The sequence below is a fragment of the Halorubrum pallidum genome, assembly GCF_055380345.1.
In genome coordinates this window covers 945,645-999,742 of sequence record NZ_AP043945.1, presented here as the reverse complement: position 1 = coordinate 999,742, position 54,098 = coordinate 945,645, and the positions used below count along the sequence as shown (strand labels likewise).

General features: G+C 68.8%; 55 protein-coding genes and 2 pseudogenes (2 of these 57 cut by a window edge). 32 read left to right on the top strand and 25 right to left on the bottom strand.

Annotation, left to right across the window (positions count from 1 at the left end):
* The 3 genes in view from ACZ45C_RS06745 to ACZ45C_RS06735 are tightly spaced (at most 11 nt apart) and all read left to right on the top strand, a layout consistent with a single transcriptional unit that may run on beyond the window.
* On the top strand, positions 1-794 hold the 3' portion of the coding sequence (locus tag ACZ45C_RS06745) for an ABC transporter substrate-binding protein (RefSeq protein WP_460559930.1). Its footprint begins 235 nt before the window's first position; only the last 794 of its 1,029 coding nucleotides appear in the window; its start codon lies beyond the left edge, outside the window; the stop codon is at positions 792-794.
* Complete coding sequence (locus ACZ45C_RS06740; protein ID WP_460559932.1) at positions 794-1,597, top strand: ABC transporter permease; 804 nt, start codon at positions 794-796, stop codon at positions 1,595-1,597. Before ACZ45C_RS06745 ends, ACZ45C_RS06740 begins: the two co-directional genes overlap by 1 nt.
* Positions 1,598-1,608: 11 nt before the next feature.
* Positions 1,609-2,460 carry an ABC transporter ATP-binding protein gene (locus ACZ45C_RS06735; RefSeq protein WP_460559934.1) on the top strand — a complete coding sequence of 284 codons (852 nt, stop codon included), beginning with the start codon at positions 1,609-1,611 and terminating at the stop codon, positions 2,458-2,460.
* Positions 2,461-2,508: 48 nt separating this feature from the next.
* Here ACZ45C_RS06735 and ACZ45C_RS06730 read toward each other — a convergent pair whose 3' ends face one another.
* Positions 2,509-4,035, bottom strand: a complete 1,527-nt coding sequence (locus ACZ45C_RS06730) for a carboxypeptidase M32 (protein WP_460559936.1) — start codon at positions 4,033-4,035, stop codon at positions 2,509-2,511.
* Between the two features lie 145 nt (positions 4,036-4,180).
* On the opposite strand from ACZ45C_RS06730, the gene ACZ45C_RS06725 reads away from it, so the two are divergent.
* Together ACZ45C_RS06725 and ACZ45C_RS06720 are read left to right on the top strand one after the other, a co-directional pair.
* Positions 4,181-5,293, top strand: a complete 1,113-nt coding sequence (locus ACZ45C_RS06725) for an acyltransferase (RefSeq protein WP_460559938.1) — start codon at positions 4,181-4,183, stop codon at positions 5,291-5,293.
* A 103-nt stretch (positions 5,294-5,396) separates the two neighbouring features.
* Positions 5,397-6,443, top strand: a complete 1,047-nt coding sequence (locus ACZ45C_RS06720; RefSeq protein WP_460559940.1) for a threonine aldolase family protein — start codon at positions 5,397-5,399, stop codon at positions 6,441-6,443.
* Between the two features lie 15 nt (positions 6,444-6,458).
* Here ACZ45C_RS06720 and ACZ45C_RS06715 read toward each other — a convergent pair whose 3' ends face one another.
* The 4 genes from ACZ45C_RS06715 to purN all read right to left on the bottom strand — a co-directional run bounded on the left by ACZ45C_RS06715 (position 6,459) and on the right by purN (position 12,448).
* Entirely contained in the window at positions 6,459-7,523 is a 1,065-nt protein-coding gene (locus ACZ45C_RS06715; protein ID WP_460559942.1) for an ABC transporter permease, read from the bottom strand.
* Positions 7,516-9,666: an ABC transporter permease family protein gene (locus tag ACZ45C_RS06710; RefSeq protein WP_460559944.1), complete on the bottom strand. Its 2,151-nt coding sequence runs from the start codon at positions 9,664-9,666 to the stop codon at positions 7,516-7,518. The genes ACZ45C_RS06715 and ACZ45C_RS06710 overlap by 8 nt, the downstream gene beginning before the upstream one ends.
* Positions 9,663-10,730, bottom strand: coding sequence for an ABC transporter ATP-binding protein (locus ACZ45C_RS06705; protein ID WP_460559946.1), 1,068 nt, complete (start codon positions 10,728-10,730; stop codon positions 9,663-9,665). The genes ACZ45C_RS06710 and ACZ45C_RS06705 overlap by 4 nt, the downstream gene beginning before the upstream one ends.
* Before the next feature lie 116 nt (positions 10,731-10,846).
* Positions 10,847-12,448 (bottom strand): phosphoribosylglycinamide formyltransferase, encoded by a 1,602-nt coding sequence (purN, locus tag ACZ45C_RS06700; RefSeq protein WP_460559948.1) that lies wholly within the window; start codon positions 12,446-12,448, stop codon positions 10,847-10,849.
* Positions 12,449-12,636: 188 nt separating this feature from the next.
* On the opposite strand from purN, the gene purB reads away from it, so the two are divergent.
* The 4 genes from purB to ACZ45C_RS06680 all read left to right on the top strand — a co-directional run bounded on the left by purB (position 12,637) and on the right by ACZ45C_RS06680 (position 16,858).
* On the top strand, positions 12,637-14,133 hold the full coding sequence (gene purB, locus ACZ45C_RS06695; protein ID WP_460559950.1) for an adenylosuccinate lyase: 1,497 nt from the start codon (positions 12,637-12,639) through the stop codon (positions 14,131-14,133).
* 100 nt (positions 14,134-14,233) lie between these two features.
* Positions 14,234-14,545, top strand: a complete 312-nt coding sequence (locus tag ACZ45C_RS06690) for a zinc ribbon domain-containing protein (protein ID WP_460559960.1) — start codon at positions 14,234-14,236, stop codon at positions 14,543-14,545.
* 169 nt (positions 14,546-14,714) lie between these two features.
* The gene (locus ACZ45C_RS06685) at positions 14,715-16,406 is read left to right on the top strand and encodes a YcaO-like family protein (RefSeq protein WP_460559967.1); all 1,692 of its coding nucleotides are present in this window, start codon (positions 14,715-14,717) and stop codon (positions 16,404-16,406) included.
* A 113-nt stretch (positions 16,407-16,519) separates the two neighbouring features.
* Positions 16,520-16,858 carry a cupin domain-containing protein gene (locus ACZ45C_RS06680; RefSeq protein ID WP_460559969.1) on the top strand — a complete coding sequence of 113 codons (339 nt, stop codon included), beginning with the start codon at positions 16,520-16,522 and terminating at the stop codon, positions 16,856-16,858.
* A gap of 82 nt (positions 16,859-16,940) precedes the next feature.
* On the opposite strand, the gene ACZ45C_RS06675 is transcribed toward ACZ45C_RS06680, so the two are convergent.
* Entirely contained in the window at positions 16,941-18,149 is a 1,209-nt protein-coding gene (locus tag ACZ45C_RS06675) for a YeeE/YedE family protein (protein ID WP_460559971.1), read from the bottom strand.
* Between the two features lie 156 nt (positions 18,150-18,305).
* Between ACZ45C_RS06675 and ACZ45C_RS06670 the strand changes: the two genes are divergently transcribed.
* From ACZ45C_RS06670 to ACZ45C_RS06655, 4 genes are all read left to right on the top strand, one after another.
* On the top strand, positions 18,306-19,712 hold the full coding sequence (locus ACZ45C_RS06670) for a beta-propeller fold lactonase family protein (RefSeq protein ID WP_460559973.1): 1,407 nt from the start codon (positions 18,306-18,308) through the stop codon (positions 19,710-19,712).
* Positions 19,709-20,791, top strand: coding sequence for a sulfurtransferase (locus tag ACZ45C_RS06665; RefSeq protein ID WP_460559975.1), 1,083 nt, complete (start codon positions 19,709-19,711; stop codon positions 20,789-20,791). Before ACZ45C_RS06670 ends, ACZ45C_RS06665 begins: the two co-directional genes overlap by 4 nt.
* Positions 20,788-21,849 (top strand): YncE family protein, encoded by a 1,062-nt coding sequence (locus ACZ45C_RS06660; RefSeq protein WP_460559977.1) that lies wholly within the window; start codon positions 20,788-20,790, stop codon positions 21,847-21,849. The genes ACZ45C_RS06665 and ACZ45C_RS06660 overlap by 4 nt, the downstream gene beginning before the upstream one ends.
* Before the next feature lie 95 nt (positions 21,850-21,944).
* Positions 21,945-22,328, top strand: a complete 384-nt coding sequence (locus ACZ45C_RS06655) for a SaoD/DsrE family protein (RefSeq protein ID WP_460559979.1) — start codon at positions 21,945-21,947, stop codon at positions 22,326-22,328.
* 36 nt (positions 22,329-22,364) lie between these two features.
* Here ACZ45C_RS06655 and cmk read toward each other — a convergent pair whose 3' ends face one another.
* Both cmk and ACZ45C_RS06645 read right to left on the bottom strand, forming a co-directional pair.
* Entirely contained in the window at positions 22,365-22,976 is a 612-nt protein-coding gene (cmk, locus tag ACZ45C_RS06650; protein WP_460559981.1) for a (d)CMP kinase, read from the bottom strand.
* Between the two features lie 99 nt (positions 22,977-23,075).
* The gene (locus ACZ45C_RS06645; RefSeq protein ID WP_460559983.1) at positions 23,076-24,056 is read right to left on the bottom strand and encodes a formyltetrahydrofolate deformylase; all 981 of its coding nucleotides are present in this window, start codon (positions 24,054-24,056) and stop codon (positions 23,076-23,078) included.
* Positions 24,057-24,235: 179 nt separating this feature from the next.
* Here ACZ45C_RS06645 and purS point away from each other — a divergent pair, with 179 nt between their 5' ends.
* Positions 24,236-24,487 carry a phosphoribosylformylglycinamidine synthase subunit PurS gene (purS, locus tag ACZ45C_RS06640; protein WP_460559985.1) on the top strand — a complete coding sequence of 84 codons (252 nt, stop codon included), beginning with the start codon at positions 24,236-24,238 and terminating at the stop codon, positions 24,485-24,487.
* Complete coding sequence (gene purQ / locus ACZ45C_RS06635; RefSeq protein ID WP_460559987.1) at positions 24,484-25,161, top strand: phosphoribosylformylglycinamidine synthase I; 678 nt, start codon at positions 24,484-24,486, stop codon at positions 25,159-25,161. Before purS ends, purQ begins: the two co-directional genes overlap by 4 nt.
* Before the next feature lie 43 nt (positions 25,162-25,204).
* Here purQ and ACZ45C_RS06630 read toward each other — a convergent pair whose 3' ends face one another.
* Positions 25,205-25,660, bottom strand: a complete 456-nt coding sequence (locus tag ACZ45C_RS06630) for an SHOCT domain-containing protein (RefSeq protein ID WP_460559989.1) — start codon at positions 25,658-25,660, stop codon at positions 25,205-25,207.
* Between the two features lie 263 nt (positions 25,661-25,923).
* On the opposite strand from ACZ45C_RS06630, the gene ACZ45C_RS06625 reads away from it, so the two are divergent.
* The 3 genes from ACZ45C_RS06625 to ilvD all read left to right on the top strand — a co-directional run bounded on the left by ACZ45C_RS06625 (position 25,924) and on the right by ilvD (position 28,541).
* The gene (locus ACZ45C_RS06625) at positions 25,924-26,283 is read left to right on the top strand and encodes a MarR family transcriptional regulator (protein WP_460559991.1); all 360 of its coding nucleotides are present in this window, start codon (positions 25,924-25,926) and stop codon (positions 26,281-26,283) included.
* Entirely contained in the window at positions 26,280-26,621 is a 342-nt protein-coding gene (locus tag ACZ45C_RS06620) for a PemK-like protein (protein ID WP_460559993.1), read from the top strand. Before ACZ45C_RS06625 ends, ACZ45C_RS06620 begins: the two co-directional genes overlap by 4 nt.
* Positions 26,622-26,750: 129 nt before the next feature.
* Positions 26,751-28,541, top strand: a complete 1,791-nt coding sequence (gene ilvD / locus ACZ45C_RS06615; protein WP_460559995.1) for a dihydroxy-acid dehydratase — start codon at positions 26,751-26,753, stop codon at positions 28,539-28,541.
* A gap of 62 nt (positions 28,542-28,603) precedes the next feature.
* Here ilvD and ACZ45C_RS06610 read toward each other — a convergent pair whose 3' ends face one another.
* Positions 28,604-28,855 carry a hypothetical protein gene (locus tag ACZ45C_RS06610; protein WP_460560667.1) on the bottom strand — a complete coding sequence of 84 codons (252 nt, stop codon included), beginning with the start codon at positions 28,853-28,855 and terminating at the stop codon, positions 28,604-28,606.
* Between the two features lie 179 nt (positions 28,856-29,034).
* Here ACZ45C_RS06610 and ACZ45C_RS06605 point away from each other — a divergent pair.
* Positions 29,035-29,544 (top strand): annotated as a pseudogene (locus ACZ45C_RS06605) (NYN domain-containing protein); the annotation flags it as partial.
* Positions 29,545-29,651: 107 nt separating this feature from the next.
* On the opposite strand, the gene ACZ45C_RS06600 reads toward ACZ45C_RS06605, so the two are convergent.
* Positions 29,652-30,305 (bottom strand): S26 family signal peptidase, encoded by a 654-nt coding sequence (locus ACZ45C_RS06600; protein ID WP_460559997.1) that lies wholly within the window; start codon positions 30,303-30,305, stop codon positions 29,652-29,654.
* A 135-nt stretch (positions 30,306-30,440) separates the two neighbouring features.
* On the opposite strand from ACZ45C_RS06600, the gene ACZ45C_RS06595 reads away from it, so the two are divergent.
* The 3 genes from ACZ45C_RS06595 to ACZ45C_RS06585 all read left to right on the top strand — a co-directional run bounded on the left by ACZ45C_RS06595 (position 30,441) and on the right by ACZ45C_RS06585 (position 33,558).
* On the top strand, positions 30,441-31,634 hold the full coding sequence (locus ACZ45C_RS06595; RefSeq protein WP_460559999.1) for a glycine cleavage system aminomethyltransferase GcvT: 1,194 nt from the start codon (positions 30,441-30,443) through the stop codon (positions 31,632-31,634).
* 108 nt (positions 31,635-31,742) lie between these two features.
* On the top strand, positions 31,743-32,612 hold the full coding sequence (locus ACZ45C_RS06590; RefSeq protein WP_460560001.1) for a CheF family chemotaxis protein: 870 nt from the start codon (positions 31,743-31,745) through the stop codon (positions 32,610-32,612).
* A gap of 58 nt (positions 32,613-32,670) precedes the next feature.
* Positions 32,671-33,558 (top strand): hypothetical protein, encoded by an 888-nt coding sequence (locus ACZ45C_RS06585; protein WP_460560003.1) that lies wholly within the window; start codon positions 32,671-32,673, stop codon positions 33,556-33,558.
* A 7-nt stretch (positions 33,559-33,565) separates the two neighbouring features.
* On the opposite strand, the gene ACZ45C_RS06580 is transcribed toward ACZ45C_RS06585, so the two are convergent.
* The 4 genes from ACZ45C_RS06580 to thyA all read right to left on the bottom strand — a co-directional run bounded on the left by ACZ45C_RS06580 (position 33,566) and on the right by thyA (position 37,235).
* The gene (locus ACZ45C_RS06580; RefSeq protein ID WP_460560005.1) at positions 33,566-34,441 is read right to left on the bottom strand and encodes an MOSC domain-containing protein; all 876 of its coding nucleotides are present in this window, start codon (positions 34,439-34,441) and stop codon (positions 33,566-33,568) included.
* Between the two features lie 58 nt (positions 34,442-34,499).
* A complete protein-coding gene (psmA, locus tag ACZ45C_RS06575) occupies positions 34,500-35,300 on the bottom strand; it encodes an archaeal proteasome endopeptidase complex subunit alpha (protein ID WP_464374334.1) in 801 nt (266 codons plus the stop codon).
* Between the two features lie 316 nt (positions 35,301-35,616).
* Entirely contained in the window at positions 35,617-36,207 is a 591-nt protein-coding gene (locus tag ACZ45C_RS06570) for a dihydrofolate reductase (protein WP_460560009.1), read from the bottom strand.
* Positions 36,207-37,235, bottom strand: coding sequence for a thymidylate synthase (gene thyA / locus ACZ45C_RS06565; protein WP_460560669.1), 1,029 nt, complete (start codon positions 37,233-37,235; stop codon positions 36,207-36,209). The genes ACZ45C_RS06570 and thyA overlap by 1 nt, the downstream gene beginning before the upstream one ends.
* A gap of 735 nt (positions 37,236-37,970) precedes the next feature.
* On the opposite strand from thyA, the gene ACZ45C_RS06560 reads away from it, so the two are divergent.
* A complete protein-coding gene (locus tag ACZ45C_RS06560; protein ID WP_460560011.1) occupies positions 37,971-38,093 on the top strand; it encodes a hypothetical protein in 123 nt (40 codons plus the stop codon).
* Positions 38,094-38,172: 79 nt separating this feature from the next.
* On the opposite strand, the gene ACZ45C_RS06555 is transcribed toward ACZ45C_RS06560, so the two are convergent.
* The gene (locus ACZ45C_RS06555; protein ID WP_460560013.1) at positions 38,173-38,457 is read right to left on the bottom strand and encodes a translation initiation factor eIF-1A; all 285 of its coding nucleotides are present in this window, start codon (positions 38,455-38,457) and stop codon (positions 38,173-38,175) included.
* Between the two features lie 187 nt (positions 38,458-38,644).
* Between ACZ45C_RS06555 and ACZ45C_RS06550 the strand changes: the two genes are divergently transcribed.
* From ACZ45C_RS06550 to ACZ45C_RS06530, 5 genes are all read left to right on the top strand, one after another.
* A complete protein-coding gene (locus ACZ45C_RS06550) occupies positions 38,645-38,779 on the top strand; it encodes a hypothetical protein (protein ID WP_460560015.1) in 135 nt (44 codons plus the stop codon).
* Positions 38,780-38,948: 169 nt separating this feature from the next.
* Positions 38,949-39,434, top strand: coding sequence for an Lrp/AsnC family transcriptional regulator (locus ACZ45C_RS06545; RefSeq protein WP_460560017.1), 486 nt, complete (start codon positions 38,949-38,951; stop codon positions 39,432-39,434).
* A 351-nt stretch (positions 39,435-39,785) separates the two neighbouring features.
* Positions 39,786-41,273: a proton-conducting transporter transmembrane domain-containing protein gene (locus ACZ45C_RS06540; RefSeq protein WP_460560019.1), complete on the top strand. Its 1,488-nt coding sequence runs from the start codon at positions 39,786-39,788 to the stop codon at positions 41,271-41,273.
* Positions 41,263-43,692 carry a DUF2309 domain-containing protein gene (locus ACZ45C_RS06535; protein ID WP_460560021.1) on the top strand — a complete coding sequence of 810 codons (2,430 nt, stop codon included), beginning with the start codon at positions 41,263-41,265 and terminating at the stop codon, positions 43,690-43,692. The genes ACZ45C_RS06540 and ACZ45C_RS06535 overlap by 11 nt, the downstream gene beginning before the upstream one ends.
* 95 nt (positions 43,693-43,787) lie before the next feature.
* Positions 43,788-45,050: a PQQ-binding-like beta-propeller repeat protein gene (locus tag ACZ45C_RS06530; protein WP_460560023.1), complete on the top strand. Its 1,263-nt coding sequence runs from the start codon at positions 43,788-43,790 to the stop codon at positions 45,048-45,050.
* A gap of 213 nt (positions 45,051-45,263) precedes the next feature.
* Here ACZ45C_RS06530 and ndk read toward each other — a convergent pair whose 3' ends face one another.
* The 4 genes from ndk to rpl7ae are packed head-to-tail and all read right to left on the bottom strand — an operon-like array spanning position 45,264 to position 46,523.
* Positions 45,264-45,737 (bottom strand): nucleoside-diphosphate kinase, encoded by a 474-nt coding sequence (gene ndk, locus ACZ45C_RS06525; protein WP_460560025.1) that lies wholly within the window; start codon positions 45,735-45,737, stop codon positions 45,264-45,266.
* Complete coding sequence (locus tag ACZ45C_RS06520; RefSeq protein ID WP_049983024.1) at positions 45,738-45,926, bottom strand: 50S ribosomal protein L24e; 189 nt, start codon at positions 45,924-45,926, stop codon at positions 45,738-45,740.
* A 3-nt stretch (positions 45,927-45,929) separates the two neighbouring features.
* Entirely contained in the window at positions 45,930-46,154 is a 225-nt protein-coding gene (locus ACZ45C_RS06515) for a 30S ribosomal protein S28e (RefSeq protein ID WP_004046478.1), read from the bottom strand.
* Positions 46,155-46,160: 6 nt separating this feature from the next.
* Positions 46,161-46,523 (bottom strand): 50S ribosomal protein L7Ae, encoded by a 363-nt coding sequence (gene rpl7ae, locus ACZ45C_RS06510; protein WP_049983023.1) that lies wholly within the window; start codon positions 46,521-46,523, stop codon positions 46,161-46,163.
* Between the two features lie 218 nt (positions 46,524-46,741).
* Between rpl7ae and ACZ45C_RS06505 the strand changes: the two genes are divergently transcribed.
* The gene (locus tag ACZ45C_RS06505) at positions 46,742-48,187 is read left to right on the top strand and encodes a bifunctional metallophosphatase/5'-nucleotidase (protein ID WP_460560028.1); all 1,446 of its coding nucleotides are present in this window, start codon (positions 46,742-46,744) and stop codon (positions 48,185-48,187) included.
* A 36-nt stretch (positions 48,188-48,223) separates the two neighbouring features.
* On the opposite strand, the gene ACZ45C_RS06500 is transcribed toward ACZ45C_RS06505, so the two are convergent.
* The 4 genes from ACZ45C_RS06500 to ACZ45C_RS06485 form a co-directional block, all read right to left on the bottom strand.
* Positions 48,224-48,568 (bottom strand): DUF5802 family protein, encoded by a 345-nt coding sequence (locus ACZ45C_RS06500; protein WP_460560671.1) that lies wholly within the window; start codon positions 48,566-48,568, stop codon positions 48,224-48,226.
* 129 nt (positions 48,569-48,697) lie between these two features.
* Positions 48,698-49,732, bottom strand: coding sequence for an LLM class flavin-dependent oxidoreductase (locus ACZ45C_RS06495; RefSeq protein WP_460560030.1), 1,035 nt, complete (start codon positions 49,730-49,732; stop codon positions 48,698-48,700).
* Between the two features lie 143 nt (positions 49,733-49,875).
* On the bottom strand, positions 49,876-50,052 hold the full coding sequence (locus ACZ45C_RS06490; RefSeq protein ID WP_049983101.1) for a 50S ribosomal protein L37e: 177 nt from the start codon (positions 50,050-50,052) through the stop codon (positions 49,876-49,878).
* Positions 50,049-50,291 (bottom strand): LSM domain-containing protein, encoded by a 243-nt coding sequence (locus tag ACZ45C_RS06485; RefSeq protein WP_049983102.1) that lies wholly within the window; start codon positions 50,289-50,291, stop codon positions 50,049-50,051. The genes ACZ45C_RS06490 and ACZ45C_RS06485 overlap by 4 nt, the downstream gene beginning before the upstream one ends.
* Positions 50,292-50,565: 274 nt before the next feature.
* Between ACZ45C_RS06485 and ACZ45C_RS06480 the strand changes: the two genes are divergently transcribed.
* The 3 genes and pseudogenes from ACZ45C_RS06480 (at position 50,566) to ACZ45C_RS06470 (ending at position 53,983) form a co-directional block, all read left to right on the top strand.
* Positions 50,566-51,918, top strand: a complete 1,353-nt coding sequence (locus ACZ45C_RS06480) for an RNase J family beta-CASP ribonuclease (RefSeq protein ID WP_460560033.1) — start codon at positions 50,566-50,568, stop codon at positions 51,916-51,918.
* On the top strand, positions 51,915-52,961 hold the full coding sequence (gene idsA3 / locus ACZ45C_RS06475) for a geranylfarnesyl diphosphate synthase (protein WP_460560035.1): 1,047 nt from the start codon (positions 51,915-51,917) through the stop codon (positions 52,959-52,961). Before ACZ45C_RS06480 ends, idsA3 begins: the two co-directional genes overlap by 4 nt.
* Before the next feature lie 93 nt (positions 52,962-53,054).
* A pseudogene (locus tag ACZ45C_RS06470) lies at positions 53,055-53,983 on the top strand (DMT family transporter).
* Here the strand turns inward: ACZ45C_RS06470 and ACZ45C_RS06465 are convergent.
* A protein-coding gene (locus ACZ45C_RS06465; RefSeq protein ID WP_460560037.1) for a peroxiredoxin crosses the window boundary here: on the bottom strand, positions 53,980-54,098 show its end. Its footprint extends 349 nt past the window's final position; 119 of the gene's 468 nt are visible here — the last part of the coding sequence; the start codon falls outside the window, past its right edge — the gene reads right to left on this strand; it ends in the stop codon at positions 53,980-53,982. The pseudogene ACZ45C_RS06470 and the gene ACZ45C_RS06465 overlap by 4 nt on opposite strands.

Here is a 54,098-nt window from a genome sequence, read left to right as displayed (position 1 = left end):
CGATAGTGCAGGCGTTCGGTGGCGGCGAAATCGACATCGCGATGTTCGGGATCGTGCCGGCGATGATCGTCATCGACCGCGGGATTCCGGCGCAGGTGACCGCGGCGAACATCCGTGAACCGATGGGGATCATGGCCGAGTCCTCGTTCCACGAGACGTTCGAGTCGGAGGGCGCGGACGCCTTCGCGACGTGGCGGGAGGAACAGGGCCGCCCGTTCCGGTTCGGCACGTTCCCGCAGGGGAGCGTCCCCGACGTGTTGCTCCGATACTGGCTCCAAGAGGTCGGCGTCGATCCCGAAGCGAGCGACGCCGTCGAGGTCATCGAAATCAACGGGGCGAGCGCGGTCTGGCAGGCGATCGCCAACGACGAGATCGACGGCACCTCGATAATGGAGCCCGTGCCGACGATCGCGGAGGCGGAGGGCTCGTCCGTCACGATGCTCCGGACCGCGGCGGAGATCCTGCCCGGTCAGCCCGCGGCGGTGACCCTGATGAGCGACGAGGTCCGCGAGTCGCCGATCGCCGCGCAGTTCCTCGAACAGCACTTGCGCGCGACGGAGTTCATCGGCGAGAGCCCCGATGCGACCGCCCAGCACGTCGAGGAGGGGATCGGCATGCCCGCGGACCGGGCTCGGCGCGCGCTCGACTCGCCGCTGTCGAACTTCATCACCGACCCCACCGAGATCGCCGACGCGACGCAGGTGTTCTCGGAGTTCGCGGCCGCCAACGGACAGATAGACGAACAGCTCTCGACCGAGGAGATATTCGACCTCGAGGTCTACGACTCGCTCTGATGGCGACCGACACCGGCGGGCGGTTCGACGGGAGCGATCTCAGCGCAGGCCTCGGCCTCGACGATCCGACCCGACTGCTCCGGGGTGCCGTCGGCGTCGTCGGCTTCGTGACCATCTGGTATCTCGCGTCGCTCACACAGCCCGCGTACGTGCTTCCCTCACCCGTGGCGGTCGCGGACGCGTTCAGATCGGAACTCGCGTCGGGGACGATGACCACGGCTCTCGTCGCGAGCGTCCGCCACTGGATACCGGGGACGATCGTCGGAACGGGGCTCGGCGTCGGTGTCGGCGTCGCATTCGCGTGGAGCGGCCCCCTCGACGACGTGACCGCTCCGCTCGTCAGAACGCTGCGTCCGGTGCCGCCGCTCGCGCTCATCGGGTTCGCGATCGCGTGGTTCGGGATCAACGACGCCGGCGCGGCGTTCATCATCGCGGTCGGCGCGTTCTGGATCAACTTCTACGCCGCGTACGGTGCCGTCGAGGACGTCTCCGCGGACCTCCTCGATGTCGGGCGGACGCTCGGCGTTCGCGGCGACCTCGACACGGTCCGGTCGATCGTCCTCCCGGCGTCGCTTCCGGGCATCCTGACCGGGGTCCGTACCGGGCTCGGACGGTGCTGGATGCTCGTCGTCGCCTCTGAGATCTTCGGCGTCCCGGGGATCGGTCGCGAGATCATCCGCGCGAGCAACAACCTGCTAGTCGATCAGGCGATCGCGTACATCCTCGTGTTGAGCCTGATGTACCTCCTCGTCGACGTGGCGTTCCGGGCGGTCCAACGGAGGGTGTTAGTGTGGCGAGCGTGAAGGACGGTCCGATGCCCGACTCGGCTTCAGACGGCACCGAGCCAGTGACTGACGGCACCGATCCGGTGACCGACGACCTTGACCCGGCGACCGACGGCGCCCCGGACCGAAGAGACGACGGCGTCGTCGTCGACCGCGTCGGCAAGACGTACGACGGCAGCGGTAGCCCGGTCCGCGCGCTCGACGAGGTCTCCTTCGCCGTCGATCGCGGGGAGTTCGTCTGTCTCGTGGGGCCATCGGGATGTGGCAAGACGACGCTGTTCCGGATCATCGCCGGGCTCGCGGACGCGACCGACGGCGAGGTTCGACTCGGCGGTGCGCCCGTCACGGGACCGACGACCGACATGGGCGTGGTCTTCCAAGAGTACCACCTGTTCCCGTGGCTCACGGTCGAGGAAAACGTCGGGTTCGGTCTGGATCGCGTCGACCTCCCCGAGACCGACAGAAACGCTCGAGTGGCCGAGATGCTCGAACTCGTCGGGCTCAGCGAGTTCCGCGACACCTATCCGAAATCGCTCTCCGGCGGCATGAAACAGCGCGTCGCCATCGCGCGGGCGCTCGCAGTCGACCCCGCTCTCCTGTTGATGGACGAGCCGTTCGGTGCGGTCGACGCCCAGACGCGGGAGATGCTCCAGCGCGAACTCCTCGACGTGTGGCAGTCGACCGGAAAGACCGTGCTGTTCGTCACCCACGACGTGGCCGAGGCGGTGACGCTCGCCGACCGGATCGTGGTGATGGCGGCCGAACCGGGTCGCGTCCGCGAGGTCATCGACGTCGACATCGACCGCCCCCGCGAACGCGGCGATCCGGCCTTCGGTGAGCACGTCGCTCGCGTCAGAGATCTGATCGGTGCCGGCCGGTGACCGCCGTCTCTCGCCGCGCCGACGAATCCGTGAGCACGCCCGTGTCGATCAGATACCGTACAGATCTCCGTATTTTTCCTCGACGTAATCGGTGAACGCGTCCGCGGAGAACTCCTCGCCGGTCGCTCGTTTCACCAGTTCGTTCGTCTCGTAGCGAGAGCCGTGGCGATGGACGTTCTCTGCGAGCCAGCTCTGGAGGTCACCGAACTCGCCCTCGGCGATCATCGCGTCGAGGTCGTCGATCTCGTCTTCGGCGGCCGCGTACAACTGGGCGGCCATCACGGAGCCGAGCGAGTAGGTCGGGAAGTACCCGAAGTTCCCGTGGCTCCAGTGGATGTCCTGCAGACAGCCCTCGCTGTCGGTGCCGGGGCGGATACCGAGGTATTCCTCGTACTTGTCGTTCCACGCCTCGGGAACGTCCTCGACCGCGAGGTCGCCGCGGACCAGGTCGCGTTCGATCTCGAAGCGGACGACGATGTGGAGGTGATAGGTCAGCTCGTCGGCCTCGACGCGGATCAGGTTGTCCTCGTACACCTGATTTACGGCCTCGTAGGCGTCCTCGACGGTCGCGTCGGCGGTTCCGGGGAACCGCTCTTGGAACGTCGGGAGGAACCGCTCCCAGAACGCGCGGCTTCGTCCGACGTGGTTCTCCCAGAGCCGCGACTGCGACTCGTGGACGGAGAGGTCTCGGTCGTCGCCGAGCGGCGTCCCGAAGCGTTCCTGCGGGAGTCCGAGAGCGTACTGTGCGTGTCCGTACTCGTGGATCGTCGACCCCACCGCGGCGAGCGGGTCCGACTCGTCGAACCGCGTCGTGATCCGGCAGTCGAACTGGTTGCCCGACGTGAACGGGTGCGAAGAGACGTCGAGCCGCCCCCGGTCGAAGTCGTAGCCGACCAGATCGAGCGCGTCCCGAGCGAGCGCCTCCTGCTCGTCTTCGGGGAATTGGCCCTCGAAGGTGTCGACGGCGAGTTCGGCGTCGGACGCGCGGATTGAGTCGATGAGCGGTACGAGCGTCTCTCGGAGTTCGTCCAAGATCGCTTCCGTGCGCTGCATCGAGAGACAGGGCTCGTACTCCTCGAACAGCACCGCGTAGGGGTCCCTGTCGGGGTCGACGTGCTCGGCGTACTCCCGCTTCAGCTCCACGTGCTTTTCGAGGTACGGGGCGAATGTCTCGAAGTCGTCTTCGGCTTTCGCCGCCTCCCACGCCTGCAACGCCTCGGAGCTCGTCTCCGATATCTCCTCAATCAGATCGCGAGGCACGGCGTCGGCGCGCTCGTACTCGCGGGAAACCTCGCGAACGACGGCTGCCCGCTCGTCGGAGAGGTCGACGTCGGCGAGCCGGGCGAGCAGCTCGCCGGTCTCCGCGTCCGTGATCATCTCGTGCCGGATCGACGAGAGCGTCGATAGCTGTCGCGACCGGGCGGGCGTACCGCCCTCCGGCATCATCACCTGCTGGTCCCAGCCGAGCACGCCGGCCGCGCTCCCGACCGTGTTCCAGCGTCGAACGCGGTCCAAGAGGGCGTCGTACGCGTCGGGGGCGTCGGTCGCGTCGTCGGCCGCGGCTTCCGTTCCCATACGACGGGGATCGGCCGCACGGGTTAAGAAGTGTCCGAACGCCGTGGGCGGCGGGGCGGGTGAGGCTCCGCGAGCGGCGGTCCCGATCGCCGCGGACCTCGAAGAGGTGAAACGCTCATGCTCGTCGACCACGGAGGGGCGACCGATGAGCAACCGCATCCACAGCGTCGACGCGATGCGGATCGTCGCAGTGGTGTTCGTCGTGATGATCCACACGGACCCGTTCCAGGGACTCGGGACCGTCGGCAACGCGGTCAACTTCGGGATCAAGTCGATCTCGCGGTTCGCGGTGCCGTTCTTCTTCCTCACGTCCGGGTACTTCTTTGCGAAACAGACCGCCGAACGCGACGTGCGGGAGTGCGTCCTCCGGCGCGCCGGCACGCTCGGGTCGCTGTACGTCTTCGGTCTCGCGCTCGCCGCGCCGACGTTCCTCGTCGGCCGAAGTGCCGTGGCCGCGGCCGGCGGGGAATCGGTCGGGCCCACCGTCGGGAGCGCGCTCAGGGAGTTCGGGGACCCGGTCGAGCTGCTCTACTACGGCACGTCGGTCTCCGAGGTGCTCTGGTTCATCCCCGCGCTGTTCGTCTCGCTGTTCCTCGTCGCGGCGTTCGCGTCGGCCGGTCTGAAGCGGTATGCGCCGCCGGTCGCGCTCGCGTTTCACGTCGTCGGGATATTGGGTACCAGCTACGGCGCGTACGTCCACGTCCCGTTCGAGGTCCGCGACGCGCTCTTCTTCGGCTTCTTCTACGCGAGCCTGGGGTACGCGGTCGCCGAGCGGGGTCTGGAGCCGTCGCGTGAGCGAAGCCGGCCGCTCCTCGTGTTGACCTGCGTCTTCGCCGCCCTCCACCTGCTCGAGTTCGCGCTCCTCGGCTACCCGCTACGCGGCGAGCCGTTCGGGTCGTACGTGTTCCCGCCGAGCTACGGATTCGCGACGGTTCCCTGGACGCTCGCGCTGTTCTTATTCCTGCTCTCCCGACCGTCGCTCGGCGCGAACACACCGCTTCCCTCGTGGGGAACGTACGCGGTCGGCGTCTACGTCGTCCACCCGGCCGTGCTGGCCGCCGTCAACGCGATCGCCGACGGACTGGGGTCTGCCGGCTACGCGATCGACGCGACGGTCGGCTGGCACCTCCTGACCACGCCGGCGACGGTCCTCGGCGCGCTGGCGTGTTACCTCCTCGCAGACCGTCTTGGAATCGTCGTGATCGGCGGAGATCATCTCCCCGGACGACCGCTGATCCGTCGGATCGGCAGAGAGTAGCTCGGGACACCCGCCGGTCGGCCTCGGTGGTTCGGAGCCGGCCGTCGCTCGACGCCTCCGAGCGCGACCTATTTCTCTCCAGCCCCCGAACCGACGCCAACGAATGACCGACGACGACTTCATTGACCTCCGATCCGACACCGTTACGCGCCCCTCAGACGCGATGCGCGATGCGGCCGCGACCGCCGAGGTCGGCGACGACGTGTACCGCGACGACCCCACGGTCAACGAGTTGGAGCGACGCGCCGCCGAGGCGGTCGGCACCGAGGCGGCGCTGTACGTCCCCTCGGGGACGATGGCGAACCAGATCGCCGTCCGCGTCCACACCGAGCCCGGTCAGGAGCTTCTGCTCGACCGGGAGTCACACGTCTACCGATGGGAGCTCGCGGGCGCGGCGACGCTCTCTGGCGTCCAGACCCGGCCGGTCGACGCCGGCGCGCGCTGCGTTCCGTCCCCGGAGCGGGTGCGCTCCGAGGTCGTGACCGAGGACCTCCACCGCCCCGGAACCGGCCTGCTAGCGCTGGAGAACACGCACAACTACCGCGGCGGGACGGCGGTCCCCACAGACCGGATCGCCGCGGCGGCCGAGGCGGCCCACGACGCCGACGTGCCCGTCCATCTCGACGGTGCGCGCGTGTTCAACGCCGCCGTCGCGCTCGGCGTCGACGCCGACGAGATCGTCGCTCCCGTCGACAGCGTCTCCTTTTGTCTCTCGAAGGGCCTCGGCGCCCCCGTCGGCTCGATACTCGCCGGCGAGGCGGGGTTCATCGAGGAGGCCCGCCGGGTCCGGAAGCTATTCGGCGGCGGGATGCGACAGGCGGGGATGATCGCCGCGCCGGGGCTGCTCGCGCTGGAGAACGTCGACCGACTCGCCGACGACCACGCCAACGCCGAGCGGCTGGCCGCGGGACTGGACGCGGTCGACGGCGTCGCGGCCCCCGAGCCGGACACCAACATCGTCGTCGTCGACACCGAACGGGCCGGGATCACGGCGAGCGACCTCGTCGCGGCCTGCGACGACGCCGGTGTCGGATGCGTCGAGTTCGACACGCACACCACGCGGTTCACGACGCACCTCGACGTCGACGCGGACGACGTTGGCGACGCCGTCGACCGCGTCGTCGACGCGATCGCGGACCGCACCGCGTAGTCGCCCCGCCGCGGTTCACCGGTCGAATCCGTTCGCGGCGACGATCCGCCTGACGCCGGCGTACGCGACCGTCGCGATACCCGCGTACGCGACGACGAGCGCCGTGGTGGTCGCATCCGCGCTGTCGATCGCGAGCCGCGCGACCGCGTTGGCCGGGCCGCCGACCATGGCCGTCGCGCCGCCGAAGAGCGCGAGGACGCCGATCGAGTAGAGGAACTGCGCGGCCCGGCGGTCGGGCGCGAGCGCCGAGATGGCGACCGCCAGCGCGACGACGAGCGCCGTGAGCGCGGTCATCAGCGTGAGGATCGCGGGGACGTTGGCGACGGGCGTTCCGTTCGCACGAAGCAACAGCAGCCACAACAGCGCCTGTGCGGGCGCGATGGCGACCGCCGCGAGCGCCTTCCCGTCGACGATTTCCCCCAGCGTCACTGGTGCGACGCGGAGGAGTTCGAGCGTCCCCTCGTCGATCTCTTCGGTGATCGAGTCGACGACGAGGGATCCGGAGACGAACACCGGCAGGAACACCAACACCGGGATCAACACCGTGTACGTGAACGTGAAGTACGGGCTGGAGCCGGTCCGGTCCGGTAGCGGGAGCGGCGATTCAGTGAGGTAGGCGGCCCGGTCCCGGCGTTCGTCCAGTTCGTAGGCGCGTAACGCCTCCCGCAGCTGAACGACGATGACGGTTGTCTCGACCGTGGCGTCCGGCGCGGTGACCCGCACCGCGATCCGATCGCCGCCTCCGTCGCCGCCGGCGTCGACCCGGTCCGCGACCACCACCGCGTCGGCGGCGTTGCGGTCGAACGCTCGCCTCGCGGCGCCCGCGTCCGCGTACGTCGTGACTCCGACGCGTTCGACCTCGGCGGCGGCCCGTTCGAGCCCGTCGACCGCGTCGCCGCTCGCGGCCACCTCTATCTCCGCGGCGTCGATCGCGCCGGGATCGTACATGGAGACCAGTCCGACGACGAGGAACGACGAGAACGCCGCGATGAACAGCTGGATGCCGATCGCGAGCAGGATCGTCTTCTCCGCGCGTAGCCCCGCCAGCTCGCGGCCGGCTATCGTCAGGCGGCTACCCATGGACGCTCACCACCGCGACGTTGTACGCCGCGTGAAGCAGCGTCGCCAGCGCGAGCGTCAGGACGTACCACGTTCGGTCTCTGCTCGCACCGACCGCGGCCACCGTCGTCGTGACGCCGTGGAGCGCCAGCGGCGCGAAAAGCAGCGCCAAGAGCGCCGGCGCGGACAGTCCCTCCAGTCCGGCGACGCTCCCGAAGGCGGCGCGGCCGACGTACAGCTCCGTGAGTCCGACGACCTGCACGACCGCGGTGGCCTTCTCCGCGAGGAAAAATCCCGTACCGGAGGCCACGCCGACCGCGACGGCGACCCGGTCGGTTCGGTCGAAGACGCCGCGCTCGAACCCGGCGTACAGGTGGACGCTCTTGGCGAACTCCTCGACGAAGGCGATCGCGACGAGCAACACGGGGATCGAGACGGTGATCGGCAGCGCGAAGAGGAGTGCGACGGCCATGAGTTCCGCGACGAACACGAAGGGGATCGTGCAGGCGGTGAGAAGCGCTACGGGAGCGAGCGCGCGAAAGCGACCCCGCGCTCCCGTCCAGAGCCCTCGGTGAGATCCGCCGCCGACCGGAGCGAGCCGCACCGCGAGGGCGTCGAGGAACTTCCGGCCGACCGGCTTCTGCGCGAACATGTCCTCCTCGCGGTAGACGCCGAGCCCGAGCGCGAACAGGAGCCCGGCCCCGAGCGACATCGGGGTCGTCGAAAAGAGCACGTCGCCGGCGGAGACGGCCTCGCCCTGGAGGTCGAAGACGACGAGCGTGAGCGGCGACACGAGCGCGACCGGCGTGACGTTGGTGAATATCGCGGGGACGAACGCGTAGGTCGTGAGCAGGACGCTCACGCCGACCGTGACGAACGTGAGTTCCTTGAACGACCGCGCGAACATCGCACCCACGAACGTCGCCCCGAGGAAGGCCAACGCGACCGGGAACACGGCGATCACCGAGAGCGGACCGCCGCCGACCGCGACGGCGATCAGCGTCGTGACCGCCGCCGCGATCGCGACGTACGGGAGCGTCTTGCCGGCGACGATCTCGGCCGGCGACAGCGGAGTGACGAGGAGCGGTTCTCCCCGCCGATTCGTCCGCTCGTCGAGGATGGAGGAGCCGTACGCCTGAATGAGGAAGTTCATCGGCACGAGGAAGACGAAGGCCAAGAGCAGCGAGACGAACGGGAACGGCGGCGAGATCGATCCCGGCGAGCCGACCGTGTCCGCCCCGAACGTCCCGCCGCCGACGGAGGGAACCGCGAGGCCGCCGCCGTTCGTCGAACCGCCGGTGGCGAACGCTCCGCCGCCGTCGGCGTCTCCGGATCCCCCGCCAGCGGCGGCTCCGTCCTCAATGTCGCCGTCGCCTCCGCCGGTGCCCGCACTCGTATCGTCTCCGGATGACGTGTCGTCTCCGGATGACGTGTCGTCCCCGGATGTCGCGCTGCCGTCCGCCGTCGAATCGCCGTCGTCGCCTTCGGAGGCGGTCTCGTCCGTCGGGCTATCGCCGGCGGTCGCGTCATCTCCCGTGGCAGTCGCGTCGGCGTCGTCTCCGCTCGCGCCAGTGTCGTCGGCTTCCGACGCGCTCGCGGAGTCGGACTCACCGAGGGTCGCGCCGCCGTCGACCCCGCTCGTTCGGCTCACGTATCGGAGGGTGACCGCGATCGGGAACGCCGCCGTCTCGTTCTCCTCGGCAGCCATCAGCCGCTCGTTGTGCGCCTCGACGGCCTCTCGAAACTCGGCGGCCGCGGCCGCGCCCTTCCGCGTGTCGTCGGCGCTGACCACGACCCCGATGACGGCCGATTCGCCACCGGCCGTCCCCCCGCTCGTCGCGTCGTCCCCCGAAACGCCGCGGACGTCGCGAACGATCAGGTCGGCCGAGGATCCCAGCGACGCTCCGTCGACCGGCACCGCGGTGAGCGCGGGTGCGGTCTCGACGGCGTCCGCGTACGGCGAGTCGTCGTCGACCGCCACCCGGTACACGTCGCGGTCGACGTCGAGACCGACGACGCCGGCCGCGAGCCCGCCGCCGATTACGCCCCCCGCGACGAGGAGGAGCGCGAGCGCCGCGAGCAGGGTTCGGCGATCGACGCCGCCGCCCGCGCGGGCGACCTCCCACCGGGCGACCCGGAGCACCCTCCGGAACCGGTCGATCACTCGTCTCCACCCGATCGGCTCGGCGTTCGTCCCTCGTCGGTCCGGTCGCCGGACGGGTCGGTGCTGGCCGTCTCGCCACCCGCGGCCTCGCCACTCGCAGCCTCGCCGGCCGCGGATTCGTCGTCTGTGCCGGCGGTGTATCGTCCCGGCATCGGGCGACCGACGATGTCGAGGAAGACGTCTTCGAGGCTCGGCTCGCGCGTGCGGATGTCGACGACCTCGCCGCCCGCGGCCGTCACCGCCTCGCGGACCGCCTCGACCGCCGCCATCGTCGGTACCGCGGTCCGAAACCGATCGCCGACCTCCTCGGTGAGCGGCTCGGGACCGTCGGCGTCTGCGAGGTCGGCCAGCGCGTCGGTTCGCGCCGGAGAGATATCGGAGAACACGTGGTAGGTCGTCTCGCCGTGTCGCTCGCGGATCCCGTCGACGCTCCCGCGGGCGACGATCCGCCCCTCGTTCATCACGACGACGCGGTCACAGACCGACTCGACGTGATAGAGGTTATGCGCCGAGAACACGACGGTCTTGCCCGCCTCGCGCAGTTCGCGGGTGAACCGCAGCACGGAGTCGGTCGTCACCGGGTCGAGCCCGGATGCCGGCTCGTCGTACACGAGCACGTCCGGGTCGTTGACGAGCGAGCGCGCGATGGCGACTTTTCGTTTCATCCCCTTCGACATGTCGCCGAGCCGGCGCTCGCGGTGGTCGAGCTGGAGCCGGTCGAGCGCGGCTTCGATCCGCTCGTCTGCGACGCCGTCCGGCACGTCGTAGAGGTCGGCGAAAAACCGGAGGTACGACCGCGGCGTCATCTCTTCGTACAGGGGCGACTCCTCGGGGAGAAACCCGAGCCGCCGGCGCATCTCGGGGTCGCCGGAGTCGAACCCGGCGACCGTCACCGCTCCGTCGGTCGGTTCGACGAGCCCGGAGAGAACCTTGAGCGTCGTGGTCTTCCCCGCACCGTTCGGGCCGACGATACCGAACACCTCGCCCTCTCCGACGGAGAACGTGCTGTCGACGACGGCGGCGAAGTCTCCGTACGTCTTCCGCAGGCCCGCCACCTCGATCATGGTTCGCGGTCGACTCCCCGCCGAGTTAAACCCACCTCCGCGGTTATCGCCGACGAGAATTCTCGCCGGTACGCGTACCGGACCGCTCGGCGACCGCGACGGCGACGAACGGGCCGTCAGTCGTGCCGGAAACAGCGCGATCCCGTAAAGGCCATCGCCATGTCGTGTTCGTCGGCGGCGGCGATCACGTCCTCGTCGTTGACTGAGCCGCCCGGCTGGATCACGGCCTCGATCCCGGCGTCGGCCGCCTCCTCGATCGCGTCCGGGAACGGGAAGAACGCGTCTGAGGCCATCACCGCACCCTCGGCCGACTTGCCCTCCGCGTCCTTCTCGGCTTTCATCGCCGCGAGCGTGACCGCGTCGACGCGCGACACCTGACCCATGCCGACGCCGACCGTCTCGGTGCCGGTCGCGAACAGGATGCCGTTCGATTTCACGTGCTTGAGCGTCTTCCACGCGAACAGCATCGTCTCCAGCTGCGCGTCGGTCGGCTCGCGCTCGGTGACGACCTCCAGATCGTCGGCCGCCGGCGACTGCCGGTCGCGCTCCTGCACGAGCCGCCCGCCCACGATCGGCTTCTCGGTGAACCGCTCGGTGAAGCGGTCGTCGCCCTCGCCGAGCGGACCGACGTCGAGCACCCGGAGGTTCTTCTTGTCGGTGAGCACGTCGAGGGCGCTCTCGGTGTAGCCGGGCGCGACGACGACCTCCTTGAACGAGTCCGCGACGGCGGTGGCGGTGTCCGCGTCGCACTCGCGGTTCAGCGCGACGATGCCGCCGAAGGCGGATTTGGCGTCGGTCCGGAGCGCGCGGTCGTACGCGTCCGCGAGCGTGTCGCTCGTCGCGCAGCCGGCGGGGTTCGTGTGTTTGATCACGGCCGCGGCGGGCGCGTCGAACTCCTTGACCAGATCGAGGGCGGCGTCGGCGTCGTTGTAGTTGTTGTACCCCATGCCCTTCGCGCCGGGATTCAGCTGCGGTGCCCCGACGACGCTCGCCTCTTCGCAGCCGTCGTCGGCGTACAGCGCGGCGTCTTGATGCGGGTTCTCTCCGTAGCGGAGTTCGGCCGAGCGCTCCTCGGAGACGAACCGTCGCTCGGGGAAGTCGCCGCCCATGTCGCCGTCGACGGCAACGTCGACGGGCTCGCCGTCCGCGCGCTCGACGTCGACCCGATCCTGTGCGAACCAGCGGACCGCCCGCGGGTACGCGGTGAACTCCGCGTCGCGGAGCACGCGGTCTTTCAGCGAGTCGGCGTCGTCGTCCGCGTAGACGGGAACCGGCTCTTGGGTCACGATCGGGCCGGCGTCGACGGCCTCGGTGACGACGTGGACCGTGCAGCCGGTTGTTCGGACGCCGGCGTCGAGGACCTGCTCGTGGGCGTCGGTGCCGGGGAACGAGGGGAGCAGCGAGGGGTGGACGTTCAGCGCCGTCGGGACCGCATCGAGGAACTCGTCGGTCAGGACGCGCATGTACCCGTCCAGGCAGACGAGGTCGATATCATACCCCGAGAGCCGGTCGACGATCCGGCGTTCGTGGGACTCGCGGGACTCTCCGTCCTCTCGCTCGACGACCTCGGTGGGGATGCGGCGCTCCGTCGCGGCCTCCACCACGGGCGCGTTCTCGCGGTTCGTCAGGACGACCGACAGCTCCGCGCCCCCCGGCGCGACGTCGGCGATGTGTCTGAGGTTCCGTCCCCGGTTGCTCGCGAGTCCGGCGATCTTCATACACGAGAGCACCGACCGATCGGGTATATCGATTGCGGTCCGTCGCAGCTGTGGATCCACGTTTACGGATACAATCCGGGAGCCGGTCCGATATTCGCGCCGAACCTATCCACATCTGTGCGATTCGCTCCGTCTCCGGGTGGTTCGTCATCGACACGCTTTTGCTGGCTCCGGGGGCACTCGCGGACATGACCGACGACTCCGAACCGACGGACGACGACACCATCTCCGGGCTGTCTCGGTCCGATCCCCTCGCGGCCGTCTCGCCGCTCGACGGCCGGTACGCCTCCCGCACCGCGCCGCTGTCGCCGTACGCGAGCGAGGCCGCGCTCATGCGCGCCCGAACCCGCGTCGAGGTCGAGTACCTGATCGCGTTGGCCGACCTCGACGCGACGCCGATCGCGCTCGCGGAGGCCACACGCGAGGCGCTCCGCGAGCTGTACGAGGCGTTCTCGGCGGAGGACGCGCGGCTGATCAAAGCGCTCGAAGTCGAGGGCGCGGCGGGGTACGCCGCGACCAACCACGACGTGAAGGCGGTCGAGTACTTCCTGCGGGTTCGGATCGACGGGCTGGCGGAGTCGGAGTCGGGAGCCGGTGACGCGGCCGCGAGATCCGACCCACCGATCGACGACGCCGAGTCGCTGTACCCGTGGATACACTTCGGCCTCACGAGCGAGGACGTGAACAACCTCGCGCACCGGCTGCTCCTCAAGCCGGCCGTGAGCGAGGTGATCGTCCCCGCGATCCGCGAGGTGCGCGACGCGCTCGCCGACCTCGCGCGGGAGCACCGCGACACGCCGATGCTCGCGCGCACCCACGGACAGCCCGCCACGCCGACCACCTTCGGCAAGGAGATGGCGGTGTACGCCGCGCGGCTCGGGCGCGCGCTCGGCCGGGTCGTGGTCGCCGCCGGCGATCTCTCCGGCAAGCTCGCCGGGGCCTCCGGCACCTACGCCGCCCACGAGGCCGCGTACCCCGACGTCGACTGGCAGGCGTTCGCCGAGTCGTTCGTCCGCGGCCTCGACCTGGAACACACCCCGCTCGCGACGCAGGTGAACCCCTGCGACGACCTGGCGGCGCTGTTCGACGCGCTCCGAGGGGTCAACAACGTCCTCCTCGACCTCGACGTCGACGCGTGGCTGTACGTCTCGGACCGCTACCTCGGGCAGCGGACGGTCGAGGGGGAGACGGGCTCGTCGACGATGCCGCACAAGGTGAATCCGATCGACTTCGAGAACAGCGAGGGCAACCTCTCGAAGGCGAATGCCGACCTCTCCTTCCTCGCCGATTACGTCACCGCCTCGCGGCTCCAGCGCGACCTGTCGGACTCCACGGTCAAACGCAACGTCGGTGCGGCGCTCGCGAACTGCCTCATCGGCTACTCGAAGGCGGGCGACGGACTCGCGAAGGTCGTTCCGAACGAGGCGGTGATGCGCGAGGAACTCGACGGGACGCCCGAGGTGATCGGCGAGGCGGTCCAGACGATCCTCCGGCGCGAGGGCGACACCGAGGCCTACGAGCGCGTGAAGGAACTCACCCGCGGCCGGTCCGTGACGCTCGACGACTTCCGCGAGCTGTTCGACGACCTCGCGGTCGACGAGGAGGTCCGCGCGGAGTTGAAGGCGCTGACGCCCGCCGGCTACACCGGCGTCGCCGACGACCTCGTCGACGAGATCGACGAGTAGGTCCGGTCGGAGATCGCGGGACCGGTCACGCGGCCGCGTGCGGACACCAGCGGCCGAAAGAGGCAGAAGAGGTTTACGGCTCCCCGGAGATCACCCGACGATGCCCTCCCAAGACGACGACGAGACGGAGTACTCCGTCTTCGGCAACGACGCGGAGAACGCGCTCGACGGGTCCGACGACGACCGCGCCGATCCGGGGGCCGCGGGGCTCGGCGGCGAGGCCAGCGGCTGTCCGAAGTGCGGCGGCACGGAGACCGAGGTCGACGAGATCGCGACGAGCGGCACCGGCCTCACCAAGATGTTCGACGTGCAGAACCGCCAGTTCCAGGTCGTCTCGTGTGCGAACTGCGGCTACTCGGAGCTGTACAAGGGACAGTCGACGGGGAACGCGATCGACTTCTTCATCGGCTGACTCCGGCTCCCCCCGTCGCCGCCGAACAGATCGGACATGGGCGGCGACGACGCCCCGCTCGGTCCCGAACCGCCCGTCACGGCTCGATCGACCCCGAACCGTCGGCCTCGACTCGATCGGCGCCGAAACCACCCGCGGCTTTTTTTCTCCCTGTCGCGTCGGGAGAGACATGGATATCGGACTGGTCGGCGAGGGGCCGGCGGCCGACGCGGTCGCGGCCGCGCTCGGCGACATCGACGTGAACGTGATGCCCGTCGAGGCGGGCCTGCTCGACGGGTTCGACCTCGCGGTGGTCGTCGACACCGCGGGGTCGGAGACGTTCGCCGCGGCGAACGACCGCCTCGACCGGTGGGTCGCGGTGGAGGTCGGCGGCCTCGGCGGCGTCCCGCTCGACGCGGTCGACGCCGCGGTGACCGTCTTCGAGGCGACGTGCTACGACTGCCTCCGGGCGCGCGTCGCGAGCGGCGACGCGGAGCCCGCGACCGAGACGCGAGGGACGCGGTCGGCCGTCCGGTACGCGGGGGCGCTTGCGGGCCGCCGCGTCGTCCAGCTGCTCTCCGGCGACCCGGTCGCGGACACGGTCGTCGAGGTGCCGGGCGGCGAGCGGACGCTCCTACCGGTGCCGGGGTGCGGCTGCGGCGACGATCCGGGCGACGCGCTCCCGCGGGACGGCGAGGGGCGGTCGCTCTCGGCCGCGCTCGACGCCGCCGAGCGCGCGGTCGACTCCCGAGTCGGGCCGCTCGCGGACGTGGGCGAACAGGCGTCGTTCCCGGTGCCGTACTACGTCGCGCGCGTCGCCGACACGACCGCGTTCTCCGACGGGCGGGCGGCCGAGTTCGGCGGCGGCGTCGCCGCCGGCTGGGACGCCGCGTTCATGAAGGCGCTCGGCGAGGGGCTGGAGCGCTACGCCGCGGGCGTCTACCGCGAGCGGTCGTTCACGCGCGCTCCCGCCGCGACCGTTCCGAACCCCGTTCCGCCCGACGCGTTCGTCCGTCCCGAGAGCGCGGCCGCGTACGACCGCGACGACTCGCTCTCGTGGGTGACCGGCGAGCACCTCGCGACGGGCGACGTCGCGAGCCTCCCCGCGGAGTTCGTTCACTTCCCGCCGCCGGAGACCCGGTACCGTCCGGCGATCACGACCGGACTGGGGCTCGGAAACTCCGGTTCCGAGGCGGCGCTGTCGGGGCTGTACGAGGTGATCGAGCGTGACGCGACGATGACGAGCTGGTACTCGACGGCCGACCCGCTCGGGGTCGAGGTCGACGACGAGGCGTTCGCGGAGTTGAAGAAGCGCGCACGCGCCGAGTCGCTCTCCGTGACGCCGCTCCTCGTGACCGCCGACGTCGACGTGCCCGTCGTCGCGGTCGGCGTCCACCGGGAGGGCGACTGGCCGCGGTTCGCCGCCGGGTCCGGGGCCGACCTCGATCCGGCCGCCGCGGCGCGGAGCGCGCTCGCGGAGGCGCTCCAGAACTGGACTGAACTCCGGTCGATGGGCGAGGGCGCCGCCGACGAGCAGGGGGCCGCGATCGGTCGACACGCCGATTTCCCGGCCGAGACGCGGGCGTTCTTCGATCCGGAGACGACCGTCCCGGCCGTGTCGCTCGGGGAGGAGACGGACTCGAGCGTCGCGGAGCTGTCGGCCGTCGTCGAGCGCGTCGGGGCGGTCGGCCTCGACTCGTACGTCGCGCGGGTCACCACGCGAGACCTGGCCGCGCTCGGTTTCGAGGCGGTCCGCGTGCTCGTCCCCGGCGCGCAGCCGCTTTTCACCGGCGATCCGTTCTTCGGGAACCGCGCGAGCGACGTGCCGCGGTCGATGGGATTCGAGCCGGCACTCGACAGGGAGTACCACCCGTTCCCCTGACGGCGGCTGAGCCGGCGTCTGTGACCTCCCGTCCTCGCTCCGACGCCACGGCCCCGCACCCCACGCCTTGCCCCATCCCCCCGGTTTAAGCCGCTCGCGGTCGCTCGGCCACCATGGACGTCATTCCAGACGCGGACGTCGAGGCGACGGAGGCCGTGGAGGGTGTCTTCCTCACGCAGGGGGCCGTCGGCGAGGAGACGAGCATCCAGCGGTTCGTGATCGAACCGGGCGAGAAGGTGCCCGAGCACGACCACCACCACGAGCAGATCGGCGTGGTCACCGAGGGGACGGCCACGTTCGTCGTCGACGGCGAGGACCTCGTCGTCGAGCCGGGCGACACGTACGTCATTCCGGGCGGCGAGCCCCACGCCGCGCTCAACCGCGGCGACGAGACGGTCGTCGGCTACGACATCTTCGCGCCGCCGCGAGCGAACCCCGACTGGCAGGACTGACCGGACTATACGCTTCCACCGGCGCGGTGGCGTCGCCGGCGACGGAACTGCCGGAGCGACCGACCCCGCGAGAGCGGGCGACTCAGAGCGCGCAGCCGACCTCGCGGTACATGTAGTGGGTCATCACGTAGACGCCGAGGATGATCCCCGCACCGGCCACAAAGGAGTGGACCGACAGCAGCGCGACGCCCGAAAAGAGGTTCGCGATGTTGCAGCCGGCCGCGAGTCGCGAGCCGACGCCCATCAGGAGCCCGCCGACGGCGTAGTTGGGAACGCGGTTCAGCTTCGGCTTCCGGATCCGGAAGTCTCCGGAGGCGTACGCGGCGACGAAGGAGCCGACGATGAGGGAGGCGATCATCACCATGTCGATGGTCAGCGAGATGTTGCCGTCGCGGAACAGCACGGATCCCCAGTAGTCGACGCTCGCGACGTCGTAGCCAACGGCCGACAGGAGGTACCCCGCCCAGCGCGCTTCGCTTCCGGTGATCGCCCAGTGGCCGTGAACGAAGAACCAGAGGCTCGCGACGAGCGCCATCGCCACGCCGGCCGTCCGGGCGTCCCACGAGTCGCGCAGGCGGTCGGCGAGCGGTCGGTCGTCCTCGCGGAGCCCGCGAGCGTACGCGACCATGCCGTCGGCGATCCCGCGCAGACCGAGCGCGACCGCCGAGACGCCCCGGGATCCGCCGAGCGCCGCCTGCGCTCGCGCGTCGGACGCGACCCCGGTCCCGCCCGATGGGTCGTCCGGGAGCTGACTGTGGCCCTTCACGAACGCGTACGCCAGCGTGCCCACTGCGACGGCGAGCGCGCCGGTGACGGCCGGCGGGAGCGGTGACGAGAGGTACAGCGTCCGTCCCTGAAACGGGTTCAGCGTCTGGAAGTAGTACGTCTCGGCGACGGGGAACGCGAACGCGAAGAGGACGTAGCCGACGAACATGAACAGGAGGACGAGCCAGAACTGGAGGTACCCCTGCCCCGCGCGGTACAGCGTGCCGGACGCGCAGCCGCCGGCGAGGGTCATCCCGAGCCCGAAGACGAACCCGCCGAACAGCGATCCGAGCCCCCACGCCGGCGTCCAGAAGCCGCGGAAGTAGCCGAACGTGGCCTGCAGGCTCCAGAACACGGTCATCACCGCGATCCCGACGAGGAGCCCCTTCAGCACCCGAGTGTCCTTGAACGCGACGAAGTCGCGAAAGGCGCTGACGAAACAGAACCGCGCCTTCTGCAACAGGACGCCGAACGAGAGCCCAACCGCGACCGAGACGGCGACGTAAGCGACGGGCGAGAGCAGCATTACCCGAGCACACCGGTCCCGCACGTAAAGCGACGCTGGACACGGTGAATCCCCCCTCGAATCGGAGGTAGCGGTAACTGTTTCCGATTTTCCTCACACGGGGCAACGAAGGGGGCGTTCGGGGGTGCTTTACGCCTCTGCTGCGTGAGGAACGGTATGAGCGACGACTGCGGATGCGGGACCACCGACGCGGCCGCGCGTTCGTCGGCGGGCGCGGGGGCGACCGGCGGGGAGTCGACGGACGCGAGTTCGGCCGACGTACGCCCGGAGTCGGACCCCCGCCCCTCGAAGGGGAGCCACCTGGCAAACGACGACCGGAAAAATCCGTTCGCGGACGGGGTGGACCGCCGCCGCCTGCTCCAGACGACCGGCACGGTCGGCGCGGCGACGGCCCTCGCCGGCTGTTCCGGCGAGGGCGGGGGCGGCGACGAGCCGGCCCCGACGATGTTCGTGTTCAACAACGGCGACCGGACGCTGAGCGTCGTCGACACGGAGACGGACGAGCTGATCACCACCACGTTCCTCGGAACGACCGCCTCCTTCCCGGCCAACCAGTACTCCACGGGTGTCGACGACGAACACGACGTGCTCTGGCTGAACGTCTCGGGCGGCGTCCGCGCGTTCGACCAGCGCACGCTCGAGGAACTCGCGTTCGTCGAGACGGGATACGGCCCGAACTACCCGAACGTGACGCCGGACGGCGACCACCTGCTGATCGCCTCCGGCGGCACGACGGGAATGGACCCGGAGGGCGACGCGAAACACGCGATATTCCGCGTCGACGCCGACCGCGACAGCGACACCTTCGGCGAGGTGACCGCCGAGATCGAGACCGGCTACGTCGGCCCCTGCGACATGACGCTCGGCCCGGACGGCGACTACGCGTTCGTCGTCGACGTCGCCGACGAGGCGATCCGCGTGGTGCGCGTCGACCCCTTCGAGACGGTGACGCGCGTCGACGCGGGCGAGCCGGTCACCGAGGGGAACGTCCTCCCGTTCATGTGCACCGCCTCCTTCGACGGGGATCTCCTCCTCGTCGAGAACGGCGAGGGGACGCTCGGCGGCGAGCCCGAGGTCCCCCGCGAGGGCTCCGAGAGCGTCTGGGACGTTTCCAATCCCGAGAATCCCGAGGAGATCGCCAAGATCACCCGCGACGACGGGCTGCCCGGCGCGCCGATCACGAGCGAGGTCGCCCCCGACAACACGGCGGCGTACCTGTTCATCCCCGGCGAGGGCGTCGGCGTGATAGACCTAGAGGCGAACGAGTACGAGACGACCATCGACGTCGGCGGGAGCAGTATCGCCGGGGCGTGGGGAGCGAACCCCGAGAAGCTGTACGTTCCCGTCCAAGATGCCAACCAGGTGGCGGTGATCGATCACGAGAGCCGCGAGGTCGTCGCGACCGTCGAGACCGGACAAGCGCCCACCGGTGCGGTCGCCGGTACCGTTCGACCGGAGGGCGACGCGGTGGCGAGCATCCAGGCGTCGCTCGCCTCGCTCGGGATCGCGTTCGGCGACATGGAAGCGACCTACTGCATGGACGATCACTGCTACTGCGGATGACCCGAGACGACGACCCCGCAGACGGTGACGATCCGACCGGTGACGACGACACCACCCGCCGCGGTCTCCTGCAGGCCGCGGCGGGCGCGACGGTCGCGGGCGCGGCGAGCACGGCCGGCTGCCTCGGCGTCACTACGCCGGCGAACGTCGCCGCGCAGTACGAGGTCTCGGGGAACGTCTCCCACTTCGTCGGCCCCGGGTGGCTCGCCGACAACCGCGAGGACGCCGTCGTCCTCGACGCCAGAAGCGCGGAGCGCTTCCGGACGGAGCGGATCTACGGTTCCCGGCGGGTCCCGTTCGACGCGATCACGAGCCGGACGTCGACCGACGACGGCGAGGTCCCCGACACCGACGCGATCGCGGCCGCGTTCGGAGAGGTCGGCGTCTCGCCCGACGACGACGTGCTCGTTTACGGCGCGAGCGTCGGGTCGCGGGTGACGCGCGCCGCGTTCGCGCTCGCCGCCGTGGGGCACGCCGGCGACATCCGAGTTCTCAACGGGGGGATATCGGGCTGGAACGGCCGGATCGGAACCGGCTCGCGCGGGACCGTCTCGGCGACCGACTACGAGCCCGACCCGGCGTCCGAGACGTGGGTCACCCGCGACTGGCTCGAAGAGCGCGTCGGGACGTTCAACGGCGACGGGCCGGGGCTGGTCGACACCCGAGTGCCGGAGGCGTATCTCGGCGCGCCCGGCTCCGACGCGCTCGATCCGGACCACGACCGGCACGGCCACCTCCCGGGCGCGATCAACGTCAACTGGGTGGGGAACGTCGCGGGCAACCGGATGACCGAACCGGGGCGGCTGGTCCGGCTGTACGAGGTCGACGCGGAACTCGACAGGTCCGACACCGTCGTCGTCTACGGCGACGAGAACGTCGATCCGACCTCGACGTGGCTCACGCTCCGGGCGATCGGCTTCGAGGACGTGCGGCTGTATGACGGCGGGTTCGAAGAGTGGGCGAACGCCGACGGCGATCGCGGCCGATATCCGGTCGAGACCGCCACGAGCGTCGTGATCGAGACGGAGGGGAGCGTCGGCGGCGACGACGACAGCGGCGACTTCTCCTGTACCGGATGACCGACGACGACGCGCCCGTCGCTGCCGGCGACCGCGTCGCCGACGCGGCCCCTCCCGCCGGCGACCGTCTCGCCGCCGTCGCCTGCGAGGGGGCCGACGCGCTCGCGCTGTTCGCGCTCGACACCGGCGATCGCATCGGGGAGGTGCCCGTCGGCAGTCACCCGGTCCACGCGACCGCCGCCGCCGGCCGGACGCTCGTCGCGACGATGGGCGAACGCGCCGTCACCGCGGTCGCCCCGGACGGCGAGGTGACCCGGATCGACACGGGCGTTCTCGGGCCGTCGCACTTCGCGGCCGCGGACGACCTGCTCTTCGTCTCCTGTTCTGCCGGCGACGCGCTCGCGGCGATCGATCCCGTCGAGTCAACGCTCGTCGACCGCGTCGCCGTCGGCGGCGAGCCCCACGAGGTCGCCGTCGCTCCCGGGGGCGACTACCTCTACGCCGGCAGCCGGCGCGACGGCGTCGTCGACGTCGTGGACGCCGCGGCCCGCGAACGGATCGCGTCCGTCGACGTCGGCGCGGCGGCCCGCGTTCAGGGCGTGGCGCTCTCGCCGGACGGGGACCGGGGATACGCGATCGACCAGCGCGGGAACCGGATCGTCGGATTCGATCCGGCGAGCGCGACGGACGTCGGGAACGGCTCCGACCGTGAACCCGCTTCCGACGCGGTCTTCGGGTCGGCCGGCGTCGGCGGCGACCCCTACGACCTCGTCGCGACCGACGACCGCGTGCTGGTTCCCGGACGCGAGGACGGGACGCTCCACGAGTTCGGCCCCGATCTCGAAACGGTCGCGGTCCACGAGGGGTTCTCCAGACCGGTCGACGCGTTTCGCATCGACGGCGACTGGTGGGTGCTCGACGCGGCCGACGCCCGGGTTCGCTCGCTCGGTGGCGACGCCGTCGAGACCTCGGCACCGGGACTCGTCGCGACGCGCGTCGGCGACCGGCTGCTCGTCTCCCACTACGACGACGATCAGGTCTCGCTCGTCGACGTCGAGACCGGCCCCGTCTGGACCGCCGAGTCGCCGGCGCATCCCTTCGGCTCGGTCGTGGTCTGATCGGCTCCGGGAGAGAACGCGCAGAGTGCGTCACAGACACCGGGGGACGCTGCCGGAGTCCGCGGAACGAACACCACCTCGGCCGTGCACCGAGTATGAAGGTCGCGTACGTCTTCGCGACGGCCGGACAGACCATCGACTACGTACTTGGCGACATGATCCTCCCGCAGCTGGAGGCCGGCGCGCACGGTGCCGACGTCGTCGGAATGTTCTTCTTCCACGACAACACCTACGCGCTCCGCGAGGACGACCCGCTGGGGCAACGGCTCGCGGACGTGGCTGCCGAGCGGGGGATTCTGCTCATGCTGTGTGACCAGTGTGCGACGCGGCGGGGGCTCGCGGAGTTCGACCACACCGACGAGCACGGACGCGACCACTACGAGCCGACGAACACGGTGGAGGGCGCGACGGTCGGCTGCTTCCCGGACCTGTACGAGGCGCTCGGTGAGGTCGGCGTCGATCAGGTCGTCACGCTGTGAGGTCGGCGGCCGCCGGACCGTCCCGCGGCGTCGGCCTCAGATCTCGAAGTCGGGCGTGTCGAACGCCCCCTCGTCCGCCTCGATGTCGTACCCGTCGATCGCGGCGAGCGCGATGTCGAGCGTCGTCTCGGCGTCCCAGCGTCCCGTGTTGATCGCGAGGTCGTAGATGGACCGGTCCGACAGGTCGATACCGTAGTACGACTTGTAGCGCTTCTCCTCTATCACTTCGCGCACCTGCATCTCGGAAGTCATCTCATCCCGACTCGCGGTTCGGTCGGCTCGCACCTCGTCGGGGGCGTCGAGCCAGATCCGAACGTCGGCGCGGTTGCCGGCGATCCAGCCGGCGAGCCGCGATTCGAGCACGAACGGCTTGCTCGACGCCCCCCACTTCTCGGCGATCGTCCGGAGCCGCCGGTCGAGCGCGCGGTCGATCTCCTCGGACTCGCCCGTCTTCGCGATCAGCTGTGAGAGGCTCATGTCGCGCTCGTCGGCGATCTCGCGGAACAGTTCGCCGCCGGAGACGTAGCCGCAGTCGAGCGCCGCCGCGACGCCCTCGACGAGCGTCGTCGCCCCGCAGCCCGGCGGCCCCGAGACGGTAACGAACAGGTTCGCATCGATCTCGCGGTCCGCCGCCGGGATTCCACTCATACATGCGCGGCCACGGAGGGCGATCAGATAAACGGGACGATTCGCGAGCGAGCGGGACGAGGCGGTCACGCGGCGAGCGCGAGCCACCGACGAGAGCGTTCAGTCGTCGCCCGTCCTCGCGGGCTCCGGACGCGAGAGCGGTTCGCCGTCGACCGGCTCCTCCGGATTCGCGTCGACGGCTGCGGTCGAGAGCCCGAGCTGCGCGTCGACGTCGACGTCTTCGCGGACGTGGACCGTCCCGCGATGGATCGCGATGGCGTCGGCGAGGTGGAGTCGGACGGCGTCGAGCAGCACGTCGGCCTCGAGCGGCTGCCCGCGGCGCTTGATGTCGCCGACGCTCGCTCCGGCGGGAATGTCGAAGGCGCGCTGGGCGATGATCGGCCCCTGATCGAGGTCGGTCGTCACGTAGTGGGCGGTGACGCCGGCGATGCGAACGCCAGCGTCCTTCGCCTGTCGGTACGCCTCCGCGCCGGGGAACGCCGGCAAAAGCGACGGGTGGACGTTGATGATCCGACCCTCGTAACGGAAGACGACCTCCGGCGAGAGGATGCGCATGTAGCGGGCCAGGACGATGAGGTCAACGTCGTACTCGGCCAACAGGTCGAGCAGGCGGCCCTCGTCGGTGTTGCCGTTGCCGTCGCCCACGTCGTAGAACGGCTTGTCGTACCGCTCCGCGAGCGTCCGGAGGTCCCCGCGGTTGCCGATGACGACCGGGATCTCCGCCTCGCCGTCGTCTGCCAGTTCGCCGTTGGCCTCGGCCTTCAGCAGCGCCTCGGGCGCGTGCGTCTCCTTGGTGACGAGCAGCGCGACTCGGCGGGCGTCGCGGTCGCTCGGGAACCGAACCTGGATGTCGACGTCGAGCTCGCGGCCGAGTTCGGCCAGCGCGCGGCGGAGTTCGCCGCGCGAGGTCTCGAGGTCCGAGGCGTCGACGCGGGTCGTCATCCGGAAGACGCCCTCGCGGACCGCCTGGTCTAGGTCCTCGATGTTGATTCCCCGCTCGAACAGCAGGGAGGTGACCCGCGCGATGAGTCCGGTCTTGTCTCCTCCGACGACCGTGATTTCGGTCAGTTCGCGGGTCATGCGACGATCACCTCCGCGGGTTCGAACGGCTGCATACACCCTCACCAGCGGCCGGAGAGGGTTGTCCCTTTCGCTCCGGTGCCGAGATCGACGCTCACGATCGTCTCAAATATATCCACAAACGTGGATATAAGCGGCGTTCCAAAACGGTTTTTACACACGACTCCGCACTACCGATAATGACGGCATACACCGCGACGGTGACGGTGCGGCTGAAGCGGGGCGTCCTCGATCCGGAGGCGGAGACGACCCAGAAGGCCCTCGAACGGCTCGGCTTCGAGCTGTCGGACCTCCGGTCCGCCGACCGGTTCGAACTCGATCTGGACGCCGCCGACGCGGACGAGGCGGCCGACCGGGCCGGCGAGATGGCCGAGCGGCTGCTCGCGAACCCGACGATCCACGACTACGACGTCGCGGTCGCGGAGCGATGACGGTCGCTGTGGTGCAGTTCGGCGGCTCGAACTGCGACCGCGATGCGGTTCGCGCGCTCGCGCACCTCGGGATCGACGCCGAGCGCGTCTGGCACGAGGACGGGCTCCCGGCCGACACGGACGGGATCGTCCTCCCGGGCGGCTTCTCCTACGGCGACTACCTCCGCGCCGGCGCGATGGCCGCCCGCGACCCGATCGTGGACGAGGTCCGCGAGGCCGCCGCCGACGGCGTCCCCGTGATCGGGATCTGCAACGGCGCGCAGATCGGCTCGGAGTCGGGACTCACGCCCGGCGCGTTCACCACGAACGCCTCCGCGCGCTTCCAGTGTGAGCCCGTTTACCTCCGGGTCGAGCGCGCCGACACCCCGTGGACTGCGGCCTACGACGAGGGACAGGTGATCGAGGTGCCCATCGCGCACGGAGAGGGTCGCTTCGAAATCGGCGCGGACGCCCACGACGACCTCGTCGCCGACGACCGCGTCCTCTTCCGCTACTGCGACGCCGACGGCGAGGTCACCGACGCGGCCAACCCCAACGGCTCGACCGACAACGTCGCCGGCGTCCTCGGCGAGCGCGAGCACGTCGCCGTCCTCATGCCCCACCCCGAGCGCGCCACGCTCCCCGACCTCGGTCGGAGCACGGAGGGGGCGGGTATTCTGCAGGCGTTCGCCTGAGCCGGCTTATCTGACGGATACCTCAGCCTCTCGCCCGGTTCGATCAGCGCTCCGAGGCCCGTTCTGCTGATTCGCCTGTCACGGTTCGGTCGGCGGAGCCGCCGCCGGCGCCAGCGATGCCGTCCGTATCGCCCCGCGTCGCTTCGTCGTCTAGTTCCCGGTCCAGCGCGCGCTCGAACTCCGCCTCGGTGAGGTCGCCCTCGGCGTATCGCCGCTTGAGACGCTCGATCGGATCCTCGTCCGGCGTCGCCGTCTCGGCCTCCCTCTGATCGGCGTCGGCAGCCGAGAGCCGTCCAACGGCGACGTACGCGATCACCGCGAGCGCGGCGACGGTCAGCAACAACAGCGGAACCGCCGTCAGCCACATGCCGCCCATGCCTCCCATACCGCCCATTCCACCCATGCCGCCGGCCATCCCGACGAGGCCGCCCGCCCCGCCGGCCACGCTGGCGGATTGTGCCCCGCTCTGTCTACTGCTGTCGACAGTCCTGCCGGTCATACGTGAGGGTTGGTCGCCCACAGGCAAGTACGCGCCGCGGATTCTCAGTGGCCCGAACTCCGAGAGAGACCGACAAGACCGGTGTCGTCTGGGTCTGTGCCGCCGTCTGACACGAATAGAACTGAACACCCGGGTGTGAGAAAGCGGTGAAACGTGGCTATTCACACGAACGGTCGTTGTTCGTGACCGGTGTCTGATGCAGCAACAAACCAACTCAACAAACACTCCAAACAGCTATATTCCAACACCACCAACGCGAAGGTATGTCGAGCGGGACCATCGATATCGATGAATTCGAGGACGCCGACGCTGACGAATTCGAGAAGCGGAACGACACCGAACGGATCGTACTGTTTCTCGACGAGAACGATGACCGTGCGTGGAAGGCTGCGACGATCGCCGATCAGCTCGGACTGGAGACGGACGCGGTCAGTGCGATCCTCTCACGGCTGAAAGAGCGCGATCTCGTGCGTCACAAGAGCCCGTACTGGGCGATCACGGACGACGAAGAGCGACTCCGGTCCGCATACCGGCTGCATCGACACCACGAGACCGCAGACGAACAGTACGGCGAGGAACCCCTTGAAGAACTGCAGACCGACGACATGGAGGTGGTCCGGTGACTGCGTTCGACGAACTGGAACGCGGTGATATCGTCTGGGGAACCGATCCGCTTTCGGACAAGGGTCGGCCGCTACTCGTTCTGGGCACGCCTCGATTCCCTGACCACGGACTACAGCTCATCAGGGTTCTGATCTCCTCGAAATCCTACCACGACGACGCACTCACGCTCCGAGACGAGGACTACGAGGGCGCTCCGCTCGGGAAACGAAGCCACGTCCTCCCGTGGTCGCTTGCGACCCTCAACAGTGTCACAGAAGTGGAGTTCCACATGACCTCGCTCGTCGACGAGCGCACCGAAGACGTGGCGACACAGTTGATCGGCTACGTGAATTCGTAGCCCGACCGACGGTTCGTTGTTAAGAGCGACCGCGGTCAACGTACTGAGAAGGTGGACGAGGAGACGCGTCGATCCGGAGCAACTTGTTCCGGTGCGTCAGTTTAAGACCCCCGAGCGATAGGGGCGAGTATGAGCGAGCAGCAATCCCGATCCGACGAGGACGCGGCCTCGCGGGGACGCGGCGACGCGGACCGATTTGCGGGCAAGAAAGACGACAGCCTCCGGAGCAGAGACGTGACGGAGGGCGCAGAGCGGGCTCCCCACCGCTCGATGTTCCGGGCGATGGGGTTCGACGACGAGGACCTCTCCTCGCCGATCGTCGGCGTCCCGAACCCCGCGGCCGACATCACGCCGTGTAACGTCCACCTCGACGACGTCGCGGACGCGGCGCTCGACGGCATCGACGCCGCCGGCGGCATGCCGATCGAGTTCGGCACGATCACCATCTCCGACGCCATCTCGATGGGGACGGAGGGGATGAAGGCCTCGCTGATCTCGCGGGAAGTGATCGCCGACAGCGTCGAACTCGTCTCGTTCGGCGAGCGCATGGACGCGCTGGTGACGGTCGCGGGCTGTGACAAGAACCTGCCGGGCATGCTGATGGCGTCGATCCGCACCGACCTCCCGTCGGTGTTCCTCTACGGCGGGTCGATCATGCCCGGCCAGCACGACGGCCGCGACGTGACCATCGTGCAGGTGTTCGAGGGCGTCGGCGCGTACGCCGAAGGCGACATGAGCGGCGAGGAGCTCGACGAGCTCGAACGCCACGCGTGTCCCGGCGCGGGCTCCTGTGGCGGGATGTTCACGGCGAACACGATGGCGTCCATCTCCGAGGCGCTCGGGATGGCCCCGCTCGGCTCGGCCTCCGCGCCCGCAGAGGATCAGGAGCGCTACGACGTGGCCGAGCGCGCCGGCGAGCTCGCCATGGACTGCATCGAGAACGACCGCCGCCCCTCCGACATCCTCTCGCGGAAGTCCTTCGAGAACGCGATCGCCCTACAGACCGCGATCGGCGGCTCGACGAACGGCGTCCTCCACCTCCTCGCGCTCGCGGGCGAGGCCGACGTCGACCTCTCGATCGAGGACTTCGACGAGATCTCGCGGCGCACGCCGAAGATCGCCGACCTCCAGCCCGGCGGGAGCAGCGTGATGAACGACCTCCACGAGGTCGGCGGCGTGCCGGTCGTGCTCCGCCGCCTGCTGGAGGCGGACCTGCTCCACGGCGACGCGATGACCGTCACCGGCCGGACGCTCGCCGAGGAGATCGCGGAGTTAGAGGAGCGCGGCGACCTCCCGGACGACTCGGAGATCGAGGCCGACTTCCTCTACACGGTCGACGAGCCCAAAGAGGCCGAGGGCGCGATCAAGATCCTCACGGGCAACCTCGCGCCCGAGGGGTCGGTGCTCAAGGTGACCGGCGACGACGCGTTCTACCACGAGGGGCCGGCGCGCGTGTTCACGAACGAGGAGGACGCGATGGAGTACGTCCAGTCGGGCGAGATCGAGTCGGGCGACGTGATCGTCATCCACAACGAGGGGCCGACCGGCGGCCCCGGCATGCGCGAGATGCTCGGCGTCACCGCGGCCGTCGTCGGCGCGGGCCACGAGGACGACGTGGCGCTCCTGACCGACGGGCGGTTCTCGGGCGCGACTCGCGGCCCGATGATCGGACACGTGGCTCCCGAGGCGGCCGTCGGCGGCCCGATCGGGCTCATCGAGGACGGCGACGAGATCACGGTCGACATTCCGGAGCGCGACCTCTCGGTCGACCTCTCCGAAGAAGAGCTGGCCGAGCGCCGCGAGGCGTTCGAGGCACCCGAGCCGCAGTACGAGGGCGGGATCCTCGCGAAGTACGGCCGCGACTTCGCCTCCGCGTCCGAGGGCGCGGTGACGAACCCACGACTCACGCGGGATCTATAAGCTGAGCCGAACGCGCCACCGCGAGCTGTTTTCGGACTGAGACGGTCGAGACGCGGTGCCGCTCACTCCACGGTGCCGCCGTCGGTCTGGGCGGTCCGGACCGATTCGGCGCACCAGACGTTGCTCCGGCGACCGGCGCGCGACAGTTCGAGACGGACGACGGACCCGACCGGCAGGTCCGCGACGCGCTCGCGGGCGTCCTCGTCGGCGTAGTCGACGATGTGGTACGTCTCGTTCCGTGGATGTGCACGTACCGTGGTGCAATCGTGATCGTTCTGTGCGGAAATGACGGTGTACGCGTTGGACCTCGACATCATACTCCGTAATAATTGGACATACTATTTCAAAACTTCGTATATTCACTACGTGTATCGATCAAGACCTAACACGAATATAAGGTCTTACTATGCAAACGCGATTGGCCTCGCGATCGGGCGCTCACGCGTCGCCCACACATCACCACCCCTATCTTTGCGGGCCTCGAATCCCGGCCATGGAGCAAGGCGGCGAGACGGACGCGGACGCCGGCGGCGTGGCGCTGTTCGTCGACGGACCGAACGTACTGCGCGAGGAGTTCGACGTGGACCTAGACGACGTGCGGCGCGCGGCCGAAGCGGAGGGCCCGCTCGTCACGACTCGGTTGTACCTCGACGAGCACGCGACGCCGGGGCTGATCCAGGCGGCGGAGGCCCGCGGCTTCGAGGTCGTGGTCACGAGCGGCGACGTCGACGTGAAGCTCGCGGTCGACGCGGCCCGGTTCGCCGCCGAAGGGCGGATGACGACGCTCGCCATCGCCTCGCGCGACACGGACTTCAAGCCGGTCGTCGAGACGGCCAACGGCTACGGGATCCGGACGCTCGCGATCGCGCCCGGCGAATTCGGCCGCTCGGACGCCCTGCGAAACGCCGCGAACGGGTCCGTGACCCTCGACGGCGACGTGACCACGGAGGCAGGCGAAGCGACCGAGGACGGCGACACGGATGCGGCGACGGACGCGAGCGAGGAGACCGACGCGACAGCGGAAGCTGACGCGAGCGAGAAGGCCGACGCGACCCGGCAGCCCGGCGTTGAGGGGACGATCCACGAGGATCGAACCCGCTAGCGACGCGCTCAGACCCGGGTCTCAGAGCGGAGCCGACCGAGGAGCATCGCTCCGAGGCCGCCCGTGGCGGCGGCGACACCGCCGAACCCGACCGCGGTCGGGAGGAGTCCGACGCGAGCGATCGCGGCGTCGGCGGCAAGACGGAACCACCCGAGTTCCGGCACGGACAGCACCGCCTTGGCGCGTATCCAGTCCTCGCGAACGACCGGGGCGATCCCCGCGCTCTGGTCGTACTCCCCGTTGGCGTCCCCGTAGGTGATGTAGCCGTCGTGCGGGGCGGGACACGCCGCGATGTCGGCGCAGTCGCCGTCTAGAAGCGACGGGTCCGCGCGGTCCGTCCAGTCGTCGCCGGCCGCGACCGGGAACGCGACGCGGTGGAGAATCGGGCCGCGCCCGTCGTTCAGCGGGTCGAAGACGACCACGTCGCCGGCGTCGCCGAGGCGCGTCGGCGCGTCCGGGGCGGTGTGACCCGCGACGTCGCCCCACGGGAATCGATCGGTCGCGGTGACGACGACGAGGTCACCGCGCTCGACCTCCGGGGCCATGCTTCCGCTCTCGACGGCGACGAGCGGCGGCCACGCGCCGACGACCGCGGCGGCGACGAGCGCGACGACGAGGACCGCGGCGGCGGGCCCGAACAGGCCGGATCTGTCCCCCTTCACGTCGCTATCCGAGGGACCGATCGGCTTGAGGCTGTCGCCGGTCGGAGCGGGAGAGGGGCACGGACGCTTCGGTCTGCGAGCGCGTCGCGCCGGATGCCAAGGGGTTAAGGTCGGTCCCGGCGAGCGTACGCCCATATGACGGACCGACGGCCGCCCCTCCACGAGACACACGACGCGCGCGGCGCGAAGTTCACCGGCTTCGGCGGGTGGCAGATGCCCGTCGAGTTCGACTCGATCCGCGAGGAGCACGCCGCAGTCCGGGAGTCGGTCGGCGTCTTCGACGTGTCGCACATGAGCGAGATCGAAGTGTCGGGGCCGGACGCGACCGCCCTGCTCGACCGCCTGACGACCAACGACGTGACCGCGCTCGACCCCGGTGACTCCCAGTACGCCGCGGTGACGAACGCGGACGGGATCATGCTCGACGACACGGTCGTCTACCGGCTTCCGGACGGTGTCGAGGCGGGGACCGCCGCGTCGGCGCTCGCCGATGTCGCCGCGGACCCCGACGCCGACCTCGACGACACCACCGGCGATCCCGCGTACCTCTTCGTGCCGAACGCGGGCCACGACGACCAGATGTACGACCGCTGGGTCGACCACCGCGACGAGTGGGAGCTCGACGCGGCGGTCGCGAACGCGACCGACGACTGGGCGATGCTCGCGGTGCAAGGTCCGGACGCGGCGGCCGCGCTCGACGGCGGGACCGACGGCGACGCGGTCACGGATCTCTCGAAGTTCGAGGCGACGGCGGCGACGGTCGCCGACGCGCCGAGTTGGGTCGCGCGGACCGGGTACACCGGCGAGGACGGCTTCGAGATCATGTGTCCGACCGCCGACGCCGCGGCGGTCTGGGAGGCGTTCGTCGGAGGGGACGCGGGCGACGGATCCGCACAGCCGTGCGGGCTGGGCGCTCGCGACACCCTTCGCATGGAGATGGGCTACCTGCTCTCCGGGCAGGACTTCGATCCCGAGAGCGAGCCGCGGACGCCCTACGAGGCCGACATCGGCTTCGTCGTCGACCTCGACACGGCGTTCGTCGGCCGCGACGCGCTCGCCGCACAGCGCGAGGCCGGTGTCGACGAGCGGTTCGTCGGGGTGCGGCTGCTCGAACGCGGCGTTCCGCGCGGCGGCTACGCGGTCACCGACGGCGACCTCACGCGGATCGGGCGGCTGACCTCCGGAACGATGAGCCCGACGCTCGACGAGCCGATCGGGCTGGGGTATCTCCACGAGCAGTTCATCGAGGCGGGATCCGAGGTGAGCGTCGTCGTCCGCGGCGACGAGAAGCGCGCCGAGATCGTCGTCCCGCCGTTCCTGGATCGCTAGCCGGACGCTCCAGTGGCAGATCGCCGGGCGATTTCTCCCTGCGATGGCGGGTGATCCGCCTCCCGTCGAGAGTAACAGTAAATAGCGAACGGCCGATAGGGACACCCGATGGAGGAGTCCGTCGTCGCCGACTTCGTCGGCCGCGTTCACGCCACCGACTTCGGGAGCAGCGACCCGGTACGCGGTCGCGTCCTGTTGAGTCAGCGCCGCCTCGTGCTCGCGACGGACACCGAGAAGACGACGGTCCCGTTGTCGTCGGTGTTCGACATCGTGGTCGGTACCGTTCCGGGCGAGCTGCAGTCGTTTTTCCAAGACAGCGTCACCGTCGCATACGAGCAGAACGGGGCTCGAAAAAGCGCTCTCGTCGAGGGCGAACCGGCGGACATGGAGCGGTTCACTCGGTTGCTTTTCACTGCCCTACTGCGGAACGTGACCGTCACCGTTCGCCATCCGGCGAAGGTCGGTGGCCGCGTCACCGACGCCGACGACCACCCGGCGTCCGTGTCGCTCTCGTCGGGCGCGATCGGATTCACCGACTGTCCGGAGCCGTTCCGGGTCGACCTCTCGACGGTTATCGACTACGAGCGCACGGACCGGACGCTCGCGGGAACGCGGCGGCCGGCGCTCGTGTTCCGTCACGTTCCGGACACACAGACGGTCACGTCGATTGCGACGGTTCCGGACGGGCGAACGCTGAACATCCTCGGCCGGTACATCAAACTGGAGTACGACGAGGTGAGAGAGGACGTCGAGGCGTTCGATCCGACAGAAGAGCAAATGGAGATCCTCGTGTCGATCTACTCGGCCGGCGGGGAAGCGAACATCGCGGACGTGGTCACCGGCGACGTGGCTCAGACGTCGATGATCCTCGAAACCCTGCGCGAGGAGTCCCTCGTCGTCGACGGGGACTCGGGCGCTGCGCTCACTCGCAAGGGAAAAATGATCGTCACGTCCTACCTCGAGTCCGTCAACTCCTGACGGGGGCGAGTGTCACAGGGGGACAAGCTTCAAGCTACTGTGGATGCAGGGTGTTCACATGCCAGCCGACCGCCGCAGGCATCGAACGAAGCTCGACGCTGCGGCCCGCGATCGCGGGATAGACCCCTCGGAGGGCCGTCCTCCCGCCGACGAGTCCGACTCGGCGACCGGACCGCGGGTCGCACGGGTGCCGGAACCGCACGTCCACGACACGTTCTCTGTCGACGGAATCGACACCGACCGTCGAGAGCGACTGCTCGAACTCGTCCTCGCAGACCGCGAGGACGTCAGCGCCGTCTCGGCCACGGCTCGAAACGGGACTGTCGGGATTCACCACTCTCCGTCGCTCCCGCGGGACGATCTCAGAGAGACGCTGGAATCCCTCGGGTTCGTCGTGGACCCCGGCGACGCGGCGTTCGAAACGCGCCGGGCGTCGCAGTTCGCGTCCGCCAGAGTCGCGGTCGCGGTGCTGTTCGGGCTGATGGTCGCGACGCCGTACATCGCGGTGCTGTATCCGACCCGCGCCGAGTGGCTGTTCTACGATCCGGTGACCGTCCAGTATCTGCAGTCGATCCTCGACTCGCAGGTGGCGACGCACTTCTTCGTGAACCTCGGCGCGCTCTCCGGGATCGCGTTCCTCGTCGCCTGCGGCCCCCGGATCCGCGGGGCGCTCGTCGCGCTCGCCGAGGGTCGTATCACGAACGACGCCGCGTTCGTCGGCGGCGTGACCGCGCTCTTCGGATACAGCACCCTCGCCGCCTTCACGGGCTTCGAGGGGACCGTCCACTACGACCTCGTCGCCTACGCTGTCGTCGCCGTCACCCTCTGGACGCACTTCGGTGTCGACGATCCCGCAGTCGACCCGACGGCCGGCGAGGGATCGACCCCCGAAACTGCGAACGACGCCGACGAGGAGCCTATCGCCTTGACCAACGGGGGACGGTGAACGCGCGTCACGCCTCGTCGACGCTCACCGCATCTCCGACCGCTATCGAATCCCCGACAGCGACTGTGTCACCTCGAGACGCCCCGGGGACGACGGTGTTGACCATCAGACGGAAGTCGTGATCGAACCGGTCGCTGTCGAGCCACGTCGGGCGTGTCTCGCGGCGCTTTCGGATGAACCGCTCGCGGAAGCCGGCGATCTCGGTTCCGGTGTCGGGGTCTCGTGACGGCACGACACAGCGCTGACAGGGATTGACGCCGAGGATCGGCGTGTCTCCGGCGAAGAACCGGACGGCCTCGCCGTGGTCCGTGAATAACCGGTCCTCGAAGAACGCCGGACAGTCCGAGAGCACCACGTTCGGGCGGAGCCGGCGGCGCATCTCGGCCGCGTCGTCGACTTCGTCGAACCACGCTGCGACCGTCGCCAGCGTCGCCCGCGAGACGACCGTGGGACCGGGCGCGGCGCGGTCGTCGGGGAGGCCGCCGTCCGGCTCGCGAACGAGGTCGACGGCGTACCCGAGGTACTCACCGACCCACGCCTCCAGCGCCTCGCGGTCCTCTGGGAGGGCGAACCGCCGCTCGTCGGCGTCGATTCCCGTCACCGGGCGGTCGGGTCGGTCGAGGGTGACCGCCGTCGGCGTCGCGTCGGGGCCGTCGGCCAGTTCGTAGCTCGCTCCGAGGCCGTGAACGGCGGGTTCGCGCTTCCCGTTGACGTAGCCGCCGTCGCCGCCGACCGAGGCCTCGTGGGGATCGACGCCGGCCTCGACGAGGGCGTACGAGCGGTCGCCGCGCAGCGCCCCCTTGGGGCCAAGTTCGGCGCGGTCGACCGCGACGCCGTCGTTTGATTTCAGCGGATACGCGAGGAGTTCAGCGATGCGCACCATGCGCGGGATTCACCCCGATAACGCAAAAAGGGTCGGACGGGACCGTCGTCTCGGGCGACTACTCGTCGTCCGCGTCGTCTGCGTCGTCCGCGTCGTCTGCGTCGTCCGCGTCGTCCGCGTCGTCCGCGTCGTCGCTGTCGGACAGTCCGACGGCCTCGAATGCGTCGGCGACCTCGTCGCCGGGAACGGTCCGGTAGCCGTCCGCGTCGGTGATCGTGGCGATCGCGAGGTCGGTGGGTTCGAACTCGTCCTCGTGGGCCGCGAGCGCGGCGATCCCGAGTTCGATACCCGCCTGAAGCGAGAGGTCCTCGCTCCACTCCTCTTCGAGGTGGCCCTGGATCGTCTGGCGGCCGCCGCCGATGACGGTCGCCTTCCACTCGTTGGGCGTGCCGGAGGGATCGGCGGCGAACAGTCGCGGCTCGCCGTTATCTATCCCGCCGATGAGCAGGGCGGCCCCGTACGGGCGCGTGCCGCCGCGCTGGGTGTTCTCCTGAATGTGGTCGGTGACGAACTTCGTCAGCGTCTCGACGCCGACGGGCTCACCGTATCGGAGTCGATTCCCCTGCGACTGACGGCGCGCGAGGTCGATCAGTTGCCGGGCGTCTGCGACGTGGCCCGCGCTCGCGGTGCCGAGGTGGTCGTCGAGCTTGTGGAGCTTCTCGATGCTCTCAGATTCCATCAGCGTCGAGGACGCCCGCGACATCGCGACGAAGACCACGCCCTCCGTCGTCCGGACGCCGACGCTCGGCGCACCGCGAGAGACGGCCTCGCGGGCGTACTCGACCTGGTAGATCCGGCCGTCGGGCGAGAACAGCGACGTGCCGCGGTCGTACGCCTGCTGGTCGTTGCCACCCATCATCGTCGGTCACCCGCTCTCGCGGTGTCACGCTGGCTCATTACCCCTTATTACGCCGGACGATTGAAAAAGCATCCGTAACCGGTACGTTCGACGCGGCCACCGACCTCGTGCACCAAGCCGAGTCGTCTCCGCCTACGACGGAGATATCCCGGTCCCGCATCTGCGGTGACATTGACGTCCCACACGAACGACGGTCGCGCTCGCGACCCACCTCGCTGTGCTCGGGACCGTCGGCGGAGCCGCGGGACGCTCGGCGCTCGGATCACGATGGGCGCAGTCGACGCGTCGTCCGTCTTCCGCTGAACGCATACCGCCCTCAGCCGACGATCCGCTCGTAGGTGACGAACGCGAGGTCGTCGCCGCGATCGGTGTCGTCTGACGTGACGACCTCCCGACCGACCTCTGTCCACTCGTCCGCGTTCCAGTCCGGGAAACGCGTGTCGCCGTCGGGGCGCTCGGGGACCTCGGTCAGCACCATCCGATCGGCGCGGTCGAGGAACTGCTCGTACACCGTCGCGCCGCCGATCACGTACACCGCGTCGACGCCGCGGTCGGCGGCGTCCGCCGACGCGAGCGCGAGCGCGTCGTCGATATCGTTGGCGACGACGGCCCCGTCGGAGAGGTCACCGTCGCCGAGTTCGCGCGTCGTCAACACGACGCTGGTGCGGTCGGGGAGCGGACCGCCGATCCGATCGACGATGCTCTCGTGGGTCGCGCGGCCGACGATAACGGGGTGGCCCGTCGTCAGTCGCTTGAAGCGGGCGAGGTCGGCCGGGTAGTGCCAAGGCATTCCGCCGTCGTCGCCGATGACGCCGTTGTCGGCGACGGCGGCGACGAGGACGATGTCGGGGGCCGAATCGGCGACGTCCTCGTCGTCGCTCTCGTCCCCGGTACCGCCACCCGCCATCACTCTGCGACCGCGAACGAGATCCCGTCCGCGGAGTCGTAGCCGACGACCTCGATATCGTCGTACGTCAGTTCGTCGAGCGGTTTGTCCGCTATCTCGATCCGCGGGCGCGAGCGCGGCTCCCGCGAGAGCTGTTCGAGCAGTCCGGGCACGTGGTCGTACCCCTCCTCACTGTCGACCTCGTCGGGAGCGGTCCGCTCCACCCAGCTTTTCACGTCCAGGTAGTCGGCCTTGCTGTCGACGGCCGCGAGGCGCTCTTGAACGTACTTCAGGTTGTTCGCGTACCACGTCCCGCGCTCGCCGCGGCCGCAGTAGACGTGCGCGTCGACGACGGTGTGTCCGAACTCGCCGACTTCGTATCCGGTCCGCTGGGCGAGCGCGTTCGCGAGCAGCGCGTACGCCGCGACGTTGAACGGGACCCCCAGCGCGATGTCCCCCGACCGCTGCGTGAGGTGGAGGTTGAGACGGTCTCCTTGGACGTTCACCACGAAGGTGTAATGACACGGCGGCAGCGTGGACGTCGCGGCGTTGGCCGGATGCCACGCGCTCACGACCATCCGCCGAGAGCGGGGGTTCTCTTCCAGCGTGTCGAGGACGTACTGGATCTGGTCGAACGTGCGCCGCTCGGTTCCGTCCGGTCCCTCCTCGACGGTCACCCACCGGTGGGCGTCGTCGGGCCACGTCTCGCCCGGCAGCGCCGCGTCGTCCTCCGGAACCGGATACCGACGCCAGAAGCGTCCGTAGGCGGTATCGAGTCGTCCCTCGTCGTCCGCCCACGCGTCCCAGATCTTCGTCTCCTCGCGGAGGTCCCGGATGTGCTCCTCGCCGGAGAGGTACCAGAGCACCTCGTGGATGAGCGAGTTCCAGCGGTAGCCGTCCATCTTTTTCGTCGTCAACAGCGGGAACCCCTCCGCGAGGTCGACGGTGTACTGCCCGCTGAACGAGGCGATCGTGTCGACGCCGGTCCGGTTCGGCTTGTACGTGCCCGTCGACAGCGTGTCGTCGACGAGATCGAGGTACTGTTTCATGGGGATGGGGTGTCGGCTCGCGGCGCGCGTCTCGACGACGCCCCGAGACGACGGGTCTACTGTCCGCACGTCCGGACTGAACCTAAGCACTTGCGGATCGATTTCGGTGCGGTGACACCCTCGCCCGCCGTGAACGGCGGGCTTCCACCGCGGGTGGAATATCAGCAAGACGCTGAATAGTGATGTGCGCTCTCAAACAGCGTCGTCGACGGTCACGACGTGCGGTGTCCGAGGGCGGTTCGGAAAGTGGCGGCCTCTGTACTCATAGGGGTCGTCATCGCTGGTGCCGAGGCAGCTCGGTGCGGTGGGTCGTCATCGGCCGATCGCACGTAGTCGGGCGTAGAATAAAAGGGGCCGGCCCCGCTGTCAGTCGCCGCCGTGACAGGATCCGGCGTACGCGTTCCAGCGGTCGGTTCCGTTCGGGAGCCGAACCGTGCTCTCCGGATCGAACATCGCCGCCGCGGTCTGCGTGTTCGTCGTCTCGACCGGTTCCTCGCTCGTCGAGCGCGTACTCGGAAGTTCGGGGCCGCACGTCGGTTCCGTCTCCGAGTCTGCGTTAATCGTGTACTACGGGTGGCACATTCACCCCGATGGCCTTCTATGTAATAATTGTTCGTGTTTATTTTCGAGAGAGGCGACATCTTGCGTGTGATCGACTGACACGGGAGTCGCATCGGGCTACCACGGGCTGACCGGTGGGCCCACGAGTTGACCGGTGGACCCACGGGCTGACCGGTGACGCCACTCGGCCGCGTGCGACCGCGTTCGCCGTGGCGATACCGGTACTGGCTGCTCGCGCTGCTTCTGGTCGGTGGAGAGATACCGGTCGTCGTGGTTGGCATTCTCCTGTTCACCTGATCGGCCGCGTCGAACGCGACGCGGGTGACAGCGAACAGAGAAGGGTCAACAGCCGAACGGGTCGTGTCCGCGTGCGTCGCTACTGAATGTGGCCTTCGCGGCGGAGCTGGTCCGCGTCCTCGTCGTCGTACCGCCACTCGACGTTCGCTTTCTCGTCCTGCCAGTCCCACGGTTCGGCGAGCACAACGTCGCCCTCGCTGATCCACGTGCGATACTTCATGCGGCCGGGGATCCGACCCATCCGCGTCTCTCCGTCGACACAGCGCAGTCGGACGTGATTCCCGCCGAGGTGCTCCGTCACCACGGCGAACACTTCGTCGTCGTTGGGCATTCGGAGGTTCTTCCGTCCGGATTCTTCGCTCATACAGTTAGTAAGACAGACGGCCGTATAAGTGATTGGAGATAGGTGTGAGCGCATCTCGTGTGATCGGATCTCATTGTCGCTCAGTTTCGGGATCTCCGGTACGGGCTCGTCGAGCGCGTCGTCGGGGCGGAGCGACCGTCGGCGACCGAGCGAAGCGTTCAAGCCCCGCGGCGGCGAGTCGGTGCGTATGAACGATCTGGAGTCCATCGTTACCAACGAGGACACCGAAGCCCTCGCGCCTGCCGTCGTGGTCGCGACGATCGCGCTGCTCGGCGTCTTCATGATCGGCTTCTTGGCCCTGGCGATACGGTTCGTCCTGTAAAGCGCGGCGCGCGTCGGGAGACTGCCATCTCTCCGGACGGAACCGGTCACGAGTCGCCGTCTCTCCGGACGGGAACTGAGACGCGAGAACTCACGCCGGCAGTCGCCACCGAGGGGACGTATCCGAGCAACGTACAAAGGTAAAGTACCCGTAACGCGGACACGCGGGTATGGCCGACACGGAGGTCGACGACGTCGACAAAGCGATCCTGTACGCGTTACAGGAGGATGCCCGCAACATGTCGTCCGGGGACATCGCAGAGCGGACCGGTACTTCGGACAGCACCGTCCGCAAGCGTATTCAGCGTCTCGAATCCGACGGCGTGATCAAGGGATACAGCGCCAGCGTCAATTATCAGAGATCGGGCTATCCGCTCCGAATGTTGCTCTACTGCACCGCGACGATACCTCAACGCGGCGATATGATTCCCGATATCCTAGAGATCGACGGCGTCGTCTCGGTACAGGAACTGGTCACCGGTGAACAGAACCTCCTCGTTACCGTCGTCGGCGAGTCGGACGACGACATCACGCCCGTCGCACAGGAACTCCTCGACATGGGGCTCACCGTCGCCGACGAAGTGCTGGTTCGGACCCACGAGACGACGCCGTTCGGCAAGTTCAACTCCGGAACTCGCTCGACAGACGAATCCTAAGCGCGGAGACGCCGAGTTCTCCGCCGGGACCCCGTCGGTCGCGGTCGCCGACTGGTGTGTGACCAAACCGGGGCACACGTCCGTCCTCCTACAGGCGGTTTCCGTTAGCTCTCGACGACACGTCAGACTCGATCGACCAGCGATAGCGCCTCCGAGACGGTCCCCGAGCCTCCTGCGATCGGGCATCGACCAGATCTCCTAAAGAACATAATGGTCTATAATTACCTAATTGCGAACAGACTGTGAATACAGATAGGTTTAACAAACAGTACGTTCTTTGAGGGTAGTAGAAGCGACCGGGAGCGTACTCGTGAACGCGTCTCCGGTTCGAGTCGTGTGATAGGTTGAACGATGTCAGGACACAGTTCGAAACCGACGGTCGGACCACTTCCGGACACGACGGTCGATTCACCGTTCGTGCCCGTCGCATTAACGCGGCTCGTGTGGTCGCTGTTCGCCGCGAGCGTCGCCGTGTTGATCGCCAGCGTCCGATTCGGTGGGGGATGGGGAGTTCCCGGCGTGGTCGCCGTCGACGGTCTGACCGTTCTGATGTGGGTGGTAGTCACCTTCTTCAGCGGTGTCGTCCACAGCTACTCGCGTCGCTACATGGCTGGGAGCGCCCACAAGACGAGATTCTTCGTCGCGATGTCCGGGTTCACCGCGGTCGTGATGGCGCTCGTCGCGGCCGACCACGTCGCGCTGTTCGGGTTCCTGTGGGCGGCGATGGGGCTGTTGATGGCGGAACTCATCGGTATCACCGACGGCTGGAAACAGGCACAGGCGGCTGCGGCGGTCGCCCGCAAGTACTTCACCGCCAGTAGCGTGCTGCTGGGCGTCGCGCTGACTGCGCTGTGGTTGGAGACCGGCGCGACGACGATATCGGGCATCGGCGCGGCCGCCGACACGCTCGGCGGCCCGATGTGGCTTGTCGCCGCCGGCGCGCTCGTACTCGCGGCCATGATCCAGTCCGCGCTGATCCCGTTCCACAAGTGGCTGCTCTCTTCGATGACCGCACCCACGCCGGCGTCGGCGTTGATGCACGCCGGGTTCGTCAACGCGGGCGGCATCCTGCTGACCCGCTTCGCTCCGGTCATCACCGTCGACTCCACGCTCATGCTCGCGGTGGTCGCCGTCGGCGCGGCGAGCGCGAGCGGCGGAAAGCTGCTGAAATCGGTTCGGACGGACGTCAAAGGGAAACTCGGCTGCTCGACGGTCGGTCAGATGGGCTTTATGATCATGCAAGTCGGTCTCGGCTTCTTCGGGGCTGCGATCACTCACCTCATCCTTCACGGGTTCTACAAGGCCTATCAGTTCCTCAGTTCGGGCGAACAGGTCGAACGGACGTCCCCGAGCGAGGCCACCGAGCACACGGTCGGCCGTGCGACGAGCGTCGTCGGCCTCGTCGTGGCGCTGCTGACCGGTCTCGCCGGCGGCGCGGTGTTCACGTCGCTGACGGGGAAGGGTGCGACCGTCGACAGCGGCCTCCTGTTGACCTTCTTCGTCGTCATCACCACGCTCCACGCGGCCCGCAGTGCGATCCAGCACACCGCGCTTTCGACGCTCGCGCGCTACGGTGCCGTCCCGCTGGTGTTCCTCCCGGCCATCACCGTCTACGCCGTGGTCTACGAGGGGGTCTCTGGACTCCTGACGGTCAGTACGGCGACGACCGAGCTGACCCTGCTTCACGGCGTCATCGCCGTCGGCTTCGTCGGCATCTACGCCGCCATCGAGACCGGCGTCCACGAACACAGCCAGCGTCTCTACGTGGCGCTGTTGAACGCCACCCAACCGTCGTCGAACACCCTCTTGACGTCCACGGAGGACTACAATGAGTATTGAATCCACCGTCCGCGACAGCATCGACGAAGCGGTGACGACCGTCGGCTCCCGCTGGCCCATCCACTCGTTCGTGACGGCCAACCCCCTCTCGGGGTTCGAAGACCGGCCGTTCGGAGAGGCCGTCGCGCGCGCTGCTGACCTGTGGGGCGGCAGGGGATACCCCAGCGCCGAGACGTTCGCAGCGGCGCTGGAACGCGGACAGATAGATCCGGAGATCCTCGAAGGGACACTCGCCGAGGCGGGCTACGAGGACGACCCCGAACGGCTGCTCGATCGGATGGCCGACGCGACCGCCGACCCGACCGACGCTGAGGGCGCGGAGACGGACGACGCCGCGGCCCGCGTCGACCGGGTGCTGACGAAGTGGCTGGCGGTCTTCCTCGACGAGGGGAGTGCCCACTGGTCGATGCCGAACCGCGAGGAGGGGTTCTACACCGCCTTCCGGGGAATCGCTGAACACGACGCCGACGTCCCCGACGAGGGGGTCGTCGCCGACCTGCCCGAAGCGCCGATCGAGACCGTCGAGGCGGTCCTGAAGCCGTATCCGGAGAGCCAGTGGGTGTCCATCCTCGAGGAACAGCTGGCGGCGCTCCCGGGGTGGACCGGGTTCATCAAGCAGCGCGTCGAGGACGAGGGCGAGTGGCAGTCGGCCTGTCCGATAACGCTCGAGGGATACCTCGCGGCGCGTCTGGCGCTGGCAGACGCCGTCGGTGCCGACATCGAGCCGTCGAACGACGTCGTCGATGCGCACTCGACCGACGAACTCGCCGAGGCGTTCCTCGGCGCGTGGGAAGCGACCTACCGCGACGAACTCGTCGAGGCCGTCACGGACGAGAGCCGGTCGATGGCCGACGGCGGTTCGTCGGACCGTCCTGACGCCCAGTTGGTCTTCTGTATCGACACCCGCTCGGAGGCCATCCGCCGGCACATCGAGGCGACTGGCGAGTACGAGACCCACGGATACGCCGGCTTCTTCGGCGTTCCGATGGAGTATCGGGGATACGCCGCCGACGTCGCGGTCGACGCCTGTCCGCCGATCTTGGAACCACAGCATCACGTGGCCGACGCTCCGACGGACGACGAGACGCGGTCGCGCCACGACCGCCGGTCGGCCCTCGGCGCGGCCGCGGACGAGGTCGTCGAGATTCTGGAGGCCAACGCCGCCACCGCGTACGGCTACGTCGAGACAGCCGGGAGCGGCTACGGCCTCTCGCTCGCGGCTCGCACGCTCGTCCCCGGGCGCGTTCACGACCTGTTCGACGCGGCCGCCGGGCTGGTTCCCGACGATCACGAGTTCTGCGAGCCAATCGTCGACCGGCAGCACGACCGCCGGCACGCCCACGTCGGTGACCTCCCGGCGGGAATGACCCACGAAGAGAAGGTCGAGTACGCCGCGACCGCCTTCGAGCTGATGGGGTGGGAGGAGTTCGGTCGTCTCGTCGTCTTCGCCGGTCACGCGAGCGAGACGGCGAACAACCCCTACGACGCGAGCCTGGACTGCGGTGCCTGCGCCGGCAACCCCGGCGGCCCCAGCGCCCGCGTCCTCGCGAATATCTGTAACGACGAGGACGTCAAGGCCGAACTCCGCGACCGCGGGTTCGACGTCCCCCGGGACACGGTCTTCGTCGCCGGGCAGCACAACACGACGACAGACGAGGTGGAGCTGTTCGCAAGCGACGTGCCCGAGAGCCACGCGGACGACCTCGACCGGTTGCGCGCGGACCTCGTGACGGCTCGCGAGAACGCGGCCGCCGAGCGCGCCGAGAAGATGGACGCAGACGGGTCGGCCGGCGTCAGGGACGCCGAACGCCGCGCCGCGGACTGGGCCGAGACGCGTCCCGAGTGGGGGCTGGCCGGCAACGCCGGATTCGTCGTCGGTCCCCGCGAACTGACGCGCGACCGCGATCTCGACGGCCGGGCGTTCCTCCACTCGTACGACTGGTCGACCGACCCGGACGGAGACGCACTCGAAGCGATTCTCACGGGCCCCATGGTCGTCACCCAGTGGATCAACGCACAGTACTACTTCTCGACGACTGACAACGCCGTCTACGGGAGCGGGTCGAAGGTGACCCAGAACCCCGTCGGTAACGTCGGCGTCTACCAAGGCAATGGCGGCGACCTGATGTCCGGACTCCCGCTCCAGTCGCTGATGGCCGCGGACGACGAACCGTACCACCAGCCGCTCCGCCTCTCGACGGTCGTTCACGCACCGGTCGAGCGAGTCACCGACGTCTTGGCCGACCACGAGGAGCTGACCGAACTCCTTGACAACGACTGGACGGCGCTGACGGTCGTCGATCCGACGCGGGACCACCGCGCCTTCCACTACGAGGAGCACCTGGAGTGGGTGTCGGCGTCCGAGCGGACCGGGGTACCCCACGGGGATGTCGACGCCCCGGCCGTCGCAAACGACTAGCCGATCGCCGGTGAAGCGGTGAACGCCGGCGGGGGGCGCGTCCCCGCCGCGCCGCTTCCGACAGCGGTATGCCGTCGACGCCCGAACGGAAGTCAATGGACCGGCGCGTTCTGTTCGCGAGTCTCGTCCTGTTCGCCGGTGGAGTGACCGGCGTCAGCGTCGCGCTGTTCGCGTTCGTCGGCGTCGACGACGGCGCGACGGACGCCGAGGTCGTCTGGGAGTCCGACCCCGTCGCGGGCGACGACGGCAGCGGCGCGGTCGTCTCCACGATGGACGGCGACCCGCTCGTGTTGCAGTCGATCACCGAAAACGACACGCGATCGGTACGAGCCACCGCCGTCGGCGGCGGGGTAGAGTGGACGGCTCCGGTCGACGCCGGAACGGGCGGCGGGGCGTCCGAAGCCCCGGAAGACGCCGATTCCACCGCGACAAGCGGACTGGTGACGGGTACCCTCGACGGGGACCGCGTCGTCGCGTTCACGACCGAGTCCGGATCGCTCGTCGTTCGCGACGCGGCCGACGGCTCCGAGCGGTTCGCCGTCGACATCGGCGGTCAAAGCGGGATCCGACCCGCGATGGGCGACGTCGACGACGACGGCGATATCGAGGTCGTGGCGGTCTCGACGAGCGGTGTCGTCCGCGCCGTCGACGGCGGGGGCGAACCGGTCTTCGAGAGAGACGTCGGAGCACCGATAGAGCGCCGACCGCTGGCGCTCGACTTCGGCGGGAACGGTTCGGACGGCGAGAATGGTTCGGACGCTGAGAGCGCGAGAAGCGGCGTCGCCGTCGTCACCGCCGACGGCGACGAGCGCACCGTCAGGCTGCTCGACGCCGGCGGCGACACCCAGTGGACGACGACACCGTCCGTCACGCCGTTGAACTGGCGGCAGGCGGACAGCCAGAACGGACCGGTCCTCGCGCTCGGGGGAACGAACGGGAACTTGGAGACGATCGAGGTCAGCGACGGCTCGACCCGGTACGAGTTCGGGCTCCAAGACCTCCCTGTCGCGGTCGGAGACGCGGGGCCCGGACGCGTCTACGTCGGCGGCTCCGGCAGTATCTGGGCTGTCAGCCTGCTTGACGGCGAGGTTTCTTGGAAACAGCAGTACGGAGGCGATACGCGTGTGAACGCGCCGTCTCTCGGTGCGATCGACGGCGGCGACGAACGCGCCCCGGTGGCGATAAACCGGGAGGGTGACCTGCTGGTGTTGAACCGGAACGGCGGCGTTACCGCCCGCGGGAGCGTCGACGCGGTGGTGTACGCCAGTCCCCTGTTCGCTGACGCCACCGGGGACGGGAGCGACGAGATCCTCGTCGTGACGGAGGCCGGGAGGCTGGTCGCGGTCGATACGAACTGATCGGGGCCGGCGGACGGCCCACTATCACCGCACGGCAGCGCGTCCGGACTCGCGAAGTCACCTGTCGGGTTTTTACGAGGAGAGTGCGGCACAATCGGACGACTGCGCCGTATCGACGTCGATCGTTCACCGGAAACACGGTGTGTCGAATCACCGACGGCTCTCGGTGCGGAAGATACCGTCCGTCAAAAATCGGATCGACTGTGCTCCGTGCTATTCGTCCTCGTACACCCACGCGGCGGTGTCGAGGCCGTAATCGACGAGTTCGTCCTCGTCGAAGAACAGGTCGATCTCGCGTTCGTTCGCGCCCTCGTCCTCGTGATCCGACGCGTGGATCACGTTGTGGCCGAGGTCGAGTCCGAAGTCGCCGCGGATCGTTCCCGGGGCGGACTCGGCGGGGTCTGTCTCGCCGACCATCGCGCGGACCTGCCGGGTCGCGTCCGCGCCCTCCCAGACCATCGCGAAGACCGGACCGGAGGTGATGAAGTCGACGAGGCCGTCGAAAAAGGGCTTGCCCTCGTGCTCGCCGTAGTGGTCGTGCGCGAGGTCCTCGTCGATCCGCATGAACTTCCCGCCGACGAGCTTCAGTCCGCGGTCCTCGAAGCGCGAGACGATCTCGCCGATGAGACCGCGCTGGACGCCGTCCGGCTTCACCATAACGAAGGTGCGCTCGTCGTGGTGGCTCATCTACTCGCCACCCTGGTTGTGGCCTTCCTCGGTCCACTCGAGGTCGCGGGCCTCGCGGCCGAGGAGGTAGTTCTTCTCCGCCTTCGAGTCGACGAAGTGGAGGATCTGGCCGTCCTTCTTGACGTACATCGTGCCCGTGCCGGGCTCGATCTCCTCGCCGGTGTAGTCGCAGGTGCGTGTCTCGACCATTGGTTATCGTCCTCCGATGGAGTCCGCGTCGCGCTGGGTCTCCCGGAGCTGAAGCACGTCGCCCATGCGGACGGGGCCCAGGACGTTCCGGGTGATGATCCGGCCCTGGTTCGATCCCTCTTGGATGCGGCACTTGACCTGCATGGCCTCGCCGTGCATCCCGGTCTTGCCGACGACCTCGATCACCTCGGCGGTGGTGGAGTCGCCGGTGCCCTCTTCTGCGCTCATGGGTGGTTATCGAAGCTCCGCGACCTTCTCGCCGATGTCCTCGACGTCGTCGTCGGCGTCACCGGCGTCGACGACGGCGGCGGCGGCCGAGCCGACCTCGAGGCCGGCGGCCTGTCCGACTTCGTCCTGCGTGTCGACGAAGACGACCGGAATACCCTTCTCGTCGGCGAGTTCGGGGAGGTGCATCACGATCTCCTCGGGGGAGACGTCCTCGGCCACGACGACGAGGTCGGCGTTGCCGCGCTCGACGGCCTTCGTGGTCTCGTTGGTTCCTTTCTTCACGGTACCGGTGTCTCGGGCGACCTCGAGCGCTTCGAGCGATCGCTCGGCGAGGTCGGCTGGGGTTTCGTAGTCTACGTAAACGGGCATATGTTGTTCACCTGTCCTCCGTGCGGGCTCGCGTGTCCGTCCCGTGGTCGGTCCCTAACGGAACGGCACATCATCAACCCCACAGAGGCTGTGACCCGACGTAATCCGGACATCCATAAAAGCGCTTTCAATGTCCTGCGGGTGTGCGAGCGGGGATCACTCTCCGTTTTTGACTCCGCGATTTTTAAGCGTCGCTCCCTCCTCTCTCCGCTCACCGAATGGTCCGTCTCGTTCACTACTCCGACATCGAGAACGTCGTCGACGTTCCTGAGCGGGCGGCTCGCCTCGCCGGACGGATCCGCGCGCTCTCGGGCCCCGACGCCGCGGTCGTCGGGACCGGCGACACGACCGCCCCCGGAGTCCTCTCGCTGGTCGCGACCGGGCGACAGATAGTCGACTTCTACGCCGCGACCGACACGGAACTCGATACGTTCGGGAACCACGAATTCGATTACGGACCCGACGCGCTCCGCGATCTGGTCGCCGACGCACCGGTCACCTTCGTCTCCGCGAACGTCCGCGACGAGGACGGAGAGCCGTTCGGCCGTACGGAAGGCGTCGTCCCGTGGACGACGCTCGCCGTCGGCGGCGCGACGGTCGGCTTCGTCGGCGTCACCGACCCCGCGACGAACTCGTTGAACCCGATGGCCGCCGACCTGACCTTCGACGACCCGATCGCCGCCGCGCGCGACGCCCTCGACGAGATGCGAGCATCGGCCGCCGAACGCGGGGGCGGCGCGGCCGATTCGACGATTGACTACGCGGTCGTCCTCTCGCATCTCGGAACGCGCGACGACGAACTCGCGCGCGAGCTCGACGTCGACGCGATCCTCGGCGGCCACGTTCACAGCCGCCGCAACGAGGTCGTCGCCGGAACACGCCTCGTCCGCCCCGGCGTCAACGGCGAAGCGGTAGCGGAAGTCGAGTTCGAGAGCGCAGGAGCACCCGATACCCCGCCCGCCGCGACGCTTCACGAACCCGACGGCGCGGACCCCGTACCGGAGCTCGAAGCCGCCCTCGAAGAGCGGATGGCCGCCGCGGACCTCGACGAGGTCGTCGGCCGCGTCGACGAGCCGATCGAGCGGACCGGCGCGATCGTTCACGGCGGTGAGTGCCGCGCCGGCAACTTCGTCGCCGACGCGTTCCGGTGGACGCTCGACGCCGACGTGGGGTTGTCGAACGCCGGCGGGCTACGACAGGGCGACCCGCTCGCGGGCGCGGTGACGAAGGCCGACCTGATCAGCCTGATCCCGTTCGAAGAGCCGGTCGTGCTCGCGTCGGTGAGCGGCGCGGAGCTTCACGACGTGTTCCGCGAGATGGCAGCGCCCGACGTCGACTTCGGCGAGGACGACTGGTGGCACGGACACGTCTCGAACGCGCGCGTGGTCTGGGACGCCGACATCGATCTGATCGCGGAGGCGACCGCCGGCGGCGATCCGATCGACCCCGAGCGGCGGTACACGGTCGCCGTCTCGGAGTACCTGTTGCACTCCGAACACGAGTTTCCGACGCTCGCACAGCGGCATCGGATCGACGAGGGACCGATTCAGTACGAAGCGCTCGCCGCGTACGCCCGCGCGGAGGGGATCGATCCCGCCATAGAGGGACGGATCGAGATCCGCAGTCGCCGATCGACCGCGTCGCCACCCGGCGAGAATCGGTAGCGGAGAGGGGGGCGACGGACGGAGAGCCTAGGGTGTTCACGCGTTCGCGAACGGCTCCCAGCCCTCCCAGCGCAGCAGCGTCTCTGCGCGGTCGGCGTCGGCCAACAGCACGTTCCGCCGGTCCGGCAGCGTCTCGTCGGCGAGCGCTTGCGGGAGCGCGAGCGTCCCGCTCGGGACGTCGTCGTCGCCGGTCACCGGAATGTGGCCGCCGTCGAGTTTCATCACGAGGGGAGCGTCGAGTCGCTCTACCCCCTCGCCGTCGGCGTACAGCTGCTCGTTGACGCGCTCGTGGTCGACCCGCTGGATGACGGCCCGGTCGCCGCCATGGGGTTCCACGTACAGTTCCCCCAGGTAGTAGCCGCTCGAAAACCGTTCGAACATTCTGTGCATGATACTCTCTGGCATGGATGAACATAAGTGTTACCCGGGAATGACATCTCAGGATGTGACTACATGGCGACGATCAGTTGATCGTATAATTGAGTCTGCCGCTAGAAGTGATATGATCGGTCAGTTCTGCGAGTCGAGTCCGACGGCCTCCGCGAGTAGCGCGTGCGACGCCAGCGCGTCGTCGTGGTCGGGAGCCGTGTGCTGGACCATCACCTCGTCGACGCCGATGCGATCGGCGAGCTGTGTGAGGACGGACGCGATCGTCTCCGGGCTCCCGGAGACCGACCGGGGCCACTCGTCGGCGTCGAGGGATGCGGGCGTCGGGTCGGGCGTCGCTCCCAGCTCGTCGATCGCCTCCTCAACGGAGGGGGTCCCGTCGCCGAGGTCGCCTCGCTGCATTCGGCGGTAGACGGCCTCGGCCGGGGCGCGCCGTCGCGCGGCCGCCTCGTCGGTGTCCGCCGCGACCGCGTTGATCGCGAGCATGCCGCGAGGCGCGTCGAGGCTCGCGGGGAGCGCTCCCGGCTCGAACGCCTCGCGGTAGGCGTCGACCGCGCGCTCGGCGAATCCCGGACGGATGAACCCAGCGAAGCAGTAGGGGAGCCCGAGCGCACCCGCGATCTCGCCGCTCGCCGGGCTCGACCCGAGCACCCACGGGGCGGGCGGCGCGGCCCCCGAGCGGGGCACCGAGAGGTCGGCGTACGGGTGCCCATCGGGGTACGCGTCGTAGAGGTGGTTCACGACCGCCCGGATCCGCTCTTCGTGGTCCTCGTTCGGGTTCTCCACCCGCCGCTCCGTACCCAGTGCTCGGTCGGCCGCGGGCGAGCCGTTCGCCCGCCCCAGTCCGGCGTCGACGCGTCCCGGTGCGAGGCCGTCGAGCGTCCCGAACGCCTCGGCGACTTTGAACGGGCTGTAGTGGTTGAGCAGCACGGCTCCGCTCCCGATCCGGATCTCCTCGGTCGCGGCGGCGAGCCGGCCGAGCAGCACCTCCGGGGTCGTGCCGGCGAGCCGCTCGGCGCGGCCGTGGTGTTCTGCGACCCAGAATCGCGAGTAGCCGAGCCGCTCGGCCTGTTTCGCGGCTTCGACGGTGTTCGCGAAGGCGTCCGCGGCGGTGCCGCCGGCGGGGATCGGCGAGAGGTCGACAGCGGAGAGTTCCATGGGCGCACTCGGCGATCGGCGCGGGAAACGGTTGGGGTCCCGGCGGGGCCGTATCCGATCGAAAAGAGGCCCCGCCGTGACGCCTTCACACCGGTCGCGGGGCTAGCGAGTCGGCGAGAGAAACGAAAACGAGAGACCGTCAGTCAGTTGTCGCCGGACTTCGACTGCCAGGCGTAGTCGCGCCGGGAGGCGGAGTCGCCGAATCCGCACGACGAGCAGCGTTCCTTCTTGACGTGGTAGGACTTCTCGCCGCAGCGGCGGCACTTCACGTGAACCGTCTTGTTCTTTTTCCCCTGAGAGGGCGTTCCGGAGCCGGTCATGCTTTGATGGTGACGACGTTATCGCCGCGTATAATCGTTGTGTCTTCGATCGCGACCGCGAACTCGCCGTCGAGGTCGTCGTCGACGCGGTCGTCGACGTCCGTCTCTGGTTCGATCACGACGTTCATGTGCTGGTCGTAGCCGGCCAGGACGCCGTAGTACGTCGTGCCGTCTTTGAGGTGTACAGTCACCGGCTCCTCGAGCGACGCTTCGAGCACGTCGAGGGGTCGTCCACTCATTGTACGTACCGCGGCCCGTCGAGTTATTAAAAATACCGGGAGAAGACGGGACAGCGTCGCTCGATCCCGCGGCGAGACGCCAGCGCGGATGAACCCGGGTGTTTTTAACACGGGCACCTGTATCTGCGATCACCACACTCCCGCGGGACACGGTGAGTCGGCGGCGACTCGGCCGTAGCGGGGCCTCAACGACGCGCGGTCGGACGTAGCGCAGAACGGCTCCTTGCGGGGTTTCAGTGATCGACGCCGATCAGGCGCTCGATATAGACAAATCATGGAAATCGAAATTGCGACACTCGGCGGTTACGAAGAGGTCGGTCGACAGATGACGGCGGTTCGCGCGGGCGACGACATCGTCATCTTCGACATGGGCCTGAACCTCAGTAAGGTCCTCATCCACGACAACGTGGAGACCGAGAGCATGCACAGCCTCGATCTGATCGACATGGGCGCGATCCCGGACGACCGCGTCATGAGCGAACTGGAGGGCGACGTACAGGCGATCGTCCCCACGCACGGTCACCTCGACCACATCGCGGGCATCCCGAAGCTCGCACACCGGTACGACGCCCCCATCGTCGGGTCGCCGTACACGATCGAACTGGTTCGCCAGCAGATCGAAGACGAGGGCAAGTTCCAGGTCGACAACGACCTGGTGAAGATGCAGGCGGGCGGCACGATGGCGATCGGCGACTCCGAGCAGGTCGAGATGGAGTTCGTCAACGTCACCCACTCGATCATCGACGCGATCAACCCGGTCTTACACACGCCCGAGGGCGCGATCGTCTACGGCCTCGACAAGCGGCTGGACCACACTCCCGTCATCGGCGACCCGATCGACATGGACCGGTTCCGTGAGATCGGTCGCGAGGACGAGGGCGTCCTCTGTTACATCGAAGACTGTACGAACGCGGGCCGGAAGGGCCGGACGCCCTCGGAATCGTACGCGAAAAAGCACGTCGAGGACACGCTGACATCGATGGAGGACTACTCGGGCGGCATCGTCGCCACGACGTTCTCCTCGCACATCGCCCGCGTGAAGACGCTCGTCGAGTACGCCCGCGAGATCGGCCGTCAGCCGATCCTGCTCGGCCGCTCGATGGAGAAGTACTCCGGGACGGCAGAGCGGCTCGACTTCGTCGACTTCCAAGACGACATCGGCATGTACGGCCACCGGAAGTCCGTCAACCGCGCGTTCAAACGCATCATGAAGGAGGGGAAGGGGAACTTCCTCCCGATCGTGACCGGCCATCAGGGCGAGCCGCGTGCGATGCTGACTCGCATGGGCCGCGGCGAGACGCCCTACGAGATGGACGACGGCGACAAGGTCGTCTTCAGCGCGAGCGTCATTCCGGAGCCGACCAACGAGGGACAGCGCTACCAGTCCGAACAGCTGCTTCGGATGCAGGGCGCGCGCATCTACGACGACATCCACGTCTCCGGCCACCTCCGCGAGGAGGGCCACTACGAGATGCTCGACGCGCTCCAGCCGCAGCACGTGATCCCCGGCCACCAGACGCTCAAGGGGCGCTCGCCGTACGTCGACCTCGCGAAGTCGCAGGGGTACAAGCTCGGCCGTGACGTTCACGTCACGCAGAACGGAAACGTCATCCAGCTCGTCGAATGACGAGCGAGACGAAGGAGGCGCGGGTGCTCGAAGCCATCCGCGAGCGGCGCGAACTGGTCAACGCCGCTATCGACGAGGAGCTGCCGATCGAAGAGCCCGAGCGCCTCTACGAAGCGACGCGGTACATCCTCGAAGCCGGCGGGAAGCGGCTCCGTCCCACGGTGGCGACGCTGGCAGCCGAAGCGGTCACCGGTGTCGATCCCCTGAGCACCGAGTTCCGCGAGTTCCCGGCGCTCGACGGGCGGCCGGTCGACGTGATGCGCGCGGCGGTCGCCATCGAGGTGATCCAGTCGTTCACGCTGATCCACGACGACATCATGGACGAGGACGCGCTCAGACGCGGCGTGCCCGCCGTCCACGAGCAGTACGATACGTCGACGGCGATCCTCGCCGGCGACACCCTCTACTCGAAGGCGTTCGAGTTCATGACCGAGACCGGCGCGGACCCGGCGAACGGGCTGGAAGCGATGCGGATGCTCGCGTCCACGTGCACCGAGATCTGTGAGGGACAGGCGCTCGACGTCGCCTTCGAGTCGCGCGACGACATCCTCCCCGAGGAGTACCTCGAGATGGTCGAGTTGAAGACGGCGGTCCTGTACGGCGCGTCGGCGGCGACGCCGGCCGTGCTGCTCGGGGCCGACGACGAGGTGGCGGAGGCGCTGTACCAGTACGGGATCGACTCGGGCCGGGCCTTCCAGATCCAAGACGACGTGCTCGATCTGACGGTTCCGTCCGAGGAACTGGGCAAGCAGCGCGGCTCCGACCTCGTCGAGGGGAAAGAGACCCTCATCACGCTCCACGCCCGCCAGCAGGGCGTCGACGTCGACGGACTCGTCGGCGCGGAGACGCCCGCCGAGGTGACGGAGGCGTCGATCGACGACGCGGTGACCGCGCTCGAAGACGCCGGCTCGATCGCCTACGCCCGCGAGACTGCCGAGGATCTCACGGCGCGCTCGAAAGAGCACCTCGACGTGCTCCCCGAGAGCGGCTCCCGAGAACTCCTCCGTGACCTCGCCGACTACCTGATCGTTCGCGGCTACTGAGCGGTCGAGGTCGGACCGGAAGGCCGCGACCGGTGCGGCCGCATCCGCGAGGAAACAAACACCGCTTTATCCGCGGCGGCCGTCCGATAGCGCGTGTCCGGATACCGAGACGTCGCGTTGTTCTTGCTGCTCGCGCTCTTGTGGGGCGGCTCGTTCGTCTCCATCGAGGTCGGCCTCGACTATTACCCGCCGATACTGTACGCCGCCTACCGATTCGACGTGGCGGCGGTCGCGCTGCTCTCGTACGTCCTCCTCACCGAGTCGTCGCCGCTCCCGCGCACCCGCGGCGATCTGGCGGCGATCGGGTTCAGCGGCGGGCTCTCCGTCGCCGTGAACAACTCTCTGCTGTTCGTCGGCCAGCAGTACACCACGAGCGGGATCGCCGCGATCACCTACAGCCTCGTCCCGATCGCGACCGCCGCCGTCGCCGCGATGTGGATCGGCGGTACCACTCTCGACGCGCGGGGTGCGGTGGGGGTGGTGCTGGCGTTCGTCGGCGTCGGACTCGTCGCGCAGCCGGACCCCGCGAACCTCGCCGGCGGCGTTACGATCGGCGTCGGGCTCATCTCTATCGGCGTGACGGCCGTGGCGGTGGGCAGCGTCGGCCTCCGCACGGTCGAGACGAGTTTTTCCAGCATCGCGCTCACCGGGTGGGCGATGGGATTCGGCGCGCTGCTCATTCACGGATTCAGCCTCGGACTCGGGGAGTCACAGCGGCTTCCGGCCACGGATCTGCGGGCGCTCGTGGCGCTCGGGTTCCTCGGTCTCCTCGCGTCGGCGGTGGCGTACACGATCTACTTCACGCTGCTCGACCGGCTGGGTGCCTTCGAGATCAACCTGGTGTCTCGTACGTCGTCCCGGTGATCGCCACGGTCGCCGGCGCGCTGCTGCTCGGAGAGCCCGTCACGCCGCTGACCGTCGCCGGGTTCGCCGTCATCGTCGTCGGTTTCGGACTGTTGAAACACCACGCGCTCGCGACCGAAGCACCGAAGCTGCTCGCGCGGATCGGCGGACTGTTCTAGTCGTCCAGTGCCTCGATGTCCTCGACGATCTCGATCGCGTGATCTTCGGGGTCCACGCCCTCGTACGCGAGGACGACCGTCCCATCCGAATCGATCACGTACGTGTTCCGGAACA

What these genes read in the sequence shown, in the direction of transcription:
- ACZ45C_RS06740 (WP_460559932.1), top strand. Translation starts at nt 794, where the DNA reads ATGGCGACCGACACCGGCGGGCGGTTCGACGGGAGCGATCTCAGCGCA.
- ACZ45C_RS06735 (WP_460559934.1), top strand. Translation starts at nt 1,609, where the DNA reads ATGCCCGACTCGGCTTCAGACGGCACCGAGCCAGTGACTGACGGCACC.
- ACZ45C_RS06730 (WP_460559936.1), bottom strand. Translation starts at nt 4,035, where the DNA reads ATGGGAACGGAAGCCGCGGCCGACGACGCGACCGACGCCCCCGACGCG.
- ACZ45C_RS06725 (WP_460559938.1), top strand. Translation starts at nt 4,181, where the DNA reads ATGAGCAACCGCATCCACAGCGTCGACGCGATGCGGATCGTCGCAGTG.
- ACZ45C_RS06720 (WP_460559940.1), top strand. Translation starts at nt 5,397, where the DNA reads ATGACCGACGACGACTTCATTGACCTCCGATCCGACACCGTTACGCGC.
- ACZ45C_RS06715 (WP_460559942.1), bottom strand. Translation starts at nt 7,523, where the DNA reads ATGGGTAGCCGCCTGACGATAGCCGGCCGCGAGCTGGCGGGGCTACGC.
- ACZ45C_RS06705 (WP_460559946.1), bottom strand. Translation starts at nt 10,730, where the DNA reads ATGATCGAGGTGGCGGGCCTGCGGAAGACGTACGGAGACTTCGCCGCC.
- purN (WP_460559948.1), bottom strand. Translation starts at nt 12,448, where the DNA reads ATGAAGATCGCCGGACTCGCGAGCAACCGGGGACGGAACCTCAGACAC.
- purB (WP_460559950.1), top strand. Translation starts at nt 12,637, where the DNA reads ATGACCGACGACTCCGAACCGACGGACGACGACACCATCTCCGGGCTG.
- ACZ45C_RS06690 (WP_460559960.1), top strand. Translation starts at nt 14,234, where the DNA reads ATGCCCTCCCAAGACGACGACGAGACGGAGTACTCCGTCTTCGGCAAC.
- ACZ45C_RS06685 (WP_460559967.1), top strand. Translation starts at nt 14,715, where the DNA reads ATGGATATCGGACTGGTCGGCGAGGGGCCGGCGGCCGACGCGGTCGCG.
- ACZ45C_RS06680 (WP_460559969.1), top strand. Translation starts at nt 16,520, where the DNA reads ATGGACGTCATTCCAGACGCGGACGTCGAGGCGACGGAGGCCGTGGAG.
- ACZ45C_RS06675 (WP_460559971.1), bottom strand. Translation starts at nt 18,149, where the DNA reads ATGCTGCTCTCGCCCGTCGCTTACGTCGCCGTCTCGGTCGCGGTTGGG.
- ACZ45C_RS06670 (WP_460559973.1), top strand. Translation starts at nt 18,306, where the DNA reads ATGAGCGACGACTGCGGATGCGGGACCACCGACGCGGCCGCGCGTTCG.
- ACZ45C_RS06665 (WP_460559975.1), top strand. Translation starts at nt 19,709, where the DNA reads ATGACCCGAGACGACGACCCCGCAGACGGTGACGATCCGACCGGTGAC.
- ACZ45C_RS06660 (WP_460559977.1), top strand. Translation starts at nt 20,788, where the DNA reads ATGACCGACGACGACGCGCCCGTCGCTGCCGGCGACCGCGTCGCCGAC.
- ACZ45C_RS06655 (WP_460559979.1), top strand. Translation starts at nt 21,945, where the DNA reads ATGAAGGTCGCGTACGTCTTCGCGACGGCCGGACAGACCATCGACTAC.
- cmk (WP_460559981.1), bottom strand. Translation starts at nt 22,976, where the DNA reads ATGAGTGGAATCCCGGCGGCGGACCGCGAGATCGATGCGAACCTGTTC.
- ACZ45C_RS06645 (WP_460559983.1), bottom strand. Translation starts at nt 24,056, where the DNA reads ATGACCCGCGAACTGACCGAAATCACGGTCGTCGGAGGAGACAAGACC.
- purS (WP_460559985.1), top strand. Translation starts at nt 24,236, where the DNA reads ATGACGGCATACACCGCGACGGTGACGGTGCGGCTGAAGCGGGGCGTC.
- purQ (WP_460559987.1), top strand. Translation starts at nt 24,484, where the DNA reads ATGACGGTCGCTGTGGTGCAGTTCGGCGGCTCGAACTGCGACCGCGAT.
- ACZ45C_RS06630 (WP_460559989.1), bottom strand. Translation starts at nt 25,660, where the DNA reads ATGACCGGCAGGACTGTCGACAGCAGTAGACAGAGCGGGGCACAATCC.
- ACZ45C_RS06625 (WP_460559991.1), top strand. Translation starts at nt 25,924, where the DNA reads ATGTCGAGCGGGACCATCGATATCGATGAATTCGAGGACGCCGACGCT.
- ilvD (WP_460559995.1), top strand. Translation starts at nt 26,751, where the DNA reads ATGAGCGAGCAGCAATCCCGATCCGACGAGGACGCGGCCTCGCGGGGA.
- ACZ45C_RS06610 (WP_460560667.1), bottom strand. Translation starts at nt 28,855, where the DNA reads ATGTCGAGGTCCAACGCGTACACCGTCATTTCCGCACAGAACGATCAC.
- ACZ45C_RS06595 (WP_460559999.1), top strand. Translation starts at nt 30,441, where the DNA reads ATGACGGACCGACGGCCGCCCCTCCACGAGACACACGACGCGCGCGGC.
- ACZ45C_RS06590 (WP_460560001.1), top strand. Translation starts at nt 31,743, where the DNA reads ATGGAGGAGTCCGTCGTCGCCGACTTCGTCGGCCGCGTTCACGCCACC.
- ACZ45C_RS06585 (WP_460560003.1), top strand. Translation starts at nt 32,671, where the DNA reads ATGCCAGCCGACCGCCGCAGGCATCGAACGAAGCTCGACGCTGCGGCC.
- ACZ45C_RS06580 (WP_460560005.1), bottom strand. Translation starts at nt 34,441, where the DNA reads ATGGTGCGCATCGCTGAACTCCTCGCGTATCCGCTGAAATCAAACGAC.
- psmA (WP_464374334.1), bottom strand. Translation starts at nt 35,300, where the DNA reads ATGATGGGTGGCAACGACCAGCAGGCGTACGACCGCGGCACGTCGCTG.
- ACZ45C_RS06570 (WP_460560009.1), bottom strand. Translation starts at nt 36,207, where the DNA reads ATGGCGGGTGGCGGTACCGGGGACGAGAGCGACGACGAGGACGTCGCC.
- thyA (WP_460560669.1), bottom strand. Translation starts at nt 37,235, where the DNA reads ATGAAACAGTACCTCGATCTCGTCGACGACACGCTGTCGACGGGCACG.
- ACZ45C_RS06555 (WP_460560013.1), bottom strand. Translation starts at nt 38,457, where the DNA reads ATGAGCGAAGAATCCGGACGGAAGAACCTCCGAATGCCCAACGACGAC.
- ACZ45C_RS06550 (WP_460560015.1), top strand. Translation starts at nt 38,645, where the DNA reads ATGAACGATCTGGAGTCCATCGTTACCAACGAGGACACCGAAGCCCTC.
- ACZ45C_RS06545 (WP_460560017.1), top strand. Translation starts at nt 38,949, where the DNA reads ATGGCCGACACGGAGGTCGACGACGTCGACAAAGCGATCCTGTACGCG.
- ACZ45C_RS06540 (WP_460560019.1), top strand. Translation starts at nt 39,786, where the DNA reads ATGTCAGGACACAGTTCGAAACCGACGGTCGGACCACTTCCGGACACG.
- ACZ45C_RS06535 (WP_460560021.1), top strand. Translation starts at nt 41,263, where the DNA reads ATGAGTATTGAATCCACCGTCCGCGACAGCATCGACGAAGCGGTGACG.
- ACZ45C_RS06530 (WP_460560023.1), top strand. Translation starts at nt 43,788, where the DNA reads ATGGACCGGCGCGTTCTGTTCGCGAGTCTCGTCCTGTTCGCCGGTGGA.
- ndk (WP_460560025.1), bottom strand. Translation starts at nt 45,737, where the DNA reads ATGAGCCACCACGACGAGCGCACCTTCGTTATGGTGAAGCCGGACGGC.
- ACZ45C_RS06520 (WP_049983024.1), bottom strand. Translation starts at nt 45,926, where the DNA reads ATGGTCGAGACACGCACCTGCGACTACACCGGCGAGGAGATCGAGCCC.
- ACZ45C_RS06515 (WP_004046478.1), bottom strand. Translation starts at nt 46,154, where the DNA reads ATGAGCGCAGAAGAGGGCACCGGCGACTCCACCACCGCCGAGGTGATC.
- rpl7ae (WP_049983023.1), bottom strand. Translation starts at nt 46,523, where the DNA reads ATGCCCGTTTACGTAGACTACGAAACCCCAGCCGACCTCGCCGAGCGA.
- ACZ45C_RS06505 (WP_460560028.1), top strand. Translation starts at nt 46,742, where the DNA reads ATGGTCCGTCTCGTTCACTACTCCGACATCGAGAACGTCGTCGACGTT.
- ACZ45C_RS06500 (WP_460560671.1), bottom strand. Translation starts at nt 48,568, where the DNA reads ATGTTCGAACGGTTTTCGAGCGGCTACTACCTGGGGGAACTGTACGTG.
- ACZ45C_RS06495 (WP_460560030.1), bottom strand. Translation starts at nt 49,732, where the DNA reads ATGGAACTCTCCGCTGTCGACCTCTCGCCGATCCCCGCCGGCGGCACC.
- ACZ45C_RS06490 (WP_049983101.1), bottom strand. Translation starts at nt 50,052, where the DNA reads ATGACCGGCTCCGGAACGCCCTCTCAGGGGAAAAAGAACAAGACGGTT.
- ACZ45C_RS06485 (WP_049983102.1), bottom strand. Translation starts at nt 50,291, where the DNA reads ATGAGTGGACGACCCCTCGACGTGCTCGAAGCGTCGCTCGAGGAGCCG.
- ACZ45C_RS06480 (WP_460560033.1), top strand. Translation starts at nt 50,566, where the DNA reads ATGGAAATCGAAATTGCGACACTCGGCGGTTACGAAGAGGTCGGTCGA.
- idsA3 (WP_460560035.1), top strand. Translation starts at nt 51,915, where the DNA reads ATGACGAGCGAGACGAAGGAGGCGCGGGTGCTCGAAGCCATCCGCGAG.